The organism is Microvirga sp. P4_A5, from assembly GCF_056402495.1.
In genome coordinates this window covers 1-56,652 of the sequence record NZ_JBFUHH010000009.1, presented here as the reverse complement: position 1 = coordinate 56,652, position 56,652 = coordinate 1, and the positions used below count along the sequence as shown (strand labels likewise).

Genomic DNA, 56,652 nt, shown 5'->3' with positions numbered 1-56,652 from the left:
GGCCCGCCACCACCTCGCCTTCCCCGTCGATCAGGACGGGCGAGTTGAAGCCGAACTTTTGCACGCTCGCAGCGATCTTGTGGATCTGTTTGGCCGAATGGGTGCGCGCATTGCGGGCCGAGGCCTTGAGTGACGCCGTCGGGCGGTAGGCGACCTTGAGCTCGAGCGATGCAGGACACGAGGTCATGGTCGCAACCGATGACAATGCATCGGGAGCGGTTGTGACAGGACGGGTGCGTAAGCGGATGACAGGCGTGGACATAGCGCAGGCTTCCTCAATTTGAGGAGACCCCTCTCACAGGTAGCAGAAATCGTAGCCCGCGAAGTCGGAGACGACGCCTGTTAAGGAAGATCTGCCACCCGTTGAAAGTGAATGCCTGCCGGAGATAAGGTCCCGGTTAAAGACAACACCGAGGTAGATACGTCTCGTCGCACAGTCAAGTGCAGATCCAAATTATCTAGAGATTTTTCGAAAAGGTCTGTTCGGTTGAAACACCGCTCCTGCTTCTTATTTTGCCCACTCGTCGATTCAGCAAGCGGATGATGTCTTTGTCTTTGAATTACTTCCGCTTCACCTTGCCTAATGCAAGGTTGCCTGACACTCCCGTGTCTCCGGTACGTCAGGACTGCAAAAAATCCAACTCCCATAAATCCCAGCAGGCCGACTGCAGCCTTCGCTAATCTTCCGTTCCTGAAGACGACGATGCAGTGAAAGCTCTCACTGCGAGCAGGACAACCGAAGGGACGTCTTCTATGGTTGGCAATGGACGGCAGCAATTTAGCGAGTTCGGGCGCCTAGGGCGAACTGAAGCGCACCCGCCCTCCAGTGGTGACTCGCGTTCGACATGCCCCAACACATGTATGAGAGCCAAAGATATCTAAATCAAAAAGGAAATGGGCATCGATTTCGCTGAGAATATCAATACGCCCTTCAGCATTCTTCCTGACATTGGACACCACCCCCACTTGCAAAGGCCGAAGCAAGCCAATGGGGAAAATTGCGCCTCATTTCGATGATCCCAGCGTGCCCTTTCTCTGGGGTCTATCGCAACGCTCCGCTATCATGTGTACGTCCCTGGCTGCGGTTGCGAAACCGAAGAAAGATTTCCAAGAATGGCTTCGAACGCCGCGGGCGAGATTTACTTACAGTGCCGCCACCCCGGAGTTTTCTTTAGGGATGAGCAACCTCCAGTCTGCTCGGCAGACTGACGATCAACGAGACGTTCATCGCAGCCACAATCAAGGCCTTAAAGATGCAAACCAAGAACGGATGTGTTCCGGTGCATTTTGCGATCGTCCGAACATTGCGCGTCATGATAACCTCCTGTTCCGATCTGCTGACGACAAAAGCAATTTTATGGCGTTTGCCAAGTCACAGAATTCCTGACGCTGGGCCGCGACCTTACGCAAAGGAGAAACAATCGCGCGAGCGCCGTGTTCGCGGAACCTCGCCCTAGGAGGAATTTGCCAGGCAGGCGATCATGAGCTTGCATCGGTACTGAAGGCTGCGACCGTTGGAGGCTCAAATATGGATCTCTGCCTATAGATGAGATCGCTCCATTCTTCCGCTGAGAGGAACGGTGAATGCCGGTCCTTAGGCCTTTAGGGGATCGGCCGAACAGTTTAAGATCGTCCGTGTTACCATGACTTGCCCGCTTGGCCCGAGACCTCCAAGCGGAGCATTTAAGGAACTGTGCGATGGCTTTGAGAGGTTATTCGCCGGATTGGGACCGTTGAAGCACAGCCTTGTCAGATAGTGGGGACAGGAGTACGCAAATGAAGATTCTGATGGTGCTGACCTCGCATGATCAGCTTGGCAACACCGGCAAGCCGACTGGGTTCTGGCTTGAGGAATTCGCCGCGCCCTACTTTGTCTTTAAGGAGGCCGGCGCCGAAATTACGGTTGCCTCGCCCAAGGGGGGCCAGCCGCCGATCGACCCCAAGAGCGATGAGCCGGGCAACCAGACCGAGGCCATGGAGCGGCTCAAGAACGATCCGGCAGCGCAGGAGGTCCTCGCAAACACCGTCAAGCTGAGTGACGTCAGGGCCAACGACTACGACACTGTATTCTATCCGGGCGGACACGGCCCGATGTGGGACCTCGCCGACGATCCGATTTCGATCGCCCTAATCGAGGCGATCTATAACGCCGGCAAGCCCGTTGCTGCCGTATGCCACGCCCCCGCCGTCCTGCACCGCGTGACCCATGAAGGCCAATCGATCGTCAAAGGTAAACGCGTCACTGGTTTCACCAACTCCGAGGAGGAGGCCGTCCAGCTCACCGATGTCGTGCCGTTCCTCGTCGAGGACGAGCTGAAGCGGCTCGGGGGACGCTATGAGAAGGGCGGCGACTGGAAAAGCTTTGTCACTGTCGACGGTCGCCTGATCACCGGCCAGAATCCCGCCTCGTCGACCGCGGCCGCCCAGGAGCTCCTCAAGGTCCTCCGCTGACGCGGAACTCCCCGTGCTCGAGCTCCCGCGGGCCACCGGGGCCGCTCATCGGCCGATTAGAGCCGGCTGAGGGAGAGAACTGACAAGGTCGCGACGTGTATGTCGTCAGGTCTAGTACAGATCAATGCAAATCTCCCAAGGCAGGTGAGTTTATATCACATGCTGAACTGCTAAATGGAGGTGGGTCCATTCTGAGGGTGATGGGTATGGAGCATGCCGACGACATCCTGATGGTTGATGACGACCGAGTGATCCGTGAACTTGTTTCCGGCGACCTGACAAAGAATGGCCTGCACGTGACTGTCGATGCCGACGGACGGCAAATGCGGTCATTTCTCGAAGCTGACCGGGTCGACCTGATCGCCCTTGATGTGATGGTACCGATGATCATGGGCTTGTGCTCTGCCGGGAGCTCTGAGCGGACAAGCACAAGTCAACGCCGATCCTGATGCTGACCGCCGAGCGATGAGACAGACAGGATCATCGGCTCGAGATGGGAGCCGACGACTAACTGGCCCAACCCATCGCCGCACGCCAGAAGCTTGGACAGGTAGGCGCAAAGCCACTCCTCCTTGCGCGGCAAATAGACATAGCCGGCCTCGACCGGGCTGCCGGCGGCAACAATCGCGTCGTCTTGTTCTGGCACATCTAGCCAATAAGCCGCTCTACTTTTGCCGAATTGATGCGACCGAAAGTGGCTCGGTGCGACCTCGGATGGTATGGAAGCCAAGATCCTCGGCAGTGAAATCGTCGGGCAGGTTACCAATGCAAGCGAGAAGATCAGCCGATACGAGTACGGTAACGCCCAGTGCCTTGGAAAGGGCCTCAAGCCGCGCGGTTGTGTTCACGACATCGCCGAAGTATGCGATTTTGTGTCGCTCAAACCCGACCTCCGCTGTCACGACCGTGCCGCAATGTAGGACTGCCCGAAATTCGGGTACTTGTCCAAAGCGAGCCTCCCACGTGGCGGCGCTATCGGCAATCGTCGCCGCGAAGTCAAAGACGCACCGCAAGCATGCCGCACTGCGAGCTCCGCGTTTAATGGTCCATGTAACCAGTGCCATGTCGCCGATGTAGTCATCGATGGAGCCGCGCGAGCGGCGTACAGGCAACGCCAATGCGTTGAAGATTTGTCCGAGATAAGTCTGAGCGGCTAGGTCGCCGTACTGGTCTGCAAAGCGCGTCGACCCGGAGACGTCGAGGAAGAGGAAGATGCGTTCCTCTTTGATAGGGCGATGGTAGCGGCCAATCAGAGTGTTGGCGAATACAACGGGACCTACCAAATCGCGCACACGAAACACGAAGACGATTAACGTCGAGACGCCGAGCGAATAAATTAAGCCGGACTGTGACATCATCATCGCGTTACGAGCGCTGCTCATATATCCAAAGGCGTGATACAGTACTGTGCCGGCGGCAGCGTTCCCAATTACGACCATGGCCGTGTAAGTTATGAGAGTGAAAATCGCGTAAATGGGGGTAGCCGACCCCCGGAGGCGGTTGCGCCAGAGAGGAAGTAAGAAACTTTGCTCATATAGGAGAATCGGCGCACCGATGAAGGCTCCTCGAATGGCCGAAGCCGTCAAGATGTCCGCGTCGAAGATCAACGAATAAAGCATACCGGCCAATGCCCCGAGTGCGGCTGCGACAAGCCACGAGCAGAGGCCCTCGAATACAAACGGTCTCTCGGTCTCGATCATGCAGCTGCTCTAACTTGCTTGGGTACGACAGACCCGACCATATCAGTCTCGAGGGCATCGGCGGTGCACGTTGTGGTATCGGTTGACATTGGCTGTCCCAGTCCTTGGAAACGCGACCCGAGCTTGATTGAGCTGATGCTACACCGGGTGGCACGAATCGTGCCTAACATCTGCTTGCAAAATTCCAAATTTTTGGCGACGACCGAAACGGTCGGCGTCGAGATGGGAGTCGATGACGGCGCAAAGACTCGCAACGAAAGTCGACTTTCAGCTAAAGCGATTCTAAGGACAGAGCGACCGAGACGACTGGAAACGAATCGAGCTATGCTATTCAGCCGAGTGGTGGCGGATCGAGGTAGATCGGCTTTCCTCCAGAGAGGCTTCGCTTAACCTCTTTGGTGAAATCATCAGCGAGCACCTCTTCCTTGTCAGCCTCAAGACCGATTAATGCCGCTTCCGCAGCCTGCTGCGGACTGATCTTCTTCATGTCAAATCCATGGGTCATGTCGGTATCCATGAAGCTCACATGCAGGCCGAGCACTGCAGTCTTCTGGTCGCGGAGCTCTATGCGCAAGGCGTTTGTGAAGCTCCAAACCGCGGACTTCGACGCCGAATATGCGGCAAGCATAGGCCGAGCATACCAGGTCGCGTCGGACAACACATTGATGATCGCTCCGCCGCCATTCCTGGCAAGGATCGGCGCGAATGCCTGGCTGACGGCAATGGTTCCGAAATAGTTTGTCTCGAGTATCTCCCGCGCTCCCTCGATCATTCTAGGATCAAGGGTGCTGCTGGTCAGGCGGGCAATGCCAGCGTTGTTGATTAGCAAGGTCGTATCGCCGCATTGGTTCGCGGCTTCGGCTATTGAGGAGTGATCGGTTACATCCAGTCCGACTTGTATCATGCCCAGCCTGGTCTCATCAGTGGGTTTGCGCACACCGGCATAGATCTTCCTTGCGCCGCGTTGGAGGGCTTGCTCGGCGAAGGCCAAACCCAGCCCACGATTTGCACCCGTTATGAACAGTACGGAGTCTTGGATGATCATATTCGTCCTCTCTGGCGTGCTAGCTCAAATCGGCCCAAAGCCGTTGAAAGTCCGCATAGGTTGGAAGTAGTTCTCATCTTCTTGTCCATTACCAGCGGCCCGCCTATGGGTTGATCAATTACCGTTGGCTTCGACTATAGCTTTAGCGAAGGCTTGCGGAGCTTCCTGCGGCAAATTGTGACCAATGCCGCCGTCGATCGTACGGTGCTCATATTTGCCGGAGAATTTCCTAGCGTAGGCGCTCGGATGCGGATGTGGCGCGCCGTTGGCATCACCCTCAAGCGTGATGGTTGGCACGGTGATGACGGGAAACTCGGCAAGCCGCTGTTCGAGATCGTCATACTTCTGCTCGCCTTCAGCCAAGCCGAGCCTCCAGCGATAGTTGTGTATCACGATCGCGACATGATCCGGATTGTCGAAGGCCACAGCGCTACGGTCGAAGGTCGCGTCGGCGAAGGTCCATCTAGGCGATGCGAGCTGCCAGATGAGTTTCGCGAAATCGCGCGTGTAATTCTCGTAGCCCGAATGGCCGCGATCGGTTGTGAAATAGTACTGGTACCACCATTGCTGCTCCGCCTTCGGCGGCAGCGGCATCCTGTTCGCCTCCTGGCTACCGATGAGGTAACCGCTTACCGAAACCAGAGCATTACAGCGCTCCGGCCACAGCGCCGCGATAATGCAGGCTGTTCGAGCGCCCCAGTCACACCCGCCGATGGTTGCCTTGTCGATTTTGAGAGCGTCCATGAAGGCGATAATGTCGAGCGCGATCGCAGCCTGCTGGCCGTTTCGTACCGCAGTTGAAAGGAAGCGCGTCGTGCCATAGCCGCGCAAATACGGGACGATCACGCGGWATCCCTTCGACGCAAGCAGCGGCGCGACATCAACATAGGTGTGGATGTCGTATGGCCAACCGTGCAGCAGGATGACCGGGGGGCCGCCGGCAGGTCCCATATCGGCATAGCCGACGCTCAACACGCCGGCATCGATCTGCTCCAAAGTTCCGAAGGAGGCCCCGGTCTCTTGAGCCGTCTGTTGCGCTTGTGCCGGGCCAATCAAACCGAGCTGAGTGGTAGCGACAGCCATCGCGGCTGCCCCAAAGAACCAACGGCGATCTTGATCGACCACATCCGGTATATTGAGCGAATTCATTTGGGAACCTCGGTCGTTGGGCGGCGATCAGCCGAACGTGAATGCAAAAGCCTCGACGCCCGAGTCGAGGAACTCGATCTCAAACCGGCGATCGACGATGGGTTTCGGTTGGCGGATCAGTTGGTACAGGCGCTGCTCGGTCACTACGCCTTCGCCGTTCTCGTCAATGTCAATTCCGTGAGCTGCGCCTGGCGGCTTTCCGTCGATCAGCACCCGAAATCTCGCGGATGTTCCCGTCCCTGTCGGCCCCATGACGAGATGAAGATCGCGGGCATGAAAACGATACGCGATGCGACCATTGGGCTTGTTCAGTTTGGCGGTTTCCTTACTCACCGTCCAACTGCCAGACAGCCCCCACTCGTTCAGGCCCAATCGAGAAGGCACTTCGTAGATGCGCGGCTCGTCCAAGACCGGTTTCCCCCCAGCCGCAAAGGTCTGGGTGCGATCGTACCCGAGGTAATTTTCGGGAGATCTGAGGCTGTCCCAGTCGGCCGCCACTTCGATGCCGCGGGCATCTACCGACACTGGCCTACTGTCGAATCCGCCGGCTCCAGCCTCGGCAAGCAATTCCTGGATGATCTTTTCCGATTGTTCGTACGACCCTTCGCCAAAATGATGATGCCGAACATGTCCTTGTGAATCGATGAAGTAGAGCGCCGGCCAATACTGGTTGTTAAAGGCACGCCATATAAGATGGCCGTTGTCTACCGCGATCGGAAAATCGACCGTCAAATCCTTCGCGGCGCGACGTACGTTGTTCAGGTCTTTCTCAAACGAGAATTCCGGTGAATGCACTCCGATCACCACCAGACCTTGATCGCGGTACTTCTTCTCCAACGCTCGCACGTAGGGCAGCGTGCGCAGCCAGTTGATGCAGGTATAGGTCCAGAAGTCGATAAGGACAACCTTGCCGCGCAAAGCCGATGCCGTCAGAGGCGGTGAATTAATCCACTCGTCCGCACTCTCGATAGAAGCAAGCTTGGATTGACCCACAACAGCGGTCGCGGAAAGCCCACGAAGGAGCGGAAGCTCTGTCTGTTTGGAGGTAATGGGCCGCGTCATATTCGTATCTCCTAGAAAACCTGCAGCCGAAGCCCCGATTGCCGTCGCGAGTACTGCGGCTACCAACAGACTTTTCGCTTTCATCATGACGCCTCTGGGTCTGATTGAAATTCGCGCGCGGACAGGAGTGGACACAACCCGCGCGCCCAACTTGTCAAAGCGGCAGCGGTTTGCCGACCCGCTCCGCCACCATGTACTCCGCGTACCAGTAGGCCCAGTTTTCGTCGCGCTGGTTGCCGTTGCGCTTCTCGTGCTCGCCGTGGGCTACCGAAGCGCGCGACATTGCGGCCGCAAGCTCCGCTACCGAAGTATAGTCCGTGTTATTGGAATCGACCCGGCCAGGGAGCCGGGCGGTGACCTCCTGCAGCAGCCACTCGTTGCCGTCTGGATCTTTGAAGGTTGCGTAAGAGGAATAGCTCTGCCGCTCCGGATGCCTGCCGCTGACCACTGGTTTGCCCGGACCGTCGCGGTGGAACACTTCGCTCACCTCTACGCCGTGGCCAATGAGTTCGGCGCGCGCGGCGTCAATGTCCGAGACGACGAGGAAAAGACCGCTTGCCGAGCCGGGCGCGGCCGGCGTAATGCCGGTGCCGAAATGGATTGAGGCCGGCGAGCCCGGAGGGGTGAATTGCATCGCCCGGAACATGTCGCCGACGACGAAGTCGCCGTCGAGCCTCCAGCCCAGGCCTTCGTAAAACTGCTTGGAGCGTGCTACGTCCGAAACTGGGATAACTACGACCTCGAGCTTCATGTCGAGCGTCCGCGTTCCGGCAGTTTCGATCGGCTTTTGGCCATGCGTCAGGGTCGTGCTGCTCATTTCGAACTCCTTAGGTCTTAACCTGTTGAGAGTTGAACGCGTCCGAGCTGGGCAAGGTACGCGCTTCAGAAATCTTATCGGAGCGGTCGGAACGCCGCACGCAACTCGGCAGAAAACTGTTCCGGCTGTTCCCAGGCGGCGAAATGACCGCCTTTGTCGACCTCATGAAAGTAAATTAGGTTTGGATAGGCGCGCCGGGCCCACGTCTCTGGGGCCCGATAAGTTTCCTCCGGAAAGACCGTGATGGCCACCGGCAGCGCAATCTCGAGGGTCCGCTCCACGGCCGCGAAAACAACGCTGCGTCCACCGTACTCCCAGTACAGCCGCCCAGCTGAGGTCGCGCTATTGCTCAGCCAGTACTGAGTAATGTCGTCTAGCACCTCGTCCGGGGACTTTTCGGGATCGCTGTTGTCGTACGTCCAGCGTGAGAAGCCCGGATGTCCGAGCATCCACGCCGCGAGGCCTGTGGGAGAGTCATTGATGGCGTAGCCGATCGTCTGCGGCCGGGTGCCCATCATTGTAGCGTAAGATCTGTTTCCCATCTTGGCTGCAGCGCTAAGCGCGTCAAACGCTGCTCGTTCCTTATCCGTGAGTCCCGTTGGCGCYGGCCCGCCGGCGGCGAGCACCGCGGCAATCTCGGGCGGCACCGCCGCCGGCAAGTTAATATGAATGCCGAGCAGACCTTTCGGCGCCTGGCGCGCCATCGCGCCGGAGACTGGGGAGCCCCAGTCGCCACCCTGTGCGACGTAGCTTGTGTAACCAAGGCGTTTCATCAGCTCCGCCCAGGTTTGCGCGATGCGATCGGGCCCCCAACCCGTCTCTGTCGGTTTGCCGGAGAACCCATATCCCGGCATCGAAGGCAGAACGAGATCAAACGCGTCCTCCGCTCGTCCACCATAAGCTGTGGGATCCGTCAGGGGGCCGACGGTCTTGAGCAGTTCGAACACCGACCCGGGCCAGCCATGCGTCATGATTAGCGGCAAAGCATTGGGATGCTCCGAGCGGACGTGTATGAAGTGAATATCCACGCCGTCGATCGTCGTCAGGAATTGAGGGAGGGCGTTGAGTTTGGCCTCGGCCTTCCGCCAGTCGTAGCCGGTGCCCCAGTATTCGACGAGTGGTTTGAGTTTCGCCAGCTGTATACCCTGCGACTGGTCATCGACCGTCTCGCGATCCGGCCACCGTGTTTGCGCGATGCGCTGGCGAAGGTCCTCGAGCGCCGCTTGCGGCACCTGAGCTTTGAAGGGCCGGATCGAGCGGTCTTCGGCAGCATTGCCGTTGGCCACGAAGAAAACGATGCAAAGCCCGTATGCCAGCATGGTCGCCAACTTGCGAAGTTTCATGGCTTAATCTCCTTGCCCGGCGAATGAAAGGTGACCGTTTGCTTGGTGAAGACGTTACCCTCGGCGTCCACCACCTCGATCAGGACCTTGTGCTCACCGCGCGGCATGCCCACCAGGATGATGGTGTCGCTCTGACCGTAATCCGCCCACGCCCAGGGCAGGTCGTCGACGGTGAGGTGCAGGTGACCGACCCGCGGAGACACGTTGCGCGCTGCCGGCCCGCCGACAGGCAGAATTCGCAAGTTCTCCACCCGGTACGGGATGAACGCCACGCCCCCGGCCAGCGGACCCGGAAGCGGCGGCTCCACGATCAGCTTGGGCGCGGGCTCATTGTCTATGGGCACTACTGCGCTTTGGGCGAATGAACCCGTGGCGAACACGGTGCAAGCCGCGAGTGCCGTGAGCGTCTGGATGAGGGGTTCATTGCATTCTCTCCTGTTGGAGATGCGCTACCGGTTAATCCCTAGGCGCAGGGTGACGCGCACGTTCGGCGCGCCATGACGGCTCTAAACTTCACGCCTTCCGCAAGGTCTTGAAAGATGCACGGACATCGTCAGTGAAGTACCTCGGTTGTTCCCATGCCGCGAAGTGGCAGCCCTTGGGCGGGCGGCTGTAATGGAGAAGCTTCGGGAACGCGCGTTCGGTCCAACTCTTCGGCGCCGTGTAGATTTCGCTGGGATTCGCGCTGACAGCGACCGGAATGGTGATGCCTTTGGCGTCGAAGAACCCGGCCTTCGCCGTTTGCCGGTGTTCCCAGTAGAGACGTGCCGACGAGATGGCCGTGTTAGTCAGCCAATAGAGCGTGATGTTGTCGAGGACGTCGTCGCGGGTAAGGCCCTCCGGCTCTCCATCGATGGAGCGGGCGATCAGTGCATAACTGTCCGCGTCGTGATCGAGAATCCAAGACGCCAGGCCCGCAGGTGAATCGACGAGCCCGTAGAGTGTCTGCGGGCGAAGCGCCATCTCGTTGGCGTAGCCCAGGCCGAACTTGTAGAAGAAGGCGACTTGCTCGTAGGCTCGCTTTTCATCGGGCCCTAGATCCGCGGGAGGGGGATTTCCGGCGGCAAGCGCCTTCACAATCTCGGGCGGAATGGTCGCTGGCATATTGGTGTGGATGGCGATTAGCTCGGGAAGCGCCATCAAAGCCATCTGTTCGGTGATGAGAGCCCCCCAGTCGCCGCCCTGCGCGACGTACCGGTCGTAGCCGAGGCGCTTCATCAACACGTTCCACGCCTTCGCGATGCGGATCGGATCCCAACCGGGCTCAGTCGGCTTGCCGGAAAACCCGTAGCCCGGCATCGACGGGATCACCACGTCGAATGCATCGGCTTCGGTTCCGTCATGTGCCGTGGGATTGGTAAGCGGATCGATGACTTTCAGCAGCTCGATGACTGACCCGGGCCAACCGTGCGTGATGATGACCGGCAACGCACCCTGATGCTTGGCTTTCACGTGGATGAAGTGGATGTCGAGACCGTCGATCTCGGTGATGAAATGCGGCAGCGACTTCAGATGCGCCTCGCACTTGTTCCAATCGTATTTGGTTCCCCAGTACTGGATGAGTTTCTGCATCGTGGCGAGTTGCACCCCTTGCGTGTCGCCTGCCGACAACGTCGCCGAGGTCCGCCTGGAAGCCGCTTCGGACACCAACTCGCTCTCGGGCCAGCGCGTGGCGGCGATGCGCCGGCGAAGCTCGTCGATCTCCTCCTGCCGGAAGCTGACGGTGAAGGGGCGGATTGAGCTTGCTTCGCCCGCGGCCGCGGCCGCGGGCGAAGACGAAGTGAAGTTAAACGCGGCTGCGCCTGCCGAAGTGGCAATCAATGCGGTAGCGGATGTGGCAAGAAAGTCGCGCCGATTTGGCACCGGTGATTCCACGGACATGATCAGTCTCCATCGTTAGGCAATGCCGTAGGAGTGGTTGGCTACTTTGTTGTGCTCTCACTCYGGTGCGTGCTCAATCGGACGTAGGTTGTTCGTGACCGTTCGTTCGTTTATGGCAGGTCATACCTAGGTTTGTGGGAGCTTACAGGCTAGACCGTCCTTGGGTCGAACCGATGCGCTTCAACGATCGGGCTCTGCAGGGTGCTGGGCCTCATCGCGCCTAACGATCGGCGACGCGATAGTCGTTCTTACCGGCGTTGATTTTCAAGGCAAGGTCGAGGCATCGAGACAGCGTGTCGCCGTCAAATGGCTTGCTCAAAATGCAGATGGCGCCTCGAACCAACGTTTGAGCGTGCGCCTTCTCATCGGGAAAGGCTGTAATGAAAATGACGGGCGTGTGATGTCCACGCGTGCGCAAGATATCGTGCAACTCTATTCCACTTATCTCCGGCATCTGGATATCTGAAATCAGACACGAGGTTTCAGCTAGGTGTTTCGAATGCAAGAACGCGCGTGCTGATGGGAAAGCGTGGACGACAAACCCAAGCGACCGTACAAGACTCGTAGTCCCGCTTCGAATGGATTCGTCATCGTCGACGATCGAAATAACGGGGGTGTCTGGCAAGAGATTGGTCCATCAATGCGCAGCGACAATGGTACTATTCGGCTGCGGCGGAAAGTCATACATAGATATGAGGCTATGAGGACGTTTCCCGGCCGATATCGAGTGCTTCGGCCATTTTGACTAGGTCTGCGAGCGATTGCGCATGCATCTTCTTCATCGCGTGGCCGCGATGAATCTTAACCGTAATCTCGCTGAGGCCGAGGTGAGCCGCGATCTGTTTGTTCATTAGTCCGGTAGCGACGAACGCCATCACCTCCTGTTCGCGCGACGACAGGCTGTCGAACAGACCCTGCAAGTAGAACCGTGCCCGTTCGGCATCAAGCCTGGCCCGGTCGCGGGTTATCGCGGCGGTGACGGCATCCAACATATCCTGGTCGCGAAACGGCTTGGTGATGAAGTCGACGGCGCCCGCTTTCATAGCCCGTACGGACATGGGGATATCTCCGTATGCAGTGATGAAAATGATGGGAATATGGACATTGGCTTTGGTCAACTCGGCATGTAGCTCGAAGCCGCTCAACCCGGGTAAGCGAACATCGAGAACCAGGCAGCTCGGAATCGGAGGCAGCTTGCTTTGCATGAGCTCGTTCGCCGAACGGAATAGTTCAGCGCGCAAACCGACCGAGCGGAATAACAGGCCGAGCGATTCGCGGATTCCGACGTCGTCATCTATCACATAGACAGCAGGCTCAACCTCCGTCGTCGGCTGCAAACTGTTCGGTGCGACTTTGGTCGCAGACGGATTCTCGTCATGGGGAGACATGGCGGATTGCGCTAAAATGAAATACGGAACCCTGGGGCGTGTTCGGGGCCGCCCACAATCGCCCATCGTGGGCTTCGACGATCGATCTGCAGATCGACAGGCCCATCCCCATGCCGTCCGGCTTTGTCGTGAAGAGCGGGTTGAATATTCGATCCACGTCTTGCGACAAAATTCCTGTTCCAGTGTCCGCAATCGAAACTGTTAAGTGGCCATCGTCATGGAACTTGGACTTCACGGATAGCACCCGCGCCCCGCCGACCGCAGCCATGGAATCGATGGCGTTCGTGATCAGGTTTACAAGCAACTGCTGTAGCTGGGTTCGATCGCCTGTTACCCGCGGCAGGCGTTCATCCAGCTCGGCTTCGAGCATTATCCGGTGTTTCGTCAGACCCTCTCGCACCAGTGCGAGTGTTTCCTCGATAAGGCTATTGAGATCGAGTGGAGCTCGCTTGCGGTCTTCTTTCTTGAAGATCGTTCTAATGGCGTCGATCACCGCTGCCGCGCGATGACCACCGGCGATAATCTGCTGGAATGACTCCTTTGCTCCCACCAGATCGGGAATCGAGCGATTGAGAAAGCGCAGGCCGGCATCGGCGCTCGTTATCATCCCAGATAGAGGTTGTTTGACTTCATGCGCAACCGTGGCTGCGACTGCGTCGCCTGTTACCAGTCGCGCCTCGCGCTCGTGACGCTGGCCACGGACCGCTCCGAGAAGCCGCGTATAAAGGGTCGTTATCTCGTGAAGCAGAACCATAAGAACGAGTCCGCTGGACACCACTCCTAAGATGCGGACGGTATACCAGCCAAGGCTGAAGCGAGCCGGATTGGGGTAATAGCTTAAAGGCATCTCAATCGTGAATAAGAGCATCACGACCATCAACCAAAGGTCGAGCATTGAGTGCTGCCGGATCCAGAGCACGACCATCGCGGCGATACTTAGCAACGCGACGGGCGCGCCCACATAGGGCCACACCGGGCTAAGACGCGTGGAATCCAGGGTCACGGGTAGCAATATCGCTTCGCCCGCTATAAAAAAAAATGACGCTAACAAGACCACAGCTGCGGTCAGGGCGACACTGAGGGTAATCTCCGCCCGCACGGTACCCTGCCAAAATCGTTTGCTGGGGTTCGAGCCCTTTGAGAGGGCATAGCCTATGACGAATAGGGGAAAGCCAGCGTGCTGGAAAAAATAGATCCATGACGTACTCTGCATGCCGCCCACCAGGCCGCCCTGTGGCGTGAACAGACCTGGAAACGCGAGGACAAACGGGATCAGCATGAGCGCTGTAAAGAGATATCCGCTAGCAATCAGGAGCGTGGCACGTGAGCGCAAGATGGAGAACTGAGTGTACAGAAGGATTGCGGTGATCGAATCGTTCACGAACATCGCTGTCGCATAGGCCGGGACGAAGGCGTCGATCCGGCTTAGATGGATCCTCGAGAGCGGACCAACAGAGATCAACACGTAGACGGCCAGCAGGCCAAGCACAAAAGCAAGTGCGAGCTGCTTCTGCGCCCGACTTGGCGGCAAGCTCGAGAGGACGAAAAAATCGTCCTCTGGGACCGTTACGGCTGTTCTCTCCATAGAATGCTCATCGCAGCTACTGCAGCGCTCGACACTAAAGTCATGACGCTTGGAGTGTTGTAACGCTATTTTGCCTGAACTCGCTGTCACTCTACCACTCAGGCCGCCCGGCAACAACGAACCAGGAACGCTGCGTCGGGTGGGATCCGTACGAAGCCGATCCGCGGGTTAGTCTCCGGTCGTAATCCACCGTTCTCAAACTGATCGAGGGGGACCCCGCTACGGGACGAGGAGGCCCTCCGAGCCGTCAGCAATGTACTTTGGCCCCTGATCTTCATGATAATGGGTTTCTCGACCTTTACTACTTGTGAGCCACGCGAATAAATGAGGATCTTTAACCCCTCCCACCCACGCATTCTTGACCGCGGGCGCGTTGCGTATTGCCCGGCTTCTCAAGCCAGCCCTGACCCGGATCTTCCTCTGGTCGGGCTGTTATTTGCCTGGAGCATGCGTGACTGATGACGCTTGGGAGGCGGTCGGAAGGCAAGCCCCAGAGACCCTTTTCATTTTAGAGCGCGATGGGCTCGCTCGCCACTTCTCGATGAAGCCAGTGAACCGTTGCGATTGGGCACGAGACTGCGGCACTACACTTTGACTCTGCCACATTAGCGGGCAGAACGTCGCGGAGGAGGTGGCGGGGCGGCGGCGATGTCGCACGGCCGCACAATGTCTGTAATGGAATTCGCCGCTTGTCAGAGCTCGTACCGCTCACTCTCAGAGCCTGCGACGAAAGACGAGACTCAGCCGATCGGGGAAATCGTAGCCCGCCGGCAAGTCCTGTCGCTCGCATCGCTCGAAGCCTACACGCAGGTAAAATGCATGAGACCGCGTCGCCACTGATGGTGTATCGAGAAAAATGTCCTTGTATCCCCGGTCAAGGGCAGTCTGCAGAAGCAGTTCGAATAGACGCCGCGCAGGTCCGTTAGGCCCTCGATGCTCAGCAGCCACAAAAAACTTTTTTAAGGCGGCGCGCTCGCCGTATGGGAGCAGCCCGATGCTGCCAACCAACCTTCCCTCGTATTCTGCTATCCAGAATCTCCCCTCGCCGTATGACGCAGAGACATCCTGGAGGTCTGGTTGTTCGGCTACTGAAAGGTTGAGCTCAGCCTCACCATTTTGAATCGAAAGGATTAGAGCGGCGACCTCGTCATTACGGCCCCCGTTGTATCGGCTGATTTTGTTCGTCAAGAGTCTGGCTCCTTTAGCTATAAATTGTATGCGCGGCACGCTATAACCACAACAGGGCCTGCAGAGTTAGGGAGATTCCAGGGGCGAGCGGTCTTTAACACGTCGGAATTGCCTTCCAATATCCCCCCGCCAGCGCGAGGCGGCGTCCAGTCTGATCGGAACCCGGCCGACGCAGACTGCGCGTCGCGCATGTCTGAGACTTGCACAAACCCCGTAGACCCTGGAGTAACCCTACCTTCTTGAGCAGATGCTGCGGATGCGGTCACGAGGGCGACGACTCCAAGAGTGCGCAATCAGTGCGAACCTCATCAGCTTCTATCCATAGCCTCCTATTGGGGTCGGGGCTGGATTGGTGTGCTCCCGACGGTTCGGAGTGGCAAATAAGATTGCACGAGCTGACGCAAGACGTTGTCAGCATTCGCAAGACGCTTGTTAAGGCTGGCGAGTTACAGGAAAGCTCCTGTTGGACATCGAGAGCCGATGTGCTCTGCCGGCACAAGCTCACCGCTCGGGCGGAATAGCGCCAGAAAATGCGGCGTGCCGCGAGCAGATCTTGGCCACTTAAGACTGGAAAGCAGCCACGGATCGACCCTCATCTGGGGCGGCTTCATCTCATGGACTTCGGCATGGTCCGAAATGTTGCGCCGACTTTGCGCGCCTTGCTGCCACATATTAGTCTCCCCACAGAGCACTCCTTTCTAGACGATGCGCTCGAACGTCGCCGCTAGACCGACTCGGCAATTGAGCCGTGCCAACCGTCGAGGCAATCCATCCGCACCTTTTGACGGAGGTGATATCGCCAGGCTGCTCGCGATACGATCTGAACCGCTGCTAGCGGCACGTCCATGGTCTGGCTTCTTCGTCATGTGCCGGCGAATAAAGCCAATGATGGCAAATGCCATGCCGCAAGCTCTTGGTGCATGCGTGACCCTTCCCCTGACCGGCAACCATCGGGCGGGCGGTGCCGGTCTGATCCGAGCTCCTGATTGCCCGCCCGTTCAAATTCGCATGTTCGAGCTCTTCCAGGAGAGCACCCCGACGTCCTTGGCCGAGGCCGAGCGCCAGTTGAATGCATGGAAATGGATGGGGGCTCCGGCTGCGCAGGCTCATGGCTCCTAGATCGCGAAGAAACCTTGGCGCTCGTCTGTCCAGCCGTTCAGACCCGCGAGGCTTCGAACCGTCGCCATGCCTCTTCGAACTCACCGAAGCTCTCCAGTCCCGCCAATCGGCGCTAGGATAACGTACTCCGACCCCCTCAGCTTTCCGATGGCCGCCTCAATATCCGGAACAACCTCTGGCGGGATAACCACGGCGCCGTGACGGTCGGCATGGACGAGGTCACCTGTAGCAATCCTCAATCCGAAAATGGTGACGGGATCCCCCACGCTCACCACATGCACGAAGCCGTGGCTCGGCCCGATGCTGCCCAAAACGACGGGAAAGCCTTCCGGCAAATCCCCGAGATCGCGCACGACCCCGTTGGTGAGCGCGCCCGACAAGCCGAAGGCCTTGTGGATCGTCGTGTTTACCTCACCCCAATAGGCTCCTATGCAGTCGGGAAAATCGAGATCTTCCACGACTGCGATGGATGGCTTGGACGCCTCATACATGGCCCGGTAATAAGCCATACGTTTCGCGCGCACGGCCTCCGGTGGGGCCATCGAGGGCGCACGAGCCCTCAACTGGGCCGTGACTGCGTATCCGACCATCGGCGGCTCGGCCGGTGCGCTCGCAATCATCGTCCCGCGGGTAAAGGCGTCAAACCCGCGTTTGCCCTGAGCAATCCCAATGGCGTTGCATATGGTCGGGGTGTCGCAGCCCCGCAGGAGTTTGAGGAGGGTCGGGTTCATCATTCCTCCAGCCAGCGGCGCAGGGTCGCGATTGTTGGGGTGGGTCTCTCTAATGTCGGCAGATGTCCTGCGTCTGGGACGATCACCAACCGCGATTGTGGCATCAACGCGTGCATGAACTCGTGCCGGTCGAGGGGGCATAGGCGGTCGCCCTCGCCCGTCAAGACGAGTGCCGGCCGGTGGAACCGGGCCAGCGCGCCCTGGCGGTCGGGCCGGTCTCGAAGGGCTAGGGACTGGCGGATGAAGATTTCCGGTCCGAGGTCGAGCGCCATTTGCATGCACAGCGCGAGGATGGAAGGATCGCTGGCTCGCGGCGAGAGGTAATGCAGCTTCATCTCATCGCGCAGGACACCTGCAAGATCGCCGGACTTCACGCGCTCGATCTGCGCTGCCCGCCGCCGTTTGACATGGTCGGCCTCGGCGCGCGGGTTGGTATCGAGGAGCGCGAGCCGCTCGATCCGCTCCGGCACCTGCTGCAGCATTTCCATGGCAACGATGCCGCCCATTGACAGGCCTGCCAAGGCAAAGCGCGGTGGCGCGTCGTGCAGGATAGCCGAGGCCATCGCGGTGGTCGTGGATCCCTCGACCGGAAGGGCGTGATGGACCGGCCGCTCTGCAAACGTGGATGCAACCTCGCCCCACATCCGCGCGTCGCACATCATGCCCGGAATTAGCAACAGCGGGATCATCCGACTCGGCGTGCCCCCTCCTTGAGCGCCGCGAGCTTAGCCCAAGCTATCTCCGGATCGACCGCTCCGAAGCCGGCAAAGGTGCCGAACCCGCAATCCGAGCCGGCGATGACCCGCTCCTTTCCAAGGATGGACGTGAACCGGTCGAGCCGTCGCGCCACCAGCTCCGGGTGTTCTACGAAGTTTGTCGTGCTGTCGATAGCGCCTGGAATGAGTCTCTTGTCGTCGGGAATCTCATCCGCCCGATTCCGGAATACGGTCCATTCGTGGCCGTGCCGGGGATTGGCCGTCTCGAAGAGGATGTAGCGCGCCGGCACTCGCATTAGGAGGGGGAAGACCTTCGCCATGTCGATGTCGCAGACATGCGGACCCTCGTAATTGCCCCAGCAGATGTGCAGGCGAACGCGCTCGCGTGGCAGACCGTCGAGCGCCTGCTCCAGCGCTTCGACATGGGTTGCCGCGATCTGCAGGAACTCCTCGTCGGTCAGATCGGGAAAGAGCATGTGCCGGCTCAGCGCGAGATCGGGGCAGTCCAACTGCAGGTCGAGCCCGGCTTCGATGATCGTGCGGTATTCCTCCCGCATTGCCTCCGCCAGGGCGCGCAGATAGACGTTCCGATCCGGGTAATACTTCCGCGGTTCCCCGGGAGCACCGTATGCGGTGATTTCGCCCGGGGGCGGGTTCTCGTATGTCGGCTCTGTCCACGAGGGCTTTCCGTATGCGGCCGAGATCAGCAACAAGGGGTTCAATGCCTTCGTTCTGAAGTACCGGGCGGGTCAAGGCCAAACGGTCACCACCCAAGACCTGGCAGCGGCAATCTCCTACATCTTCGAGAATGCCGACACCCTTGGAGTCGCAACCCAGGGCTATTCCCTGTGGGGCAGTTCCGCGGGAGCAAGGATGGCGGCGTCGATTGGCTCGCACGGCGTCGCGCGCTTCGGGGGCGAGGACCTCCCGAAGCCGTCCGCCGTCGTGATGGCCTACACGGCCCACTCAGACCATTCGTCCGATGACCCTCCGACCTTCGTGGCCGTCGGTGAGCAGGATGGGATTGCACCTCCGTGCGCGATGGAACGGCGGATCGCGGCGCTGCGCAAGGCTGGCACGGCGGTGAACTACCGGACGTACAAGGCCCTGGGTCATGGCTTCGGACTCGGTATCGGCACTAGCGCCGAAGGGTGGGTCGCGGACGCCGTCCGGTTCTGGGAGAATCACTAAGCGATCAACGTCGGAGGTTGACCCAACCATTGTCGATCCCCTGAAACGAGCATCTCGGAGCACCCGATCTCGAACTCTCCAGAAGACCTGCTGGAATTGGATCTTGCTGTGATTGTGCACGGGGGCTGATGGACGCGATCTAAACGGAGCAGGTTGATCCTTCAGTCCAACGGGAGKACCCGTTGGTATGCATAGGAAGCATTACGTGAAGAATTGGCTTCGCACTTTTTGTGTTCGCACAATGCGATCGCTCAGATCTTTCTTATCCCCGACGCCCATCGGGGATCATCTCCAAGCGAGCATTCGGCAGGCGGAACTCGAGGGACTTAGGTTTGCGTTCTACGCCCGCCTGACGGCTCTTGTCGTGGTCTCATTGTGGCTGCTCTGGATCGTCCCGTGGCCGCGGGACGTCTACTATGGCGCCTACGCCCTTGCGTTCTTCGTTCTTGGCTACGTGCCGTATCGGTTACGACATCATCCGCACGGCGAAACTATCAAGCTTGGCTTTATCATAATGGATGTCGCGCTGGTATCGGCGGCAATTCTCATTCCTCCTCCGCTCGGTCTCGGCACCGACTGGCCGGTCCAAACCCGGCTTCGTGGTCAGGAGTTCCTCTACGTTCTTCTTCTCCTTGCCGAGGCCGCGATAACTTACTCCCCGAGAAGGGTGATGTGGACGGGTTTATCGATCATGGGCATCTGGTCGATAGGTGTTTTTGCGATCTATTCGCGGTCAGACACCATACGTTTCAAAGATGTTGCTGCCGACAGTGTCCAAACATCGAGCGATATAATGCGCATCTCGTTCGAGCCGACTCTTGTTGCCCTAACCCCTTGGCATACGCAGCTTGTTGCGACGTTTCTGTTCACTGTACTTATAGGATTGTCTGTCTGGCGTAGCCGTCGCACCCTTCTGAATCAGGTCGAGGCTGAGACGCTTCGAGTAGACCTCGCGCGCTATGTCTCGCCTGATGTTGCAGAGGCACTCACGGTTCGCGTCAAGACCGGCTTCGGGAACCCAACAACCCGAACGGTGGCGGTCTTGTTTGCGGACATCGTCGGCTTTACGAAGCTGACGGAGACGCTTTCCCCAGAACGGACCTTTGCCTTGCTGCGAAGCTTCCAGGAGCGATGTTCCGCCGTCGTTTTTACGAACGAAGGGACGCTCGACAAGTATCTCGGAGACGGCTTCATGGCGACGTTTGGCTCGATCGACTTGCGCTCCGATGCTCCAGCCCGCGCGCTCCAGTGCGCGTTTGACTTGCAAGACGAAATCAATCGCTGGAACCGGAAAAGGTCTGACCGAGGGGCTACCCCATTGAGCGTATCGATTGGCATCCATTGCGGCCCGGTGACTGTTGGTAATCTCGGCGGCAAGCAACGCATTGAATTCACCGTCGTTGGAGATGTCGTCAACGTGGCGAGTCGGCTTGAGGAGATGACTCGCGAGATCGGCGGCTCAATCGTCACATCGGATTTCTGCGTTGAGGCAGCTGGCCGACCGGAGGGACGGCGCGTTTCGAGCAATCTCGTGAGATCCAGCTGAGGGGCCGAGGTCAACGGATCCTCGTTCACATAGCACCCTGAGGCGCGCTTGAACGGATGACCGGACGCGGTAGCCTCAGGCAACCTGAACGAGGTACACCTATAAGAACCGAAAGCGGATGGTTCGTGCCATGAGGTGTCTACAAGGAGGCTGTTGGAGCTTTTTCGATGTGCGCGACGTTGCAAATTCGCAGACCTGCCTCACGGATAAGTCCAGTTTTCAAGCCACTTTGATGGCGGTGCGCGGTCTGATCCACGCATTCCCCCCATCCGATCAACCCTTGCCAATCGGGCAAGGCATTGAAGAATATCGCCCGGAGACCGTCACCGTCGCCATGGAGCGCGATGAGTTCAACGCCGTAGGCCGCCGCTCGTCCGCACGATCAGGCGCTTAGTGGCTTCAGTTCGCCGAGAACGGTCGGGATCAGTTCCGAGACGGTGGGGTGGATTGGCACCGCCCATTGCAGCGTCGGATAGGCTGCTCCGACATTCATCATGTTGAGAATGCCGTGGATGACCTCGTCGCCGGTTACGCCGAGAACGGCAGCGCCGAGGATCTGCTTCGTGTCCGCATCGGCGACGATCTTGATGAAGCCCTTGGTCTCGCCGCGCTCGATCGCTCGTCCGACCCGCGACATCGGGCGCTTGGAGACCAGCACCTTCCGGCTTGACTTGAGCGCCTCGGTCTCGGTCATGCCGGCGCGTCCCAGCGGTGGATCGATGTAGAGCGCGTAGCCGGGCACACGCTCGCTGACCCGGCGGCTGGCACCGTCAAGAAGATTGGCGGCGACGATCTCGTAGTCGTTGTAGGCGGTGTGGGTGAAGGCTCCGCGGCCGTTGCAGTCGCCCAGAGCCCAAATGCCGGGGACATTGGTGGTCAGCATGTCGTCCACCTCAATGTAGCCCCGTGCATTGACCGCGATACCGGCCTTGTCGAGGTCAAGATCGTCCGTGTTGGGCCGGCGCCCCACCGCCAGCAGCACATGCGAACCGACCACGACTGGCGCCCCGGACGTGCAGTCGACACTGGCCGCCACACCGTCCGCGTGAGGCGTGAACCCAATGCAGGTGGCGCTGGTGCGCACCGTGATCCCCTCATTGGTGAGGATCTCCCGGACCGCCTCGGACACGTCCTCGTCCTCACGGGCAATCAGCCGCGGCGCCATCTCGACCACCGTGACCTCCGCGCCGAAGCGCCGATACATCTGGGCGAACTCAAGCCCGATATAACTTCCGCCGACCACGACTAGGTGCCGTGGAGTGGAATCGAGCTTGAGGATCGAGGTGTTGGTAAGATAGTCGACTGTGCCAACGCCCGGCATGTCGGGGACGCTTGCGCGGCCGCCGACATTGATGAAGATGCGAGGAGCCTTCAGCAGGCTCTCGCCCACCTGGACGACATCCGGGCCTTTGAACCGGGCGTGCCCTTCGATGACTGTCAGGCCGTCCATACCACGCAGCCACGTTTCAATGTTCGTGCGAGCATTCGCCGAGACGTTATCAGCCCGGGCTTTCACCCGGTTCATGTCGACCTTGACCGAACTGTCGATGGCGATCCCATACTCGGTGCTTCGGCGGGCCAGATGGGCCGCGTAGGCGCTGGCGACCAGCGTCTTTGTCGGCATGCAGCCGGTGTTGACACAGGTGCCGCCAAACAGCTTGCGCTCGATGAGTGCGACCTTCATTCCCGCAGCGGTCAGCCGCCCCGCCAGCGGTGGCCCCGCCTGTCCGGCACCGATAACGATGGCGTCGAAGAACTGGTTCATGATACGGGCTCCACGATAAGTGCCGCGCCGAGGATCACTGCAGCGTTCTCCGAGGGCGGCAAGCCGATCCTTTCCGAAAGCCAAAACGAGTAGGCCACCGGGGCCGCTGCTCATGACAGTAGCGGCTTGCCGGTCTGCTCCCGGACGAGGTACTCGGCATACCAGTCCGGCCAATTCTCATCTCGCCGTCCGATCCGCTTCTCGTRCTCGCCGTGCGCGGCCTCCGCACGGCGGAGCGCCGCCGCGAGCTCGGTCGACGAGGTGAAGGTCGCGTCGTCCGCATCCACGCGTCCGGGCAAGCGCTCGGTGACCCCCTGCAAGAGCCAGCCGTTGCCGTCCGGATCGCTAAACGAGGCGAACGAGCGGTAGCTGCGGTGGTCGGGATCGGGACCGCTTACCCGGAGCCGTCCAAACAGGTAGGGCTCGTCCGTGCCAGCGTACACACCTCCCGCCTCGTGGAATACCTCGCTGACCTCGACGCCGCGACCGAGCAGTTCGTCACGGGCGGCCTCGATGCCGGAGACGATCAAGTACAGTCCCTGGGCGGACCCAGGGGCCGCCGCGGTGACGTTTCTGCCGAAGATGACTGAGCACCCGGAGCCAGGCGGCGTGAACTGGATCACGCGGAAGTTGTCACCGCTGTCGAAGTCGGCGTCGAGCCGCCAACCGAGGTTGCTGTAAAAGCTCTTGGCGCGATCGACGTCCGAAACCGGGATGACGACGACCTCGAGCTTCATGTCGACCGTCCGTGTTTCTGGGGTCTCGATTACAGCTTCGCTGCGTACCTCAGTACTGTTCATGTCGAGCTCCTTAGGTTTGTGTGCCTTGCGGGTGGCAACACACGTCTAAGCGCGTGAATCACCACGCCTGTAGTGAACACATGACCAGAGTCGTTCAGGCCGGTGCCGGTCACCGGACCTTTGCCATTAATCAGCCGCCAACTGCGTATTGAGCCGCCGGACTTGCAGCTCGGCGGCAGGTAACGAGCTGCATTGAGCGGCTTTGTTGGCGGTCTCGGCACGCAACCGTGGCTTGAGCTTTAGCATCGACACCTCCCGGAGACCGACCCCGAACCAACGTTTATCTACCATACGGGCCGAGGATTGGCTTGCTTCAAAAGCTAGCTTTAGGCGAGGCACTGAGGCCGGGCGTCACTCTCGAGTGCCCGAGTTGAGTCAAGCTAGGACCCTGATTGAAAGTCCGGTCAGAAGTCGGCAACAGTCGGTCGAGCCGCCTTGATGTGATTCCACTTGCTTAATAAATTGCGCCTCGAGCCCAGGCGACATCACCGCCTCTGCTGCCGAGGTGCTCCCACGCGCGACGAGGACGACGTGTCCGATCTGCGGAATGGGCACCTGTGGCCATCAATTAATAGAGCAAGGAAGGTCAGCATGGGGTGAAAGTGAAATGTGGAGAGTTCACATAGAATGTCCGCTCCGTCGGCGAAGTGACAAGGGCGGTACTGCCAAGATGTGCCATAAGCCGATCTGACTCTTGGAACGGATACTTGACCTTCTCCCACAGCCATAGGCATAAATACATGGCACCGTTTGGAACACGGTAGAAGTTGACCACCTCCTGCAATAGCGGCGTAATGAACACGACCTGTCCCCACCGCTCAGGTCAAAACGGTCTCTGTTGCTCAAGTTAAGCTGGCTTGCCCACAACCGGCGAGGTTCGCCGAAACGAAACCGCTCGGAATGCGACCGCCGTATCCTGTGGGACCCACAGGACACAATGGTCCGCAAGGGTTAAAATTTGATCTTTGAAGTTCGCATTTGAAGTCGCCTCGTCGGCAGCAAGCCGACCATGTCGTATTTCCAAGTTGTGCCAAGAGCAACCGTTCGGGTAGCAAGGTTGCGACGGTTCGCGGCAAATCGTGAAATGCCCACTCGGCCGACGCCAATTCGCGGCCAGGAGCCACATCAGAAGACGATAGCGCGCTTCTCGGTTTTCCACGGGCGCAAGCAAGCCGATCATCGGTTCACGGCGCGGCTTGGCACCTGAAAGGGACCGTCCTGCCCCGGCGTAATGGCGAAGATCATCCGCGCCGTTCGCGATGAGACCGGCAAGGCTCTTGCGGCCGGGCAACGCCGCACGAGTGTTCGCCCACGACCGCTGACTGGAGATTAGTGTTTGCGTCGATCACCACGACATCCCCAGCCGTGGCGTGCTCGATCACGTGGATGGCGGCACCGATGTCCCCGGGCTCACACCAGGGGGTCACGGCCACGCCCAACAGCCGGGCGCTGCCGAGCGGGCGCAACGGCCGGATGTCGGGGTCCATCAGCAGGCGCCCGCCGCTAGTCGGGCAGCTTCCAGCGACCTTGGAATGAAGGTTGCTGTCGTGACGGCGATGAGCGTCGCGGGCACCGCCATACTGGACGTCGTTGTCAACAAAACCGGGTCGCAAGCGCGGCTCGCCCCGATTGCTACCTCACCGGCAAAGTGTTAAATTGTGACGTCGTACTACATGGCGAATTTAAGTGGCGATGCAGGCTAAGCACCGCTTGGCCCTGCCGATTTGGCTACGTTCTTCCCAAGTCTGGAAGGATGGAGGCATGACACAGGTTCTTGCGTTAGCACTCGTGAGCGTATTGGCGTTGACAGCAGAGACTGAGGGTGCAACTCGCAAACAGCGGGCGGCACCGAATTCGGACCGGGCCATGCCCAATCAAATGGCGCAGGAGCAGGATGAATTCAGGTGGTGCGACGTTGCGGTCCGAGATTTTGTTCAAGGAAGAACGGAGGCCACGGCTCTTCCGGTCAAAGAGGTAAAAGTAGATGGGTTGAGAATGACGTTGAACTTTGTCCATCCCTATGGTGAAAGCGGAGATACTCCGCCCAATCTCGGCTTCACGCGAGGTGAATCAATCGAGGAACGCCGCAAAACTTTGAATGAGACCAAGCTGAAAATCCGGACACTGGCGGAAGCCGCAAAAAGTGGAAACGTCTGGCACGTTATCGCGGTCGCGAAAGACAATCTGGAAGCGGGTCGCGGAGGGGCTGAAGAAAATCGCCCGTCAGCTTCAGCCGTGGTAATGGCAAGCATTGACAACAAATGTGTGACCATCTCTGAGTACAAGAAAATCCCCCTCGACAGTTTGAGCGACGACTTACGCATCCTGTTGGGAGAGAAGGCCCGAGAGCCTTTGCCCGCCGAAGGTTCAGCAGCCGCGCCGCCATCGTGAGCAGGGGCGGCGTTGGCCGGTCGGTCGAAATCACTGATCGAGAAGAGTGGCGATCGCACGAATTCGATTGCGTGAATACGCCGGAAGTCCGGCGCTGATAGAATCCCCGGAGTTGAATGAGCTTTTTCCCATAAGCACTTGTGCCGGAATCAGGTTTCGCAGCACGGGGACGCTTTCAAACTCCCTCTTTCGCTCGAGAACATCAGTTTCGATGGCCAGCACCATAAAGACCGTCGCAACGGTCATGCGCGCGTTCGAGGGGTGCTCCTGCAGAACCGCCATAAGCTTCCCGAATTGCATCACTTGATTCACGTCGAAGATCGTTTGCTCCAGCACGCCGGTAACTGAAGAACGAAGGCCGGTCAGGGAGACAAGATCGCTCTGCTCGATCTCAGGTGGCGGCCACACCCGTAGCTCGCTTTGGAACTCGATGAAGTCTGAAATTTTTTTTCCGCCCTCCTCTAGCTTGTTGGCGAGCCGGATGCCGGTGGGCAGCTTCCCTTCAAGCGCGTAGCGCGACTCTATGCAAAGGCTCTGCGGCTCGTCGCACCAAAGCCGATTGGGATGACGATTATGGGCGCTTTCCGGGTTCGTGTAGGGGCGCGCGCGGTCGGCCGCAATGAGGTGGTGCTTGATGGCAGGATCAATCTTCTCCAGCACGTCAAGACGTGCCAAGCTCGCGAGGTCGACACCTGCCGGCGGCTTCGTGATAAGAAGGCGCGCCTCCACCACGTACATGTGCAGCTTCTCGGTGTAAGGCTTCGTGATCCCATTCACAGTGACCCGAATCGTCGGCTCGATATAGTCTGGGAATAGGCTTAGGAGCCGCTTTCCAACTGGCATCGCACGCGACCAGTCCGCAAACGGGATTAGGCCAGTTCCAGGATCAGTTAGCTTGCCGTCGCGATGGTCGCTGAAGACGATCGTTTTCGGATTCATCTGCGCTGGAACCGCGGCCGTTGCCGACCGAACCTCCTCGACCCGGAAATCCTCTGCACGTGGACCCTCGAAAGGAGCGGCGAAAATGACCAATACGACGATTCGAATGAGTGATACCGGAGGTTTCATCGATAGGCTCCTCCATGTCCCCAGAAGTAATCCGGGTCGATCCGTCGAGGACGGACGGGAAGGTCCTCCTCCCACCATCGCCTGAGCGCATCACGAGGCGGCTGGTGGGGTGCATCAGTGCGCGGGCCCTCCAGCCATCCCTGCCCTGAACGGTAAGGGCCTGAACCGTATTCTCCATGATTGGGGTATTCGAAACCGTCGAACTCCTCATCGTCGCGCCACGGATTGGGTTGCGGCAAAGCATACGATTCCGCCTGCCCCACAAGTTGGAACTGCGTCTCCTTCAGTTGTCCGAACAGGCTCAGCCGGAAGTACTCCATGAACGCTCCTGCGCGACCATTCGTGATGCGGTCACCCGAATCAACATCGATAGGCAACGCAAGAAGCTGCCGCGCCGCCTGAGGGGAAGGCGGATTCAGCACGACTCTCGGTGCATGGTACGCCCAGGCAGACTCAAGGATCGATTGAAAAATGGGAACCGCAACTTTTGCCCCGGTCTGGCCACGTCCAAGGGTCCGACGTTTGCCATCGGCGTTGTCGTATCCCACCCAGACCGCCACCGTGACGTCGTTCGTAAAGCCGATGAACCACGCATCATTTTCGTTATCTGACGTTCCTGTTTTACCCGCCACATAGGGTGCGAGCGTACGCAGAGAGCGGGCCGTCCCTCGCTCCAATACCCCCTGCAGCATCGTCCGGAGCTGATAAAACGCGGCGCGATCAGCAGAGCCAATCGGGACAGAGGTTGTCGCCCGATGGCTATAAATCGCGCGTCCCCGCTCCTCGATCTTCTCAATCGCAAAGGGAATGGGTAGGGCCCCCTCGTTAGCGATCCCGGCATAGAAGGCGGCAAGATCGAGAAGACGTACCGGCTGCGCACCGAGCACGAACGGATAGTGCGGTGCGCATTCAACATAAAGCTGCGCTTCAAGAGCAAGCTCGCAGACGCGCCTCAGACTTTGCTCCGGCGCTGCCTCGATGCCGCCGTCAAGCAGTCGCGCCGTGACGCGGTTTTTCGAGGTCTCGAGCGCGCGCCGCAAAGTCATTATGCCGGACCCGGCTCCATCATAATTTTTGGGCGTCCAGTAATCCCGCGCGCGGGCATTTACCTCGCCGCCGATTGGCGGCAGCGTGATCGGAGCGTCCCAGACGAGGGTGTTCGGTTGGAGGCCTTTCGCCAGCGCGGCGAGATATGTGAGAGGCTTAAGGGCGGATCCTAGCTGCCGGTGCGCCTGCGTCGCACGGTTAAGCTGGCTCAGCGGATAGGAGAAGCCGCCGGCCATAGCCAGGATGCGACCGGTCCTGTTCTCCAAAACAACAGCCGCGCCTTGGACCTTTGGAGGCGTGCGCAGTTCCGCCCGTACACCTGTCTTGCCTTTCTGGGTTGTGATCCGCACCCGCACTACGTCATGGAGCTTGAGCTCGCGCCGAGCCGCGGCATCGGCCACGCTGAGCGGCAGGATCCGACCGTCGGCGAGCCCAACTTCGAAAAGGTTCACTCCGTTCTTTCTATCTCGGCCCTTTGCCACCACAATTGCCGGGGACCATTGCACGTCATAGAGCGGCAGGCGTGCCGCTTCCAAAGCGCGAAGCCATGTCGGAGCAGAGACAAGATCGGATTGAGCATCGAAGCCTTCGACCGCTTTTGCAAGGTTGATTTCCGCACCTTCAAATCGCTGCCGACCGGCGTTGAGCTCATACCGCGCGAGCCCCTCCTGGAGCGCTGCCTCAGTGCCCTGCTGCAAGGCTGGAAAAATGGTGGAGTGGACGACATAGGAGGCGGTCGTGAGACTGTCTATCCCGGCGAGCGTCCGCGCCTCGCGGCTCAGATGATCGATAAAGTGGAATCCCGTAGTTCGCCGGTGAAGTTGAAAACCGACGGTCTGCGGCAACGATTCCAGCGCCTGCGCAGCCTGCTCGGAGGTTAGGACGCCGTCCTCGCGCATGCGGCTGACAACATACGCCACGCGCTCCTGCGCCCGATCAACATGACGGTCCGGATTGTAATAGTTTGGGCCCTTCGCAAGCCCGGCGAGAAGCGCCCCCTCCGTAACGGTTAGCATCCTGGCGGTTTTGCCAAAATAGCTTGAAGCCGCCATTTCGATGCCCCAAGAAGAGCGCCCGAGATAAATCGAGTTGAGATAAATCTCCAGAATCTCGCGTTTGCTGAGAGTTCGTTCGATACGCGAGGCAACGACCATCTCTCGCATCTTGCGGTCATAGGTCACATCGTTACCTACCAACAAGTTCTTGGCGACTTGCTGGGTGATGGTGGACCCCCCGGCTGGCCTGCCCGAGCGTGCTAGGTTTCCTACGAAGGCCCGTATCACACTGCGCTCATCGACGCCCTTATGCTGATAAAACCGTTTGTCTTCAGCCGCGACAAAGGCCTGCTGCACCGGCTCTGGGATCTCGGATAGTGTAATCCACATGCGCCGATGATCCGGCTCATAGACTTCCGCGAACCGCCCGCCCTGCTGATCGAGGATGACGCTTGCGCCCGGCAGTTTGAGGCCCTTCAGCGTGGTCGCATCAGGAAGATTAGCCAGCGCGGAATTATAGTATTCGATGACTTGGCCCAAGTTGACGGGCGAGGAATCGACCTGTTTGTTCTGGCAGAACTCACGATAACCCGCATGCAAGTCAGCGAAGCTGAGGCCCTGCAGTACCTTCATATCACCGCTGACAGCTTGCGGGTCATCTATCGCGGTGGCGATCAACTCGTCGAGATTGATGTCCTCTATGTCGAACGCGCGCCGCATGTGGGCGCAACCCTCCCTGAGTATCTGGGTCACTTCGCCTTTGTCATGCGCCGCGTCGAAGGATGTCCTGACAGAGTCGGGCTGGACCAGGATCTGGCTCAACGTGAGAGCCGTTGCAAAAATCTTGACAATAATCACACTCGTTCGACCGCCATGATCCGATGGCCATTTCGAACAGGAGCTTGGACCTGAAAGCCATTATTTATAAGGCGACTCGTCGACGCGTTTCTCTGCCTTGCATAGACCATGGAATGGAAGTCGTAGCACGAGGTTGCGGACACAGGGCGAGCTCTCGGCTAACGTCGCCGATCTTGGCTGTCTGCTTGAGCCACCCGCGGGGCGGTGGGACGGCTCTCCTCACCGTGGACTTTGCCAGTGAGGAGGAGGCACGGCGGTTCAAGCCTCCGGCTTGGTTCGGGCCCGAGGTCAGCGACATAAATGGCCATAGCTCCGGCGCCTTCGCCTTGCATGGGTTACCCGAGAAGCGCGAGATCACCGTGAGCAAGGCTGGTCTCGATAGCTTGCTTGATGCGCTCGAGACTTCTACCTCTCGAAAAGCAGCCAGGGCCCTGACGGCGCCCATCGAGATTCCAGCCCCTGCTCCGGAGCGCGAGCCGACCGTGGCCGAGGATCCTGAGATCACCAAAATCGAGGATAACGTCATCCGAGAGCTCGCTCGCTTCAACCGCAGCGTCGGTGATCATCGCTTGGTGTCAAAAGGCTCTGGCAGGAGGCGGCACGATCTTAACTACAGCCCTGCAGGGCGGACAGTAAAGATCTCGATCAGGAACGAGCCATCGTGCGCGCAAGTTAGCTTGTCAGAAGGTTCGGCAAGCACGGCGCTTCACGCCGGCCGGGGAGATGCCGAAACGAGAGGCAATGACCTGCTCGCGGTATTCCTTCGCCAGTAGCGGGCATTCCACCGGACCCTTTCCCATCGCAGGCCGATACCCCAACCTCGATCTTGTCACCTGATTGCACGAAACTAGGCCTCCCTGCCAAGCTGACATCGTCATCGATCTATGAGACAGTTCTTCAGCGTTGGACATGCCGATGGGTTGGTTGAGCCAGGTCCYTGGACTTTGCCGGCTGATGGGCAGGATCTCGATGCGCCGTGACATGGAGGCGCAATTGCCGAAAGTCCCGCAACGGCTGCCATTCTACACGGGCCTCGGTCTGATTACTGCAGCGACCCTGATGCTGCAGATCGTCGAAACCCGGATCATCTCCGTCACATCCTGGTATCATCTCGCATTTTTTGTCATCAGCATCGCAATGTTCGGGCTCACTGCTGGAGCCGTCTGGGTCTACCTTCGCTCCGAGACCTATCGAGCCGAGCTATTGTCATATCATCTGAGTGTCGCGTCGCTGGGCTTCGCCCTCGCGACCGTCGTTGCGCTTCTCGTACAACTGACCATCGTCACGAGCCTTCCCGCATCACTAATGTCGCTCGTTGTCTGGGCCGAGTTCGCCGTCGCCCTTTCGTTGCCATTCTTTTTCTCCGGCATCGTGGTCAGCTTGGCACTGACCCGGAGCCCATATCCCGTCGGCGTCGTCTATGGCACGGACCTGCTCGGCGCGGCGTTGGGTTGCCTTGGCGCCCTGTTGTTGCTCAATCTTGTCAGCGGGCCATCGGCGGTGCTTTGGATTGCAGTCCTAGGCGCGGCCGGCGGGCTGTGCTTCGCCAGCGCGGGCCAGAACAATCCTCATGGGCGCTTTGCTGCCAAGCTCTACCGGCACCGCATCATCGTGATTGGCGGCTTGATCGTCCTCGCCGCCGCTAACAGCGTCACCGAAAGCGTCCGGCCGACCATCGTCAAGGACAACGTCGAGCAGCCGGCGACCATTGCCTACGAGAAATGGAACTCGTTTTCCCGCATTACGATCGGTCAAAGCCAGAAAACGCCACCCGTGCTCTGGGGGGCATCCTCCCGGTTTACCCCGTACCAGATCGAGCAGCGCTGGATGCACATCGATGGTGGCGCCGGAACGGCGGTCTATCGATTCTCTGGCGACCTGGATCAGGTTGCCTTCCTCCGCTACGACGTGACCAACCTCGCTTATGCGATCCGCGGTCTTCAGACGGGTGCCGTGATCGGTGTCGGTGGCGGCCGGGACCTGTTGTCCGCTCGCCTGTTCGGCCTCTCAGAGGTGGTCGGAGTTGAGATCAACCCGATTTTCATTGATGTACTGACCCGGCTCTATTCGAACTATACCGCCATCGGCCGTCAGCGCGGCATTGCTTTCGAGGTTGACGAAGCACGAAGTTGGTTTGCCCGCGCAACCCGCTCGTTCGACATCATCCAGATGAGCCTTATCGATACCTGGGCCGCGACTGGAGCGGGCGCATTCACCTTGTCCGAGAACGGCCTCTACACCGTCGAGGCTTGGCGTATCTTCCTTGAGCGTCTGACACCCGAGGGTGTGTTTACCGTAAGCCGCTGGTATGCGCCGGGCGAGGTCAACGAGACCGGCAGGATGGTGAGCCTTGCGGTCGCAACGCTTCAGAATCTCGGGGTGGCAGACCCGAAGCGGCACCTGTTCATGGGCTCATCTGGCAGCGTCGCGACCCTTGTGATGTCGCGCTCCCCCTTGTCGGATCAAACCCTGGCCGACCTTCGGGGGGCCGCTGCGGCTTACGATTTTTCCATCCTGTTGGACCCACAGGGGCAGGCTGCCTCACCGCTGCTCGGGAGAATCGTCTCGGCGCCCGATCGCAAAACACTCCAGCGGGTCACTGAGACTTACTATTTGGACCTGAGCGCGCCGACCGACGCTCGCCCGTTCTTCTTCAACCAGTTGCGGCTCGGTCGACTGTTCGATCAGGACCTCTTCGCGGTGGCGTCAAGGCCGGGTGTCTACGGAGGCAACCTGAGCGCAACCCTGACCCTGGCCTTGCTGATCCTCATATCGGCGGCGCTCGTCGCAGCGACGATCGTCATCCCGCTTCGATCTACAGTGGCCACAGCAGCGGCCACGCTGACGGTCGCCGGAACGGCCTATTTCGCACTGATCGGGATCGGCTTCATGATGGCCGAGATCGCCCTGCTCCAGCGCATCAGCGTCTTCCTGGGCCACCCGGTCTATGCCCTCAGCGTCGTCCTCTTCAGCCTGATCCTTTCAACGGGCGTTGGCAGCTTGGCATCCGAGCGCGTCCCACTCGACAGCAGTCCCCGGCTGATTGGCTGGTCGGCGCTCACCAGCGTGTATCTCGTCGCCCTGCCTTCGTGGCTTCCCCAGATCCTCCTCGATGTGGAGAGCGCAAGCTTGCTGATGAGGGCCGGGTTGGCCGTTCTGGTTCTCGCTCCGGCCGGCTTCCTCATGGGCTTCGGTTTTCCAACCGGCATGCGGCTGGTCTCAATGATCGACGAGAGACCGACCCCCTGGTTTTGGGGCATCAATGGCGCGGCGGGTGTGCTCGCGGCAAGCGTCGCCGTGTTGACAAGCATCGAGTTTGGCATCGATACGACGCTTCGGCTCGGGGCGATCTGCTACCTGCTTCTGCCCGTGCCGGCTCTGCTTCTCGTCAGATGTGTTCGGACTACGCGGAAGAGAAGCGCTCAGATGGGCAAAATAGAGTCGTCATTGTTCTGACGGGTCGAAGGCACTCCCATCGGCCCAACGTCATTGAACTCGGTGATGCGTCTCCAGCGCCAAAGCAGACGCATCCGTCTTCCGAGAGTGCGAAATAAAATGCTCTTAAGGCCAGGATAGCGAAGATATCCGAGGTGTAAACCACATAGGTGTCTGTGGTTATAGCGAATGTTGCCGGGATCGAATCCACGGCAAGAATTGCGTCGGTGACCTCTATGAGGATGAGCGCTAGAAACAGTGGCGTGAGGTAGAAAACCTTTGTTCCCGTCCTCGGATCCGGTAACCGGATGAAGAAACGCTCACCATGCAGATTATCGTTCACCCGGAAACGGTGCTGAAGAAGTCTCAATACCGGGTTTTTCAAGAGATCGGGTGGCTCACCCGCCCACCACAATATCTTCGCACCGGTAACGATCAGAAAGATCGCACAATATACACGATCCAGTCAAATCGTGAACCGAGTGTTGTGCCGAAGCCGATCATTATGCCGCGAAGCACGATAACACCAATAATTCAGGTAAAGAGGACGCGGTGTTGATACTCTTGGGGGATGCCAAAATACGTGAGTATCAAAGCAATCACGAACATATTGTCAATTGCCAAGTTTTTCTCGACCACAAAACCCGTAATATACTCAATATCTGCTTGTTGGCCTAGATAAGACCAAAAGAATCCGCCAAAAATGATACCGAGCGTGATGTACATCGCGGAAAAGAGAAGACTTTCTTTCGCCGCCATTGTTCGGCTGGGTCGATGAGAAACGCCGTGTTGAGCACCACATATTTCTCAAAGCAGTCGAAGCGGTATCCGTATGCCTTTGTGCCCTCGTCGGTTCCGAGGACGCGCCGACCGAGAGCTCCGGTTCGGGAGCCTACGATGCAACCTGATAGGATTCCGCTCAAGTGGCGGCCGGCACGTCCGGTCGCCACTTTCCTCTTCGCGAAGCGCTTCAGGTTTCAGAAAAAACCGAGCGGGCTTCGGCCGAAGTCGCGGGTCGCATTCCGATCGCTCCCGACGCACTGACCACAGAACTCACAAGCGCCGCATTGTCCGGCGCAACGGTGCCGTCGGGTAGGTGAAGATTATTCTCGAATCCGACCCGCGCGTGTCCACCCAACGCAGCCGCCGTGATGACGCATGCGGTTTCACGGCGCCCGAACGCACAGGTCGCCCATGGCATCTCCAGGTTCCACACGCCGAGATACGGCAGTAGGTCGCTTGGATCGGATTGCTGCCCGGCCGTGTAACGTCCCAGCACGAAAAGCACGCTCGCGAGGTGGATCGGAATGATCCCCGCGGCAACAAGGCTTTGAAACCGCCGGACGTCAACCTGACTGTAAAGAATGTGCTGCACGAGGCAGTCGGAGGCAGCAAGGCGATGCAGGAAAGCGCTGGCCTCGGCCTCAGTACTCGGTTCGGGGATCAACTCGCGAAGCGCAACCGACACAGCCTCTGGACCCACCTCGTCGACGACCTTCATCTGCTGGGCCGGTGAGTATCGTCCCACCGCTTCGGTGGTGATCTGCACGATGGGACCGGAGCCAGCCTGCGTGCGAATTTCCTGCGTGGCGGCGCGATAGGCATCCGCGTCCAGAATGTGGGTCCCGTCCGCGCCTCTCACATGAACGTGGATCATCGCAGCGCCCGCGTCCACGCACCGCGCCGACTCACGACCGATCTCCGCGATGGTGAGTGGAATCCGAAGGTGGTCCTTCTTGAGGCGGCGCGCGCCGTTGGGAGCGGCCGTGACGATCACCGGCGGAGTCACGATGCAGCCTCGKTCCTGAGGCGGAGGATCTCGACCAGCAGATGATCGCGCTGCGCTTCCAGATCCGCGATCGAGCGCCCCGCCGATTCAGCCTCGATGCCTGCAACGATGGCGCTTTTGACATCTTCGGTCAGGTTTGGGCTGCCAAGCGACGCCCAGCGTCGTTCCTGGCTCGGACCCAGATGCTCGAGGTAGTGCGCAATGCCGCCCTCCCCGCCCCCAAGATGGTAAGTCATATGCGGCCCCATGATCGACCAACGCAGCCCCGGTCCTTCGGAAATCGCCGCATCGATATCTTCGACGCTGGCGATCCCCTGCTCTACCAGATAGACCGCCTCGCGATAAAGCGCGGAGGAAAGCCGGTTGGCAATATGGCCCGGGACCTCCTTTTTGAGTATGACGGGCCTGCGGTTGAGCGAGCGATAGAATGCGCATGCTCGCGCGATGATCGCATCATCCTCGCCGACGATTTCGACCAGCGGCAGAAGGTGCGGCGGGTTGAAAGGATGTGCCACGATGTGACGCTTGCGATTCTTGCAATCCGCCACGATCCTGCTGCGCAGAAGCGCCGATGTGCTGATGCCGACAATCGCGTGGGGCGGGGCCGCGACGTCGATCCGGGCGAGAAGGCCGCGCTTGAACGCCTCATTTTCGGGAGCGTTTTCCTGAACGAAATCCGCATTCGCGACCGCTTCCTCGAGCGTGTCCACGAAGGTGAGGGTGCCGTTCTTCGCAAGTCCGAGAGCCGCCAGTTGAGGCGCCGCTCTCTCGTTAAAGGCTTTCAATTTGCGCTCCGCATCGTGCCCCGGATCGGTCGCTTTCACAGCATAGCCACCGGCGAGAAAAAGGGCAGCCCAGCTCGCACCTACTGTTCCGCAGCCGATGACGGCGACTGTCCTGATCGATTCCATGATCCGCGCTACCTTGTCAGAAGGGTAAGTCAGAATGAGCTACGAAGGGCTGCGCCGAGATCCTTGAGGGATCCCATCCCGGCCAATTTTTCGATCTCGGCGATAATGCCCGATGCCTTACCGGTGCCGAGGCCTGCGTCGAACAAGGCCACGGCTTTTTCCCGGCGCTCTTCCGTTGTCAGGGGATTGGCCACATCGCCACGGGGAATGCTGGCATCGGCCCGATGAACTGTTCCATCCTTCATCGTGACGGCGACGCGGGCCGGTCGGCCTGCCGGATAGCCCTTATCCATTTCCGGATCATGCCGCACGCGAACACGTCCTGCGAGATCCCGGATTTCCCGTTTCGCAAGCGTCGCCTCGTTGATGCTCTTAGGCCCGAGCGGCCCATTGACGAGTGCGATAGCTACTGCATATGGAATGCTGAAGCGCGCCGAAAGATCGTTCGCCGGTTCGGCGATGTTGTAGTCGAGAGCGATCCCATAGCTTGCAACATCGACGGCTTCGATCGCGTCCGCGGCGATCGCGCCTCGTCCGATCAGCTCCAGCACCGCGTCGTTAATGCCGTTCAAGTGGGCGCAGGTCGGGTGCACCTTCATGTAGGCCTGCATCAGCTCATAGCTCTGCCACGTTCCACCCGGGTCGATCCCGGCCGACAGTTGGTCAAGCCGAAAGTCTGCGCCGGCCCGAGGCCCGAAGAAATTCTCCAGCGTTCCCGACAGCGACGAGAGTCCGAACGTCGCAGCCTTGCCCGCCGTGATGCCGATCGATGCACCGAGGCCCACGTAAAGGTGGTGGACCGTCGCGCCCGCGATCGGCGTTTCGCGATAGGGGAAAAGCGTGACGGACGCGGATCCCTCGATGGCCTCCGCGATGGTATCGGCGTTTGCGTCCGAAACTAGAAACGCGGTCGCGACCGCAGCGCCGATGGTGCCGAAGGTTCCAGTGTCGTGAAGAAGATCCTGCAGCCCGCCGAGCGCGCGCCCCACCCGTGCCGAAACCTCATAGCCCGCGACCACTGCCGACAAGAATGCCTCCGGCGACGCGTCCCGCTCCTCGGCAACCGCGAGGGCCGCCGGCAGGACATGGCTCATAGGATGGCCGCGTGCAACTCGATGGCCATCTTGGAGCTGCAGCACCGTGGTGGTCGCGCCGTTGAGAAGTGCCGCAGTGTTCGCCGAGGCTCCACCCGCATAACCGACGACCGTGCAGGGGCCAGCCTCACCTTTGAGCCTGCTCGCTGCAGGATGCAACGAGGTGTGCGCAGCACCGGCCGCCATCACCGCGAAGGTGTCGATGATAAAGTCCAGCGCCTGCCTTTTCACCTCGTCGGAAAGGTTTGCCCAACGGGTTCCGGCCGCTGCGACCCCAAGGCGACGAGCGGGCGTCGATGAAGCCTGTCCGATCATGACGTCTCCCCTCCCCGATGCCGGCGACTAGGCCGGACCCTAAACTTTCTCGGCACGGGCGCCGCCCGCCATCATGGCGTGAATGATACGCGACTTGTCGGCCACAGGTTCTGGATAGGCAGCGCGACCTTGCTTGAGGCCGAGCGCCAGAAAAGTTTCAACGAGCTTGTAGGTAAGCGGACCGGGATTGATCACCGGAACGGGAAGCTCGCCCGCGAGAAACTCCGCCGCCTGATGCATGGTCGTCGACCCAAGGCAGATCACGTCTGCTCCATCCTCTTCAATGCAGCGTTGTGCGACAGCCAGCATGCGCGGAAAGATCTTGTCTTCCTTGCCGTCGAGCAGTGCGGAGAAGTCCGGTGGCTGGTCGAAAGAGCGCACCGACGCACACTGTTTCTCGAAGCCGTATTCTCGGATCGCCTTCTTGTAGCGCGGCAAGGCGGGCTCCCACTGAGCCAGGATCGAGAACTTCGAACCCAGTGTGAGCGCGTAGAGCATCGATGCCTTGCCGGGCGATATTACCGGAATATTCAGGACGGACCGCAACGGCGCCATGCCGGAATCGCTCATGGTGTCGATACAGACCGCGTCGTATCCGTCCTTTTCCGCGCTCATCCCCGCCTCGAAGATCGCAAGATCCATCAACGTCCAATCATGGGGGCTCATGAACGACGTGGGACCTGCGGTTACGGGCCGATAGGTTAGCTCCGTGTCCGCATCGAGCTGCACGTATTTCTGCTGTTTCTCCCGATTGGCCACGCCCTCGGCATCGAGAGCGAAAGGAACGATCACCAAAATCTTCGCCATGGCTCAAACTCCCGTTGCGGCGGCGGCGCCCGCTTCGCCGATGGCGCGAATCATGTCGGTCTTGGGCACCAGCGGTGCCGGATAAGTCGCGCGGCTGTGCGTGAGGTTGAGCTTCAGGGCGGTCTCGGCAAGCCGATAGGTCAGCGGTCCTGGATTGATGACCGGCACATCGAGGCGCTCGGCGAGATGGGCGTGCGCCTGATGCATGGTGGTGGAGCCGAGTATGATGACCTCCGCCCCGTCCTCGTCGATGCAACGTCGCGCCGCCTCGAGGAGCTTTGGAAACACGTCCTCCTCCTTGCCGGCCAGCAGGTTCTTGTTGTCGGGACGCACGCCGATGGAACGGATTGAGGCGCACTTTTCCCGCAGGCCCAGTTCCCCAAGTGTTTTGGCGTAAAGAGGCTTCCAGCGGTCCCACATAACGAGAATCGAGAATTTTTCGCCAAGCATCAATGCGGTCAACATGGCATGGCGGCCCGGCCCGATCACCGGAATGTTCAGCACGGAGCGCAAAGCCGACATGCCGGAATCGCTCATGGTGTCGATGCAAACCGCATCGTACCCATCCCTCTCCGCATCCAATCCCGCATCGAGGATCGAGAAATCCGCCAGGGTGAAATCATGCTGGCTGGTGTAGTTCGCAGGCCCGATGCGAACCGGCCGGAAGTGGAACTCCATATCGGCTCCGAGCTTTACGGCCTCCAGCTGATCCTTGCGTCGACCAAGCTCGTCTTCGCTCATGGCAAAGGGAACAATTACCAGAACCCGTTTCATCTCGTCCTCCCAAATCTCGTTATGTGTCTGTCAGGACTGCGCCGCGAGAAAACGCGCCGCCGAAAGGCCGGCCAGCCGTCCAAGAACCGTTGCCGACAGCAGCCCATTTCCGGACATATAGCCCCAGGACGAGGGCCCCGAGAGACCACGCGCCGCGCCGCCTCCCGCAAAGACGTTGGGCAACGGCGTGCCGTCTTTTTTGAGAACACGGGTCTGCGTGTCGATGACCAACCCGCCTTGCGTGTGGAACAGAGCGCCATTGATCTTCGCCGCGAGATAAGGGGCTGCCAGCGGTGGCTGTTGCGTGAAGTCACGACCGAGGGGATCGGGTTTCGCTCCTGCCGCATAATCCTTCACCTCTTCCATCGTGCGCTTCAACGCTTCGACGGGAAGGTCGGTCACCGCTGCAAGTTCTTCAATCGTCCCTGCGCGTTTGATCGACCCGAGCTTGGTGATCTGGCGATAATCGTGGAAGCCAAGCGCTGGCTTCTCGCAGCGCTCGTCATAGATGTTCCAGGCCAGATGGCCGGGTTGCTTGATGACCTCCTGCGCATGCTCCGAATAGCCGCGCATCTCGTTGGCGAAGCGCTCGCCATTGAAGTTCACCTGAAATCCGCCCTGGGTCATGACGGCCCATGTCAACGGCAGGCCGTGCGGATAGGCGACCGAACCGTGACCCTGATAGCTTCCCATATCGGCGAGTTCGGCCCCAAGCGCGGCTCCCCAGTCCACCGCGTCGCCGGTGTTGGACGTGTGGCCGTAATACTCCGCTTCCGCCATCTCGGGGATGAACTTCGCGACCATCTCGCGATTCCCGCCAAACCCGTTGCAGGCGAGGATCAGCGCATCGCAGCCGACTGTTTCGATTTCTCCATTAGGACGGCGGAACGCAACGCCGACGATGGTACCATCATCCTTCGCAAACAGATCCTCGACCGATGCGCCGGTGATGATGTCGATACCGGCCCGTTCTGCCGCAGCAAGGAGAGATTGTTCGAGTTCGGCCCCCGTCTGGTTCTTCGGCCCATGCATGCGCAAGCGAGAGTGGCCCGGATAGTAGAAACCCTCAACAAGATGCAACTCGACGCCGTGCTGATCGGCGAGCCAATCGATCGTCGCGCCGGAGGCTTCCGCCACAGCCTTCACGATGATCGGATCGCTCTGGCCTTTCGCTTTCGCCGCAAGGTCGGCCGCAAAAAGCTCCGCGCTATCTTCGATGCCCTTCTCCCGCTGGAACCGGGTGCAGGCCGCGGGGATCAGGCCTGCGGAGAGCGAGGTGCTCCCGGTGGGATTTTCGTCCCGTTCGAGGATGAGGATCTCTGCGCCGGAATCCCGCGCGGCAAGCGCTGCCGTCAGGCCGCAGGATCCGGCGCCGATGATGACGACGGGGACGCTGAATTCGAAAGTACCTTCACTGGCCGGCCGAACTGTCATGATGCGTCTCCGCAATTCTACGAATAAGGATGTGGCCTTCCAACCGGGAAGGCCTCGTGCGACACTCGGTATGTCGTCAGTATCCCGCGCGCGCTTCCTCGGGGACGCCATAACGCTCTTCGAGTTCGCGCACCTCCTGCATCCCGACAAGATCAAAAAATTCCTGGAACGACGGAACATTTGGCGCAATGCTGGCGATGGTTTCTTCCTCGCGCAGAGTGGTGAGAACGCCATCGGCGGCACGGATCGCGGCGAGCATCAGCCAGTTCGGATAGATGATGAGCTTGAACCCGAGCGCCTCGATCTCGGACTTCTTGAGAAACGGCGTCTTGCCGCTCGTCGCCATGTTGTAGAGCGTCGGATATTGCAGGCGCTCGGGAATCGCCTTGAGGTGCTCCATGCCGGGGGATTCGATGAAGAGGATGTCGGCGCCCGCTTCGCGGTACAACTCGGCCCGCTCGAAGGCGGCTTCCAGCCCGTCAAGCGCCAGCGCATCGGTGCGAGCGATAAGCACGAAATCCTCATCCGTCCGCGCATCCGTCGCGGCCTTGATCTTTGCCACCATGTCCCGCGCGGAAATCAGCTGTTTGCCGGCGAGATGGCCGCAACGCTTCGGCAGCACCTGATCCTCCAGGTGGATTGCAGCCACGCCCGCGCGTTCATAGAGTTGCACTGTGCGACGCACGTTAAGCGGCCCACCATAGCCGTTATCGGCATCGGCGATCACCGGAATGTCGCTGACGGCTGCAATACGCGCCGCGTTGTCAACCATCTCGGTTAAGGTGAGCAACCCCACATCCGGCATGCCAATACGCGCGGCGGACGTGCCGGCACCCGTCATGTACATGGCCTCGTAGTTATGCTTTGCGACGAGCCGCGCAAAAAGAGGATCGACGACGCCAGGCGCCATGATCGCGCCGGGGCGTGCCAGCAATTGGCGGAGCTTGGTGGTGGTTCTCATAACGTTTGTCCTTAATCAAATCGGCCATGATCGTTCGACCAGCGCAATATCAAAGTCCCAGATAGGTCTGTCGCAGACGCGGATCGGCGAGCATCTCGGCGGCCGCTCCCTGTAGGGCGAAACGTCCTTGCTCCAGCACATAGGCGCGACTGGCGATGCCAAGCGACTGGACCACGTTCTGCTCGACGAGAAGAATCGACAGACCCTCCTTGTTGATCTTCTGAACGAGGTTGAACATCTCCTCCACCATGATGGGCGAGAGCCCGAGCGATGGCTCGTCGAGGATCAACAGCTTCGGCTCCGCCATCAGGCCTCTGCCGATCGCCAGCATCTGCTGCTCGCCCCCGGAGAGCGTACCCGCCAGCTGCGAAAGCCGCTCGCGAAGACGCGGAAAGATATCGCACATGCGCTCGAAATTCACCGAAACCCGCTCGCGTGCCCGACGAAACGCGCCGAGTTCAAGATTTTCCTTGACGCTCAGGTTTGGAAAGATCCGCCGTCCCTCCGGAACCTGCGAAATCCCCGCTTCGACGATGCTCCGCGGTGCAAGTCCCGCGATGTCCTTATCCTCAAACCGGATCTTGCCCTCCCGGGGCTTGATGATCCCGCTGATGACATTGTTGAGCGTCGACTTTCCGACCCCGTTCGAACCGAGCACCGCAACGATCTCGCCAGCGGCGATCGACATGCTGATCCCTTGCAGGACATTGGCGGGCCCGTAGCCAGCCTTGATGCCGGAAATCTCAAGCATGGGCGCCTTCCTTCTTCAGGCGGTCTGCGGCGCCGTGGCCGAGATAAGCCTCGATGACCGTCGGATCGGCAACCAGTTGCTGCGGCGTGCCGTGCGCGATCATACGGCCCTGGTTCAGCACGTAGGCTTCCTCAGAAAGGCTCATGACGGCCTGCATGACATGCTCAATGAGCAGGATCGTCACACCGGAATCGCGGATCTTGCGGATGGTCGCCACGATTTCGACGATCTCGCTCGGGATGAGACCAGCCATCACCTCGTCGAGAAGCAACAGTTTGGCTTCCGTAGCGAGCGCCCGCGCAAGCTCCAACCTTTTGCGTCCCGCGATCGTGAGCGACTCGGCCGACTGATCGAGCATGCGACCCATGCCGACCTCTTCGGCAATCAGCGCAGCGCGCTCAACGGCGTCCTTCYGGTTCCGGTGGCGAAGATGCGCGCCGACGGCGATATTCTCGAGCACGGTCAAGCCCGCGAAGGGTTGGACGATCTGGAACGTCCGCGTCAACCCGAGCCTGCAGATGGCGTGCGGCGCGCGACCGGTGATGTCCTCGCTTTGAAAGGTGATCCGCCCACTATCGGGTTCCACGAAGCCGCCGATCATGGCGAACAGGGTGGTCTTGCCCGCACCGTTCGGTCCGATGAGAGCGACGATCCGGCCCTCCTTCACCGTGAGGGATGCATCGTTGACCGCGACGAGCCCACCGTAGCGTTTGGTGACGTTTTCGACGCTCAACATCACTTGGCCTCCTCCACGGATACTACGGCGCGCCGCTTCGCTGGCCTGATCCGGCGGGCGAGCCCGACGATGCCATCCGGAAGATAACGCAGGATGACGAGCAGCACGACACCATAAAGGACAAGGTTGAGACCGGGCGCGCCGCTCACCAGATGCTTGGCGCTTTCACCCATGAGGTGCAGAATCAACGTCCCGACGAGCGGACCCCAGATCGTACCCGCGCCACCGATGATCGGTCCGAGAAGCGCCTCGATCGACATGGTCGACCCGTAAGCGATCGGCGCGTCGATGAAGAGGTAGGTCTGGAGATAGGCAACGCCTGCGGCGCCGCCGATCGCGCCGGACAGCATCATGGCGAACACCTTTGTGCGAAACGTGTCGATGCCCAGCGCCTTCGCGGCCTCCTCGTTCTCACGAATGGCAATGAGGTACGCGCCGAAGCGTGAGCGTTGCACCGCGACGGTAATCAGCATAGCGACAACCACCATCACAAGGACAAGGGTGTAGGTGGTGATGCGATCGGCAAACTGGAAATTGGCCAAACCAACCTTGTATGGCACGAGGATGCCTTGTCCGCCGCCGGTGACCTCGAACGAGCTGGCGAGGATGCGCAGCACTTCCGCGAAGGCCAATGTGACGAGCGCGAAATAGGAACCTTTCAGGCCATAGCGAAACGAGAGGGCGCCGATGAAGCCTGCGACGAGGGTTGCGGCAACCATCGCCAGGCAAGCGGCGATCCACGGGTTAAACCCAAGACGGACCTGCAACATCGCGGTCACATAGGCGCCGGTGCCGAACAACGCGGCGTGGCCGAAGGACATCTGTCCACCGAAGCCGCCCAGAAGATTCCAGGCGACGCTGAGGATCGTGACGATCAACGCGTTGATGGTGAAGCCGAGCCACGCCTCCGATGGAAGCAGGAAGATGATCAGGAGGTATGCGCAAACCGCCCCATAAAGCAGCCATTCGCCAAAGGATGTGTGTTTCATGCAGTGCGCCGTCCAAACAGGCCAGAAGGCCGAAACAAGAGGATGAGAATGAAGGCCAGGAAGATGCCGATCTGGCCGAGGCTCTCGCCGAGAAAGAGCCCGCACAGCGCTTCGATGACGCCAAGCAGCAGTCCGCTCACAAGCGCGCCGAGAAAACTGCCCATGCCTCCCAGAACTACCGTGGTGAAGGCGATCAGCACGAAAGCGTAGCCGACTTGAGGGGTCACATAGAAGGTCGGAATCAGGAGGCAGGCCGCGACCGCCACACAGGCGGTCCCGATGCCGAAGCAGACCGCATAGGTGTTGTTGACGTCGATGCCCACGAGTTCAGCGCCGCGCTTCTCGATGGCAACCGCGCGAATGGCCTTGCCCATGCGCGTGCGACTCATGATCAGCCAGAGAATGAGGGCGCAGACCATTGCGCCGAAGAAGGCGATGACACGCGGCAGAGGGATGAAGGCGGGCCCGATTTCCACCATCTCATAAGCATACGGGAGAGAAACCGTGCGGGTGTTCGACGTCCAGAAATACAGCGCCAGATTGTCGATGATAATGGCGAGAGCGAGAGTCACGAGCAAGACGTTCTGCTCCTTGCCACCGCTGAACGGTGCGATAATGCCTCGCTGGATGCCGTAACCCAGGAGGAAGAAGAGCGGAACGATGATGGGAATGGCGAGATATGGATCGACGCCAAAAATCACATGGAGAAAGTACACCCCGTAGAGCGCCAGCATCAGCAGGCTGCCATGGGCAAAGTTGATGATGTGCAGCACGCCGTAGATTAAGGTCAGCCCGAGCGCGATCAGAGCGTAGATCGCACCGGTCGTCAGGCCACCGAGAATTGCGGGCAAGATCAGCGATGACATGACACGGCTCTTTCTTTTGTGCCGGAAGTCTGCGGGCGCGCTGACGCGCCCGCAGGAATCAAACAAGCGTCTTCAGGTGCGGGGCGGCATCGGAAAAACGGCCTCGGCGCTTGCGTATTCCTTCGGGTATACGAGCTCGATCTTGTCTCCGCGGATTTGCGTGTTCACCGGCTGTGCCGCCTCGTTGTTGCCGTTGACGAACTTCGTCGGACCATACGGCATGATCGATCCGCTATATGTGGAGCTTGCCAGTGCCTCGATCATCTTCTCGCGATCAGCCGATGCGGAACGTTCCAGCGAGTCGGCAATGAGCTGGATGCACGCATACGCGACCATGATGTCGTAGGTCAGATCGAGCTTCGCCGCGGCTGTGGTCTTGGCAAGAGCCTGCGATTCCGGTTTGCGCGGATCATACCAATGGTTGCAATCCATCACGTACTGCGCCGCATCATTGTGCTCGCGCACGAACTTGATGTTCGAGGCAGCACCGCCCAGGATCGAGTAGATCGCCTTTGTTTCGACGCGCTGCTGGCGCAGCGCCATGGCGAAGAGCGTGTACTCGTTGATGTAGTTCGACGGAATGATCATGTCGGGCTTCGCAGCCTTGATGCGCAGCACGATATTGGTGAAATCGCGCTGCGGCGTCGGGTGTCCGATGCTCTCGACGACCTGAATGCCGACCTGTGGCAGCTTCTCGTTGAGAAGCTTCGCCATGTTGGAGCCGAACGGCCCATCCTCGTAGACGATCGCCGCCGTCTTCACCGGGTTGCCAGCATTCTGGTTCAGCGTCTTGAGGTTCTCGAGTGCCGTCGCGGTGCACTTGTTCACACCGGGGGTGAACCGGAAGACGTTCTTCAAGCCGCGCTCGACCACCTGTTCGGCCGTGCCCACATCGAAAACTTGGGCGAGGTTGTAGCGGGCGGCGGCCTGCGAACTCGCGAGACCCAGCGCACTTGCCTGACAGCCGATGAACGCCGCAACGCCAGCCTGAGCGAGCTGATCGACGGCAGCAGCAGCTACATCCGGACGAGACTGGGCGTCGACGACGACCGCCTCGAGCTTTGCTCCACCCATGCTCTTGATGCCGCCGGCTGCGTTGATGGCATCGATGGCGAATTGCGCACCGGCACGGGCCTGCGTGCCGTTATACGCGAGGTTGCCGGTCAGCGGCTCGAGAACACCGACCTTCACGGTCGGTGTCTGGGCGCGCAGGATCGTCGGCATGGCGATGGTTCCAGCAAAGGCCGTGGCGGCCCCGGCTTTCAGAATCCCGCGGCGATTGATGGTGAAAGGCTTCGAACCGTTGTTTGACATTTTATGGCTTTCCCTGAACTGAAAGGTCTTGCTTCAAGTTGAGCCGCCGTCACATGGCGGCCAGAATTCGGTGAGCTGTCCTCACCTGTCGATCCACCTCATCTCTGCGAGATACCGATCTTCGAACGTCTTGATCTCAGGCATATAGCTGAGCGTCAGTTCGACTTCGTCCACGCCCTTCATGATGCATTCGCGCCAGAAAGGGTCGATCACGAGCGCATGCTCGGTTCCGTCCGGGAGCGTCACGAGTTCCGCTCCCAGATCGATGGTAATACCCCGGGCCTCGCCGTCGAGGAGATCTTGCCGCAGCTTCGCCACGACATCCTCCGGCAACTTCACGGGAATGAGACCATTCTTCAGCGAGTTGTTGTAGAAGATGTCACCGAAGCTAGGCCCGATCAGCGCCTTGATGCCGTAATCGTGCAATGCGTAGACGGCACCTTCCCGCGACGAACCACAGCCGAAATTGTCGTCCGTCACCAAGATCCGCGACTGCCGAAAAGGCTCCTGGTTGAGGATGAAATCATCCCGCTCCGCGCCATCCTGGGTGAAGCGAAGGTCATGGAACAGATACGGGCCATAGCCCGCAGTCCGGTCCATTTTCAGAAAGCGGGCCGGTATGATCTGATCGGTATCCATATTGCGCCCGAGGATCGGTGCAGCCAGGGCGGTTTCCTTGATGAAGGCCTGCATCATGGGACTCCTCTAGCTCATCAACCGGCGCACATCGGTGAGCCTGCCGGTAATGGCGGCTGCGGCCGCCATGGCAGGACTCATTAGATGCGTGCGCGCGTTCGGACCCTGCCGGCCGACAAAGTTGCGATTGGACGTAGAAGCGCAACGTTCCTGCGGCTTCACGAAGTCGCCGTTCATAGCGGCGCACATGGAACATCCGGATTCGCGCCACTCGAAACCAGCTTCGCGAAAGATCGTGTCGATCCCTTCCGCTTCCGCGGCGAGCTTGACGCCGGTGGATCCCGGCACGACCATTGCTGGAACGACTGCCTTGCGACCTTTGAGGATAGCGGCAGCTGCGCGCAGGTCCTCGAGCCGGCTGTTGGTGCAGGAGCCGATGAAGACCCGATCGATCGCCACGTCGGTGAGCGCCATTCCGGGCTCCAGGCCCATATAGCGTAACGCGTTTGTAACCATCTCGCTTCGGGCGATACTGGATTGAGCAGTAGGGTCGGGCACGTAGCCGCTGATCGGCAAAGTGTCTTCCGGACTGGTTCCCCAGGTCACCATGGGCTCGATCAGGTCTCCGTCGAGTTCTACCTCGGCGTCGAACCGTGCGTCCGGCTCGCTCGGAAGCTTGCGCCAATAACGAACCGCATCGTCCCAATCTGCTTCCACCGGTGCGAAGGGACGTCCGTGAAGGTATTCGAATGTCGTGTCGTCGGGTGCGACCATGCCACAGCGAGCAGCCGCCTCGATGGACATATTGCAGATCGTCAGGCGCTGCTCGATCGACATGGCGCGGATTACCGGCCCCGCATATTCGATGGCATGGCCGCCAGCGCCACCCGCGCCGATCTTCCCGATGATGGCAAGGATCACATCCTTGGCATGAACTCCGACGGCGAGCTTGCCGTTGATGGTGATGCGCATCGTCTTGGGACGCGCCTGCCACAAAGTCTGCGTTGCCATCACGTGCGCGTTCTCCGACTGCCCTATGCCGAATGCGATGGCGCCGAGCGCACCGTGGGTCGACGTGTGGCTGTCGCTGCACACGATGGTCAAGCCCGGCAGCGTGATTCCCTGTTCGGGCCCGATCACATGGACGATTCCCTGGCGCGGATCGCGCAATCCGAAATTGCGGATGCCGCCCCAGTGCATGTTTTCGTCGAACTGGCTGATCATCCGGGCGATCTCTGGTGTCGCCGCGTCCGCGATGGTCCGTCCGGAGGTCGGCACATAATGGTCCGGCGTTCCGAACATCTGGCGCGGCCTGCGTACCTTGAGGTCACGACGTTTCATATCGGCGAAGGCATGAAAGGAGCCCTCGTGGATAATATCGCGATCGATATAGATCAGAGACGGCCCCTCATCGCGCGCAACGATCACATGACGGTCCCAGATCTTGTCGAACATCGCCTTGGACGAAGACCGATTTCCTGTGGTCGTTTCAATCGCCATCGAAAGCGCCTTTCAATTCWGCGTTTTACCCTCGGGCCTGCTCGCGAAAAACCGTGAGGATATCCGTGCCCGTCGCAGCCCAAACAGAGTCATGCCCGATGATGTAGTCGAGCACCTCACGCAGGTATCCGACCCGGTAAGGTACACCGGTAACCCAGGCATGGAGCGGAATGCTCATGACGCGACCGCCGTAACGATCGGCCTCGCGATAGAGGACGTCGAATCGGTCCTTGACCTGCTGTGCCCAGGAATCCCCGGTGTGGTGAAAGTCCATCATGACCGTGCGATCGTCCGTCTCGAAGGCGTGAGGCATGGCGAAAATCGGCGTCGACGACGTTCTCATTTCATAAGGCAGATCGTCATTGGCCCAGTCGCATGCATATGTGACGCCGTTCTGTGCCAGAATGTCCGGCGTCGCGTAGGATTGCGCGCGACCTGGCGATAGCCAGCCGGTCACTGCCTGGCCGGAGGCGTTTCGTAAGAGCGACAGCGTCCGCGAGACGAGTTCGTCCTCCTGCTCGACCGACAGGCCACTGTGATGCACGTGCTCCATGTCGAGACCATGCGCGACGATTTCGTGACCGGCTTCGACGATGTCCTTCAAGAGAAGAGGATAACGCTCCGCCAGAATTCCGTTGACGGCGATCGATGCCGGCAATCCGCAATCCTTCAGCACCTGAAGGATCCGATAAATGCCGACACGGTTGCCATAGTCTCGATTGGTATAGTGGCGGTAATCCGGGAACGGCATGGTCAGTCCACCGGGCGCCCGAAACGGCTTTCCCGTCATGTCGATCGGAAACCATTGCACGGCCGGCATCACCCAGAGAGCGATCTTGGCGCCGTTCGGCCACACAATTTTTCGACGGTCGAACAGATGCGACCACTCGTAGCGATCGTGATCCATGCCATGGCGGCGAGCGGGGTACTTCAGATAGTCGTCGGCGAGAGGCATATGCGTTTTTCCCTCATGCCTGCGCGGCTGCGATGGCTTCGACCATCGGATCATACGAATGGGCGTAGAAATGCTCAGCGATCTCGCGACCCGTGGTCAGCCAGACATCATTGTGCTGCGCGATGTAGCGAATCGCTTCCGCGAACGGATCGATGCGATGGGGCTGCCCGACGAGATAGGGATGGAGCGGGATGCACATGACCGTGCCGGACGTCTCGCCGTCCTGGCGCAACTGATCGAATTGCCGTTTGATTGCTTCGCCATAATGGCGGGGCGGATAAAGATTGCTGTTGTAGACGATGACGTCGTTCATCTCGAGCGAGTACGGCATGCTGATAAGACGACCGGACTTGACGTTCACGGGCATGGGCTGGTCATCGTGGAACAGGTCGCAGGTGTAATCGATGCCGTATTCCGCGAGCAGGTCCATGGTCCAGGTGTTGTTGGACAAGGCGGGCGCGAGCCAGCCCGACAGTTTCTGCCCGGTCCATTTGCGGATGGTCTCGATCGAGTCCTCGATGATCGCCCGCTCCTGGTCGGAGCTCATGCCATAGGTATAGCGGGTGTTGTAAATGCCATGGGAGAAAAACTCCCAATTCCGCTTGGCACAGGCCTCGATGATTTCCGGATGATGCTCGCACAAGGCGACATTGAGCGAAACTGAACCGCGAAAGCCCGACTCGTCCATGGCTTCCATCATCCGCCACCAGCCAGCGCGGTTGCCGTAATCGCGATGAGAATAGGCAAGCACGTCAGGCAAGGGCCGCGCCCACGGGGCGCGCTGCGGGTTGGGCGGGGGCGCGTATTCGTAGAATTCGATGTTCGGCGCAATCCACACCGCGATCTTCGCCCCGTTGGGCCAGGTAATCTTGGGGCGGCGGTTATACGGGATGTAGTCGTAGAGGCCAGGATCATTCGACATCTGACGCCCTCACGCAGTAGGCTTGTAGGAACGAAAGTGTGCCATCACTTCCCAAACCGGCACCACGTCGCCGTACTTGATGGCGATGTCATATAGATTGGCGAAATGCGGACTCTCATGCTTGTCCGCAACGCACTCCTCCGGCACGATGACGCGATAGCCGCGGGAGATGGCATCCACCACCGTGGCGCGCACGCATCCCGACGTCGACCCGCCGGTCAGAACGACGGTGTCGGATTGATGCCAGACCATCAACGACTGCAGATTGGTTTCGTGAAACGCCGACGCCATGCGCTTGTTGATGACGATATCGCCCACATGGTCGATTTTGAGCCGGTCGTCGAATTCCGCGCGGCGGGACCCCACCTTGATGTTCTGGAGTGAATCCGGTGTGTTCGTGCGCGTCCCCCAGACGCCACAATCCTCACCCGATTGCATGTAGGCCACATAGGTCCACACGACCGGGATGCCCCCGGCACGGGCCAGATCCGCGAGCTCGTTCACGTAATCGACTTGCTTTGGGTCGGTCTCATAAGAGCTCACGAACTCGCCGACGCTCGTATAGGCTTTCTGGAGGTCGATATTAATGAGGATGGGCTTGCGTCCGAAGCCGAAGCGGGGACGCACAGGCTTCGCCTTGATGTCCTCGAATAATTCGCGGGCTGTCTTGTTCGAAAGCTCCACCGTCGATCTCCCTCGTTTCTTGCCGACTGAGTAACGCTGCGTCGCACATGCGGCGCCGTTTGGAAAATCTAAGACTTGGCTCCCGCAAATCATCGCCGGATCCGGTCACAGGCGCAATCGCCCTTACGATCGACCGGGATATCACCCGGCGCTTTGTCCTATCCGCATCACGCCGCTGGAAACGCCGCTGCGAAAAGAAGTTTCAATCGACGCAAGTGGCTTGTGCTTCAGCTCAAATATCATAAAGATATATCTTTAGGAGATTGTAAAGTCCGTTCGCAGGGCGTTCCAAGGTAGATGACATCGTCTCAGGGCAATCGCGGAGCCCGACCACTGGCGGGGCCTTCCGGCGCCTCAACTGGTTGCGGTAAGCTGCCCGCAAAGCATCTGTGGTTTAAGAAGCATCGCGGCTTGCGGTCGGGGGCGGCGATCGGTCATGACGAGGATCACGCGCGCCATCCAGGCCCGCTTTCGGACGCGTGGGCAGCGGTCGCCTGCAGGAGGGCCGAACGATGACTTCTACGAACGGACGCAGGAGCGCCGCGCCGGCAGGGCCTGCTTCGGCGCAACCGTTGTGCGACACTCCTTTTACCGGTGAACGCTCCCCGATCCCGCTCTATCATCGCATTTATGTGATCTTGCGCGAGAGGATCCTCAATGGAACCTACCAGGTGGGGGAGACTCTGCCGAGCGAGGCTGAACTCATGGACCGCTTCGGCGTGAGCCGCATCACCGCCCGGCGGGCGTTGGATGAGCTTTCCGGCGAAGGCTTGGTTGCCCGGGCGCGCGGGCGCGGAACTCAGGTCTCCCCCCGCGCGATGCCGGAAGTCGGCGGGGCGCCTATCGTTGCCGGGATCGAGGGGCTGATGGCCAACTTGTCCATCATCGGTCGCCAAACAACCGTGGAGGTTTTCGAGTTCGGCTACATCGAAGCGCCGAATCTCGTGACTAGCGAGATGTCGCTGACACCTCGCGAAATCGTCCAGCGGACCGTTCGCGGGCGCAGCCTAGACGGTCGCCCATTCTCACTGTCCACCAGCTACGTCCTGGAAAAGATAGGGCGCACCTACAGTCGGGACGAAATGCAGACGATTCCGCTCATTGATTTGATCACCCGCTCCGGCACGGAGATCGGCCATGTCACTCAAAGTCTCACCGCAACTCTTGCCGACGATGTGACCGCGCAGAGGCTCGGCGTGCAACCCGGAAGCCCCCTTCTCAAGGTGCGGCGCGGTTTCTTCGACACTGGAAAGCGCGCCGTCTATTTTGTTGACCTGTTCTACCGCCCCGACCGGTTCGAGTACCGAATGACGCTTTCTCGCCGAGCCGACAATCGATTTCAGCTTGACCCCAGCTGAGGCTTTCGCTCAAGGGTATCAGCGTTCCGTCAGGCCTTGCTCACGCGGACCGTCGAGGTGCCAGAACCAAGTGCCACGGAAGCGCTCGAGGAATTCGCCCTCAGCGGTTTGGACGCGGTTGAAGGTCGGTGCGTTGACGACGCAACACAGGGTAATGGCTGAAAACAGGCGGGCTCCAACTGTGTTCATGCGAGCCTTTCCGATTTTGCAACCAACGCAGCCACTATTTGCGCGTTCCCGGAAGTCCCAGAAGTAGGGGTGGATTGGTACCGCTAGCGCTGGAACACGAGGCTCAAGTTGTTGGCCGGCATCGCAAAGCGCTCCACCAGCATCAATCCGTGGTGACCCGCGAGTTCCGTCACTTCCTCCAGATCACGCACACCCCAATCCACATTCCGCCTTCGGAGGTCTTGATCGAAGAGCGCGTTGCCGGGAGCCGTGTGGGCGCCGTGCTCCCGGTAAGCACCGTAGAGGTAGAGCACTCCGCCAGGAGGCAGTACTCGCCCTGCCCCGGCCATCAGCCCTTGGGTTGCCCGCCAGGGACTGATGTGAACCATGTTGATGGCCACAATGGCGCCCGCCTGGAGCACAGGCCATTCCAGGTCCGCTGCATCGAGTACGATCGGCGGGAGAAGATTGGGCAGGCCGGAAATCTCCCGATAGGCGGCGATGCTTTTCAGAGCCTGCTCGTCCTGGTCAGTGGGCTGCCATGTCAGTTGCGGTAGGGCCGCGGCAAAATGAACTGCGTGCTCACCTGTTCCGCTGGCGATCTCAAGGACGATTCCCGTCTTCGGAAGCACGCGTTGCAGGATTGTCAGGATCGGATCGCGGTTTCGCGCAACTGACGGTGATGTCAAGGCAGCGCGCGTATCGGATGCTGTCGTCATTGCCCCTTGTCCATTTGCTCCATAGGAGGAAGTGCCGTCAGCGGCTCGAAGTCCCGTATTGCAGCCTGGTTTACTTCGGACTTTGGCGAGGTTTCGATCACGTTCGTGCGACATGTGAGGCCTCGATCTGCCCTCCGAGCAAGGGCTGATCTATTCTTGAACCCTTCTGCGTGAGTCTGGGATTCCGATGACGTACCCTCCTCTGGTTCTCGATCGACGCACTCTCCTGACCGCGGCTGCCGTGACGGCCGCCGGGCTACTGATGCCAAGGGAGCTGCTCGCAGCCGAGCTTGTCCCGACTCCGGGACAGACAGAAGGCCCCTTCTACCCCGTCGCGTTTCCGCCCGATACAGACAACGATCTGGTGCGTATCACCGGGCAGGCCGCCCGGGCAGTCGGGCAGGTTGTCCACATCTCGGGGCGCGTGATGGACACCCGTGGACAGCCGAAAGCGGGAAGCGTGGTCGAGATCTGGCAGTGCGATGCGAACGGCGTCTACCGCCACCCCCGTGCCGGGAACCAGGGCCGCATCGACCATGCCTTCCAGGGCTATGGCCGTACGCAGGTGGGCAAGGACGGTGAATATCGCTTCCGTACCATCCGGCCCGTGCCGTATCCGGGTCGCACGCCCCACATCCATTTCGCCGTGCATGTGCCGGGACAGGGACGCCTAGTGACCCAAATGTACATCGAGGGCGAACCAATGAATGCCCGCGACGGTCTTCTCAACAGCATCCGGGGTGAGCAAGCGCGCCGCAGCGTAATCGTTTCCCTCTCCTCACAAATGGCGCCAGAGCAGGGCACACTTCAAGGACATTTCGACATCGTCGTCGAAGCATAGTTTGTGTTGCGCCGGATTGCCGAATGTCAGCAGAATCCTGTCGCGAGACCAGAGCCGGCCCGTAAACACGACGAGATGGCAAGGACAGGGACACGGGATGCGTTCGGCACTCGAGAGGAAGTATCGACCTCCAACCTCTCAAACAAAGGTCGAGACCTCTGGCTGGAGGATAGCAATACGACCTCGAGCCACGAGACAGCCAATCGGGCTTTTCTGCCGACGATCATCTGAGAACGTGGGCGGAAACGGTCACCGATTGGCCCGACAGAATTCAGCGGTTGTCATGGGAACGTAAGCGACAGCGCAAGGCGGGAAACCACATCCGAGTGAGCGGAGCACCTATCCGATGTGGTCTCACATCCTTCAAGTTGATATGCTTCGTCCGAGCCGGGGAGCCGCTTTCCTGAAGTGAGATGCCAATGTCGGGCCATGCGATCCACATCAAGGTCGACGGAAGGACCTATTCGGGATCCTTCAAGGTTGACCGAAAGACCCTGACCGTCACGACAACCTACGGCAGGAAGTCGGCCGAGATCGGCCCCCGGGTGACCCATGAGTCCCTCGCCCACCAACTCCTGCAAGAACTTGTCCTGGAGGAAAAGTCTCGCAAGGGCTCGACGCTCTGAGGAAGGCGGGTGTCGCGATGAGGAGCATTTCCCTCGGCACTATTGCCGGCATCGTCACAGCGGCGTCGACGCTCGCCCCTGTGCTTGCTGATGAGGCAGCGGCCTGGGATGCGCTGCGCCGGGGTGGCTACGTCGCCCTCATGCGGCACGCAGAAGCGCCCGGGGGCTCCGGAGATCCGCCCGGTTTCAAGCTCGATGATTGCTCCACCCAGCGCAACCTGAGCGCCAAAGGCCGCCACGACGCGACAGCCATGGGCGAGAAATTTAGGGCCGCCGGCGTTGCCGTCGCCAAGCTTCTCAGTTCGCCCTGGTGCCGCTGTGTCGAGACCGCCCGTCTGATGGAGCTCGGTCCCTTCGAGACTGCGCCGACCTTTGCCAATGCCTTTGTCCTCGCCGACCAGCGCAGCTCTCTGACCGAAGGGGCAAGGGCGGTTGTGACCGGCTGGAGGGGTCCCGAAGCGCTTTTAGTCGTGACCCACGGCGCCAACATCCAGGCGCTCACCGGACGCAGTCTGCAATCCGGAGAGATCGTGGTGGTCACCGTCAACGGTGGGGTCAGCACCCGCGCCGATGGCTGCCGTGACCGGAACCGCCAATTCGTCGAGAAGCTCGAGCACCCGATCTAAGCTTCACGCTCGTCGTCAGCTTGGCGCTACCACTCTATGCGATTGCAGCCCGGACGCTCAACGCCGGATCGCCGATGCGCAATTCATCCCCTATAATGCCCGTGGTCGACGAATCCACCGGAGACGAGCATGATCCACGCGGTATGTCACACGGCTGACGAGAGGATGCGGGTCGAGTTCGATGCGACCCCCTGGTTTGAAGAAGCCGAGCCCGACATCATCTTTCTTCTCGCGGAACGCGACTGGTCGGCACCGTGGGTTGCCGACGCCCTCGAGGCCCGCCCTGGCTACGAGGAGCTTCGCAAGTTGATCGGCTACGCGAGAGACAGGTTGGAGTTCGAGTCGCGCGAGGATCCGTCCTGGCCCACCTTCGAATGCCGCGTGATCGGTCCCGAAGCCGTTGCCTGGCTCGAGCGAAATCGGTCCGATGTCGCAGAGAGGATTCGTCGGGCAGGATAGGACGGTTCCTCTCGACTGCCCCTTGTGGATCGCTTTGCGCGATTTGGAGGGACGACCACGGCCTGAAACGCCAGCCTCGGCGCCGTCCGTTACCCCATCTAAAAGTGGGCATGAAGTGGATAGGTTTTCGCGTGAAAGGTCAGGAACTCGTATCCCCGTGGACTGACGCCAATTGGCCCTTCACGGCCGAGCAGGACAGGGCCGTCTTCCTCGCAATCGCGGAGCAGGTGTTCGCGACAGACGGCACCAACCCGCTGCCTGCGTTTGAGGCGATGACGATCGTCGCGTCGTACCATTGGAGGAAGGACGAAATACCGGAAACCGTCACGGTCCCGTTCTGGGCGCTGGAGGCCGTTGTCGCAGGGTACAAGCAGTATCAGGCGAGCCAAACCGGCTCCAGCGGCACGAGACAGGTTCGGCGAGGCCTTTCAGGTCGAGGGGCGCGGTCAGGGGAAACGCCCGCGCATTCACGACACTCTGAAGCTCCTTCGGGACATCCGCGTCGCGATCCAGCTTGTTCTCTTCGGAGAGCAGGGCTGGAAGATCGAGGCAGCGATCCAGGAGCTCGCAGACAAGACGGGCATGCATCACACCACTGTCCGAGACATCTGGTCCGAGCATGCCGACCAGGCGCGCACGGCGCTGCGGATTTTCCGACAGGGCGAGACGCCACCCGACAAACTTCGTGATGTTTTACGAGTGCCTTTGTGAGGCGCTCACCGGTCGCTTCTGACAACCTGTCCCTGGAGGTCACCAGTGGACAGCAGAACCGGCATCGAACGCACCGATCTGACCCAGCCGCCGCCGGCGTTGTTGCCTGCGGTGCTGGTCGAACTCGTTCGTCTCCTGGCCCGGCAAGCGGCGCGCGAAGCCGTCGCTGCCGCCCTGTCCGCTGACGCCTCCGATGTCATTCAACATGAACCGGAGGATCGTCCATGACGACCAATGCCAAGTCCCTTTCGACGCTTGAGGCGCTCGCTTCCCGCTGGGCGTCAGCGTCCGGACCCTGCGCCGGATAGTGGCGCGCGGCGAGCTCAAGGCGCACCGCATCGGCTCCCAGCTGCGCTTCTCCGAGGAGGATGTGACGGTCTACGAGCGCCTCCGCCGCGGGTGAGAAGCGATGGCCCCACCTGACCGATTTTGTCC

Annotated in this window: 56 protein-coding genes and 2 pseudogenes (1 of these 58 only partly in view); 14 read left to right on the top strand and 44 right to left on the bottom strand. The window is 59.9% G+C overall.

What is annotated here, in order from left to right; genetic code table 11:
* Nucleotides 1-187: pseudogene (locus AC1DVM_RS05035) on the bottom strand (ParB/Srx family N-terminal domain-containing protein); its annotated part reaches 35 nt to the left of the window's first position; the annotation flags it as partial.
* A gap of 1,589 nt (nt 188-1,776) precedes the next feature.
* On the opposite strand from AC1DVM_RS05035, the gene AC1DVM_RS05030 reads away from it, so the two are divergent.
* Both AC1DVM_RS05030 and AC1DVM_RS05025 read left to right on the top strand, forming a co-directional pair.
* Nucleotides 1,777-2,451 carry a type 1 glutamine amidotransferase domain-containing protein gene (locus AC1DVM_RS05030; protein WP_477252554.1) on the top strand — a complete coding sequence of 225 codons (675 nt, stop codon included), beginning with the start codon at nt 1,777-1,779 and terminating at the stop codon, nt 2,449-2,451.
* Between the two features lie 206 nt (nt 2,452-2,657).
* A pseudogene (locus AC1DVM_RS05025) lies at nt 2,658-2,959 on the top strand (response regulator); the annotation flags it as partial.
* A gap of 157 nt (nt 2,960-3,116) precedes the next feature.
* On the opposite strand, the gene AC1DVM_RS05020 reads toward AC1DVM_RS05025, so the two are convergent.
* The 15 genes from AC1DVM_RS05020 to AC1DVM_RS04950 all read right to left on the bottom strand — a co-directional run bounded on the left by AC1DVM_RS05020 (nt 3,117) and on the right by AC1DVM_RS04950 (nt 18,732).
* Nucleotides 3,117-4,151, bottom strand: a complete 1,035-nt coding sequence (locus tag AC1DVM_RS05020; RefSeq protein WP_477252552.1) for an adenylate/guanylate cyclase domain-containing protein — start codon at nt 4,149-4,151, stop codon at nt 3,117-3,119.
* Between the two features lie 331 nt (nt 4,152-4,482).
* Complete coding sequence (locus tag AC1DVM_RS05015; protein ID WP_477252550.1) at nt 4,483-5,196, bottom strand: SDR family oxidoreductase; 714 nt, start codon at nt 5,194-5,196, stop codon at nt 4,483-4,485.
* 114 nt (nt 5,197-5,310) lie between these two features.
* The gene (locus tag AC1DVM_RS05010) at nt 5,311-6,345 is read right to left on the bottom strand and encodes an alpha/beta fold hydrolase (protein ID WP_477252548.1); all 1,035 of its coding nucleotides are present in this window, start codon (nt 6,343-6,345) and stop codon (nt 5,311-5,313) included.
* 27 nt (nt 6,346-6,372) lie between these two features.
* A complete protein-coding gene (locus AC1DVM_RS05005; protein ID WP_477252546.1) occupies nt 6,373-7,494 on the bottom strand; it encodes a thioredoxin family protein in 1,122 nt (373 codons plus the stop codon).
* A 67-nt stretch (nt 7,495-7,561) separates the two neighbouring features.
* Nucleotides 7,562-8,224, bottom strand: a complete 663-nt coding sequence (locus AC1DVM_RS05000; RefSeq protein WP_477252544.1) for a VOC family protein — start codon at nt 8,222-8,224, stop codon at nt 7,562-7,564.
* A gap of 74 nt (nt 8,225-8,298) precedes the next feature.
* Nucleotides 8,299-9,543, bottom strand: coding sequence for an epoxide hydrolase family protein (locus AC1DVM_RS04995; protein WP_477252590.1), 1,245 nt, complete (start codon nt 9,541-9,543; stop codon nt 8,299-8,301).
* Between the two features lie 20 nt (nt 9,544-9,563).
* Nucleotides 9,564-9,911, bottom strand: coding sequence for a DUF6130 family protein (locus AC1DVM_RS04990; RefSeq protein WP_477252542.1), 348 nt, complete (start codon nt 9,909-9,911; stop codon nt 9,564-9,566).
* A 169-nt stretch (nt 9,912-10,080) separates the two neighbouring features.
* The gene (locus tag AC1DVM_RS04985; RefSeq protein WP_477252541.1) at nt 10,081-11,448 is read right to left on the bottom strand and encodes an epoxide hydrolase family protein; all 1,368 of its coding nucleotides are present in this window, start codon (nt 11,446-11,448) and stop codon (nt 10,081-10,083) included.
* Between the two features lie 220 nt (nt 11,449-11,668).
* Nucleotides 11,669-12,073 (bottom strand): response regulator transcription factor, encoded by a 405-nt coding sequence (locus tag AC1DVM_RS04980; RefSeq protein WP_477252539.1) that lies wholly within the window; start codon nt 12,071-12,073, stop codon nt 11,669-11,671.
* Between the two features lie 73 nt (nt 12,074-12,146).
* Nucleotides 12,147-12,836 carry a response regulator transcription factor gene (locus tag AC1DVM_RS04975; protein WP_477252537.1) on the bottom strand — a complete coding sequence of 230 codons (690 nt, stop codon included), beginning with the start codon at nt 12,834-12,836 and terminating at the stop codon, nt 12,147-12,149.
* On the bottom strand, nt 12,823-14,421 hold the full coding sequence (locus tag AC1DVM_RS04970) for a sensor histidine kinase (RefSeq protein ID WP_477252535.1): 1,599 nt from the start codon (nt 14,419-14,421) through the stop codon (nt 12,823-12,825). Before AC1DVM_RS04970 ends, AC1DVM_RS04975 begins: the two co-directional genes overlap by 14 nt.
* Before the next feature lie 714 nt (nt 14,422-15,135).
* Nucleotides 15,136-15,609, bottom strand: coding sequence for a GNAT family N-acetyltransferase (locus AC1DVM_RS04965; RefSeq protein WP_477252534.1), 474 nt, complete (start codon nt 15,607-15,609; stop codon nt 15,136-15,138).
* A 1,199-nt stretch (nt 15,610-16,808) separates the two neighbouring features.
* Nucleotides 16,809-17,459, bottom strand: coding sequence for an RraA family protein (locus tag AC1DVM_RS04960; RefSeq protein ID WP_477252531.1), 651 nt, complete (start codon nt 17,457-17,459; stop codon nt 16,809-16,811).
* Entirely contained in the window at nt 17,459-18,148 is a 690-nt protein-coding gene (locus AC1DVM_RS04955) for an alpha/beta fold hydrolase (RefSeq protein WP_477252529.1), read from the bottom strand. The genes AC1DVM_RS04960 and AC1DVM_RS04955 overlap by 1 nt, the downstream gene beginning before the upstream one ends.
* Complete coding sequence (locus AC1DVM_RS04950; protein ID WP_477252528.1) at nt 18,145-18,732, bottom strand: uroporphyrinogen decarboxylase/cobalamine-independent methonine synthase family protein; 588 nt, start codon at nt 18,730-18,732, stop codon at nt 18,145-18,147. The genes AC1DVM_RS04955 and AC1DVM_RS04950 overlap by 4 nt, the downstream gene beginning before the upstream one ends.
* A gap of 76 nt (nt 18,733-18,808) precedes the next feature.
* Between AC1DVM_RS04950 and AC1DVM_RS04945 the strand changes: the two genes are divergently transcribed.
* From AC1DVM_RS04945 to AC1DVM_RS04935, 3 genes are all read left to right on the top strand, one after another.
* Nucleotides 18,809-19,366: an alpha/beta hydrolase gene (locus AC1DVM_RS04945; protein ID WP_477252527.1), complete on the top strand. Its 558-nt coding sequence runs from the start codon at nt 18,809-18,811 to the stop codon at nt 19,364-19,366.
* A gap of 205 nt (nt 19,367-19,571) precedes the next feature.
* On the top strand, nt 19,572-20,912 hold the full coding sequence (locus AC1DVM_RS04940) for an adenylate/guanylate cyclase domain-containing protein (RefSeq protein WP_477252525.1): 1,341 nt from the start codon (nt 19,572-19,574) through the stop codon (nt 20,910-20,912).
* 169 nt (nt 20,913-21,081) lie between these two features.
* Nucleotides 21,082-21,306 carry a hypothetical protein gene (locus tag AC1DVM_RS04935; RefSeq protein ID WP_477252523.1) on the top strand — a complete coding sequence of 75 codons (225 nt, stop codon included), beginning with the start codon at nt 21,082-21,084 and terminating at the stop codon, nt 21,304-21,306.
* Here the strand turns inward: AC1DVM_RS04935 and AC1DVM_RS04930 are convergent.
* The 3 genes from AC1DVM_RS04930 to AC1DVM_RS04920 form a co-directional block, all read right to left on the bottom strand.
* Nucleotides 21,295-22,677, bottom strand: coding sequence for an FAD-containing oxidoreductase (locus tag AC1DVM_RS04930; protein WP_477252522.1), 1,383 nt, complete (start codon nt 22,675-22,677; stop codon nt 21,295-21,297). The two genes, AC1DVM_RS04935 and AC1DVM_RS04930, sit on opposite strands and share 12 nt — an antisense overlap.
* Nucleotides 22,678-22,787: 110 nt before the next feature.
* Nucleotides 22,788-23,477, bottom strand: coding sequence for a VOC family protein (locus tag AC1DVM_RS04925; protein WP_477252520.1), 690 nt, complete (start codon nt 23,475-23,477; stop codon nt 22,788-22,790).
* Nucleotides 23,478-24,718: 1,241 nt separating this feature from the next.
* Nucleotides 24,719-25,090 (bottom strand): RraA family protein, encoded by a 372-nt coding sequence (locus AC1DVM_RS04920; RefSeq protein WP_477252519.1) that lies wholly within the window; start codon nt 25,088-25,090, stop codon nt 24,719-24,721.
* Nucleotides 25,091-25,238: 148 nt separating this feature from the next.
* Here AC1DVM_RS04920 and AC1DVM_RS04915 point away from each other — a divergent pair, with 148 nt between their 5' ends.
* Nucleotides 25,239-25,868, top strand: coding sequence for a hypothetical protein (locus tag AC1DVM_RS04915; protein ID WP_477252518.1), 630 nt, complete (start codon nt 25,239-25,241; stop codon nt 25,866-25,868).
* 30 nt (nt 25,869-25,898) lie between these two features.
* Here AC1DVM_RS04915 and AC1DVM_RS04910 read toward each other — a convergent pair whose 3' ends face one another.
* Both AC1DVM_RS04910 and AC1DVM_RS04905 read right to left on the bottom strand, forming a co-directional pair.
* Entirely contained in the window at nt 25,899-26,936 is a 1,038-nt protein-coding gene (locus AC1DVM_RS04910; protein WP_477252516.1) for a hypothetical protein, read from the bottom strand.
* On the bottom strand, nt 26,933-29,836 hold the full coding sequence (locus AC1DVM_RS04905) for a penicillin-binding protein 1A (RefSeq protein WP_477252514.1): 2,904 nt from the start codon (nt 29,834-29,836) through the stop codon (nt 26,933-26,935). Before AC1DVM_RS04905 ends, AC1DVM_RS04910 begins: the two co-directional genes overlap by 4 nt.
* 224 nt (nt 29,837-30,060) lie before the next feature.
* Here AC1DVM_RS04905 and AC1DVM_RS04900 point away from each other — a divergent pair, with 224 nt between their 5' ends.
* Nucleotides 30,061-30,609: a hypothetical protein gene (locus tag AC1DVM_RS04900; protein ID WP_477252512.1), complete on the top strand. Its 549-nt coding sequence runs from the start codon at nt 30,061-30,063 to the stop codon at nt 30,607-30,609.
* Between the two features lie 196 nt (nt 30,610-30,805).
* Nucleotides 30,806-33,292, top strand: coding sequence for a spermidine synthase family protein (locus tag AC1DVM_RS04895; RefSeq protein WP_477252510.1), 2,487 nt, complete (start codon nt 30,806-30,808; stop codon nt 33,290-33,292).
* Here the strand turns inward: AC1DVM_RS04895 and AC1DVM_RS04890 are convergent.
* From AC1DVM_RS04890 to AC1DVM_RS04800, 19 genes are all read right to left on the bottom strand, one after another.
* Nucleotides 33,240-33,686: a TerC family protein gene (locus AC1DVM_RS04890; RefSeq protein WP_477252508.1), complete on the bottom strand. Its 447-nt coding sequence runs from the start codon at nt 33,684-33,686 to the stop codon at nt 33,240-33,242. The two genes, AC1DVM_RS04895 and AC1DVM_RS04890, sit on opposite strands and share 53 nt — an antisense overlap.
* 119 nt (nt 33,687-33,805) lie before the next feature.
* Nucleotides 33,806-34,030, bottom strand: coding sequence for a hypothetical protein (locus AC1DVM_RS04885; RefSeq protein ID WP_477252506.1), 225 nt, complete (start codon nt 34,028-34,030; stop codon nt 33,806-33,808).
* Nucleotides 34,031-34,241: 211 nt separating this feature from the next.
* Nucleotides 34,242-35,060, bottom strand: coding sequence for a beta-keto acid cleavage family enzyme (locus tag AC1DVM_RS04880; RefSeq protein WP_477252505.1), 819 nt, complete (start codon nt 35,058-35,060; stop codon nt 34,242-34,244).
* On the bottom strand, nt 35,057-35,971 hold the full coding sequence (locus AC1DVM_RS04875; protein WP_477252504.1) for a 3-hydroxyacyl-CoA dehydrogenase NAD-binding domain-containing protein: 915 nt from the start codon (nt 35,969-35,971) through the stop codon (nt 35,057-35,059). The genes AC1DVM_RS04880 and AC1DVM_RS04875 overlap by 4 nt, the downstream gene beginning before the upstream one ends.
* A gap of 29 nt (nt 35,972-36,000) precedes the next feature.
* The gene (locus AC1DVM_RS04870) at nt 36,001-37,380 is read right to left on the bottom strand and encodes an MmgE/PrpD family protein (RefSeq protein WP_477252502.1); all 1,380 of its coding nucleotides are present in this window, start codon (nt 37,378-37,380) and stop codon (nt 36,001-36,003) included.
* Nucleotides 37,381-37,419: 39 nt separating this feature from the next.
* Entirely contained in the window at nt 37,420-38,187 is a 768-nt protein-coding gene (locus AC1DVM_RS04865) for an aspartate/glutamate racemase family protein (protein ID WP_477252500.1), read from the bottom strand.
* A gap of 3 nt (nt 38,188-38,190) precedes the next feature.
* Nucleotides 38,191-38,961: an aspartate/glutamate racemase family protein gene (locus AC1DVM_RS04860; RefSeq protein WP_477252499.1), complete on the bottom strand. Its 771-nt coding sequence runs from the start codon at nt 38,959-38,961 to the stop codon at nt 38,191-38,193.
* Between the two features lie 30 nt (nt 38,962-38,991).
* Nucleotides 38,992-40,395 (bottom strand): FAD-dependent oxidoreductase, encoded by a 1,404-nt coding sequence (locus AC1DVM_RS04855; RefSeq protein WP_477252497.1) that lies wholly within the window; start codon nt 40,393-40,395, stop codon nt 38,992-38,994.
* A 76-nt stretch (nt 40,396-40,471) separates the two neighbouring features.
* Nucleotides 40,472-41,356, bottom strand: a complete 885-nt coding sequence (locus AC1DVM_RS04850) for an isocitrate lyase/PEP mutase family protein (RefSeq protein WP_477252495.1) — start codon at nt 41,354-41,356, stop codon at nt 40,472-40,474.
* 49 nt (nt 41,357-41,405) lie between these two features.
* Nucleotides 41,406-42,107 carry an ABC transporter ATP-binding protein gene (locus AC1DVM_RS04845; protein ID WP_477252493.1) on the bottom strand — a complete coding sequence of 234 codons (702 nt, stop codon included), beginning with the start codon at nt 42,105-42,107 and terminating at the stop codon, nt 41,406-41,408.
* Nucleotides 42,100-42,843, bottom strand: coding sequence for an ABC transporter ATP-binding protein (locus tag AC1DVM_RS04840; protein WP_477252492.1), 744 nt, complete (start codon nt 42,841-42,843; stop codon nt 42,100-42,102). The genes AC1DVM_RS04845 and AC1DVM_RS04840 overlap by 8 nt, the downstream gene beginning before the upstream one ends.
* Nucleotides 42,843-43,832, bottom strand: coding sequence for a branched-chain amino acid ABC transporter permease (locus AC1DVM_RS04835; RefSeq protein ID WP_477252490.1), 990 nt, complete (start codon nt 43,830-43,832; stop codon nt 42,843-42,845). The genes AC1DVM_RS04840 and AC1DVM_RS04835 overlap by 1 nt, the downstream gene beginning before the upstream one ends.
* Nucleotides 43,829-44,698, bottom strand: coding sequence for a branched-chain amino acid ABC transporter permease (locus AC1DVM_RS04830; RefSeq protein WP_477252488.1), 870 nt, complete (start codon nt 44,696-44,698; stop codon nt 43,829-43,831). Before AC1DVM_RS04830 ends, AC1DVM_RS04835 begins: the two co-directional genes overlap by 4 nt.
* Nucleotides 44,699-44,770: 72 nt before the next feature.
* A complete protein-coding gene (locus AC1DVM_RS04825; RefSeq protein ID WP_477252486.1) occupies nt 44,771-46,012 on the bottom strand; it encodes an ABC transporter substrate-binding protein in 1,242 nt (413 codons plus the stop codon).
* Between the two features lie 81 nt (nt 46,013-46,093).
* Nucleotides 46,094-46,708, bottom strand: coding sequence for a 3-isopropylmalate dehydratase small subunit (gene leuD / locus AC1DVM_RS04820; RefSeq protein WP_477252484.1), 615 nt, complete (start codon nt 46,706-46,708; stop codon nt 46,094-46,096).
* Between the two features lie 9 nt (nt 46,709-46,717).
* Nucleotides 46,718-48,148, bottom strand: a complete 1,431-nt coding sequence (leuC, locus tag AC1DVM_RS04815; protein WP_477252483.1) for a 3-isopropylmalate dehydratase large subunit — start codon at nt 48,146-48,148, stop codon at nt 46,718-46,720.
* A 25-nt stretch (nt 48,149-48,173) separates the two neighbouring features.
* Nucleotides 48,174-49,103, bottom strand: a complete 930-nt coding sequence (locus AC1DVM_RS04810; RefSeq protein ID WP_477252482.1) for a polysaccharide deacetylase family protein — start codon at nt 49,101-49,103, stop codon at nt 48,174-48,176.
* 13 nt (nt 49,104-49,116) lie between these two features.
* A complete protein-coding gene (locus AC1DVM_RS04805; RefSeq protein WP_477252480.1) occupies nt 49,117-50,025 on the bottom strand; it encodes a polysaccharide deacetylase family protein in 909 nt (302 codons plus the stop codon).
* A gap of 9 nt (nt 50,026-50,034) precedes the next feature.
* Nucleotides 50,035-50,709 (bottom strand): isochorismatase family protein, encoded by a 675-nt coding sequence (locus AC1DVM_RS04800; protein ID WP_477252478.1) that lies wholly within the window; start codon nt 50,707-50,709, stop codon nt 50,035-50,037.
* A gap of 512 nt (nt 50,710-51,221) precedes the next feature.
* Between AC1DVM_RS04800 and AC1DVM_RS04795 the strand changes: the two genes are divergently transcribed.
* On the top strand, nt 51,222-52,067 hold the full coding sequence (locus AC1DVM_RS04795) for a GntR family transcriptional regulator (protein WP_477252477.1): 846 nt from the start codon (nt 51,222-51,224) through the stop codon (nt 52,065-52,067).
* An 18-nt stretch (nt 52,068-52,085) separates the two neighbouring features.
* On the opposite strand, the gene AC1DVM_RS04790 is transcribed toward AC1DVM_RS04795, so the two are convergent.
* Together AC1DVM_RS04790 and AC1DVM_RS04785 are read right to left on the bottom strand one after the other, a co-directional pair.
* Nucleotides 52,086-52,256, bottom strand: coding sequence for a hypothetical protein (locus AC1DVM_RS04790; RefSeq protein WP_477252476.1), 171 nt, complete (start codon nt 52,254-52,256; stop codon nt 52,086-52,088).
* Between the two features lie 83 nt (nt 52,257-52,339).
* Complete coding sequence (locus tag AC1DVM_RS04785; protein WP_477252474.1) at nt 52,340-52,954, bottom strand: DUF938 domain-containing protein; 615 nt, start codon at nt 52,952-52,954, stop codon at nt 52,340-52,342.
* A 187-nt stretch (nt 52,955-53,141) separates the two neighbouring features.
* On the opposite strand from AC1DVM_RS04785, the gene AC1DVM_RS04780 reads away from it, so the two are divergent.
* From AC1DVM_RS04780 to AC1DVM_RS04760, 5 genes are all read left to right on the top strand, one after another.
* Nucleotides 53,142-53,795, top strand: a complete 654-nt coding sequence (locus tag AC1DVM_RS04780) for a dioxygenase family protein (protein WP_477252472.1) — start codon at nt 53,142-53,144, stop codon at nt 53,793-53,795.
* A 419-nt stretch (nt 53,796-54,214) separates the two neighbouring features.
* Complete coding sequence (locus tag AC1DVM_RS04775; protein ID WP_477252471.1) at nt 54,215-54,421, top strand: hypothetical protein; 207 nt, start codon at nt 54,215-54,217, stop codon at nt 54,419-54,421.
* Between the two features lie 17 nt (nt 54,422-54,438).
* Nucleotides 54,439-55,047, top strand: a complete 609-nt coding sequence (locus AC1DVM_RS04770) for a histidine phosphatase family protein (RefSeq protein WP_477252469.1) — start codon at nt 54,439-54,441, stop codon at nt 55,045-55,047.
* A gap of 129 nt (nt 55,048-55,176) precedes the next feature.
* Nucleotides 55,177-55,506, top strand: coding sequence for a hypothetical protein (locus AC1DVM_RS04765; RefSeq protein ID WP_477252468.1), 330 nt, complete (start codon nt 55,177-55,179; stop codon nt 55,504-55,506).
* 354 nt (nt 55,507-55,860) lie between these two features.
* Nucleotides 55,861-56,217, top strand: coding sequence for a hypothetical protein (locus tag AC1DVM_RS04760; RefSeq protein WP_477252466.1), 357 nt, complete (start codon nt 55,861-55,863; stop codon nt 56,215-56,217).
* 39 nt (nt 56,218-56,256) lie between these two features.
* On the opposite strand, the gene AC1DVM_RS04755 is transcribed toward AC1DVM_RS04760, so the two are convergent.
* Nucleotides 56,257-56,424: a hypothetical protein gene (locus AC1DVM_RS04755; protein WP_477252464.1), complete on the bottom strand. Its 168-nt coding sequence runs from the start codon at nt 56,422-56,424 to the stop codon at nt 56,257-56,259.
* The coding region (locus AC1DVM_RS04750; RefSeq protein WP_477252462.1) for a hypothetical protein at nt 56,414-56,652 on the bottom strand (239 nt) is incomplete at its 5' end. The genes AC1DVM_RS04750 and AC1DVM_RS04755, both read right to left, overlap by 11 nt.

What these genes read in the sequence shown, in the direction of transcription:
- AC1DVM_RS04960 (WP_477252531.1), bottom strand. Translation starts at nt 17,459, where the DNA reads ATGAACCCGACCCTCCTCAAACTCCTGCGGGGCTGCGACACCCCGACC.
- AC1DVM_RS04915 (WP_477252518.1), top strand. Translation starts at nt 25,239, where the DNA reads ATGACACAGGTTCTTGCGTTAGCACTCGTGAGCGTATTGGCGTTGACA.
- AC1DVM_RS04845 (WP_477252493.1), bottom strand. Translation starts at nt 42,107, where the DNA reads ATGCTTGAGATTTCCGGCATCAAGGCTGGCTACGGGCCCGCCAATGTC.
- AC1DVM_RS04765 (WP_477252468.1), top strand. Translation starts at nt 55,177, where the DNA reads ATGATCCACGCGGTATGTCACACGGCTGACGAGAGGATGCGGGTCGAG.
- AC1DVM_RS04870 (WP_477252502.1), bottom strand. Translation starts at nt 37,380, where the DNA reads ATGATCGGACAGGCTTCATCGACGCCCGCTCGTCGCCTTGGGGTCGCA.
- AC1DVM_RS04970 (WP_477252535.1), bottom strand. Translation starts at nt 14,421, where the DNA reads ATGGAGAGAACAGCCGTAACGGTCCCAGAGGACGATTTTTTCGTCCTC.
- AC1DVM_RS04860 (WP_477252499.1), bottom strand. Translation starts at nt 38,961, where the DNA reads ATGAAACGGGTTCTGGTAATTGTTCCCTTTGCCATGAGCGAAGACGAG.
- AC1DVM_RS04785 (WP_477252474.1), bottom strand. Translation starts at nt 52,954, where the DNA reads ATGACGACAGCATCCGATACGCGCGCTGCCTTGACATCACCGTCAGTT.
- AC1DVM_RS04885 (WP_477252506.1), bottom strand. Translation starts at nt 34,030, where the DNA reads ATGGCGGCGAAAGAAAGTCTTCTCTTTTCCGCGATGTACATCACGCTC.
- AC1DVM_RS04825 (WP_477252486.1), bottom strand. Translation starts at nt 46,012, where the DNA reads ATGTCAAACAACGGTTCGAAGCCTTTCACCATCAATCGCCGCGGGATT.
- AC1DVM_RS04805 (WP_477252480.1), bottom strand. Translation starts at nt 50,025, where the DNA reads ATGTCGAATGATCCTGGCCTCTACGACTACATCCCGTATAACCGCCGC.
- AC1DVM_RS04985 (WP_477252541.1), bottom strand. Translation starts at nt 11,448, where the DNA reads ATGTCCGTGGAATCACCGGTGCCAAATCGGCGCGACTTTCTTGCCACA.
- AC1DVM_RS04895 (WP_477252510.1), top strand. Translation starts at nt 30,806, where the DNA reads ATGCGCCGTGACATGGAGGCGCAATTGCCGAAAGTCCCGCAACGGCTG.
- AC1DVM_RS05015 (WP_477252550.1), bottom strand. Translation starts at nt 5,196, where the DNA reads ATGATCATCCAAGACTCCGTACTGTTCATAACGGGTGCAAATCGTGGG.
- AC1DVM_RS04795 (WP_477252477.1), top strand. Translation starts at nt 51,222, where the DNA reads ATGACTTCTACGAACGGACGCAGGAGCGCCGCGCCGGCAGGGCCTGCT.
- AC1DVM_RS04955 (WP_477252529.1), bottom strand. Translation starts at nt 18,148, where the DNA reads ATGATCCCGCTGTTGCTAATTCCGGGCATGATGTGCGACGCGCGGATG.
- AC1DVM_RS04855 (WP_477252497.1), bottom strand. Translation starts at nt 40,395, where the DNA reads ATGACAGTTCGGCCGGCCAGTGAAGGTACTTTCGAATTCAGCGTCCCC.
- AC1DVM_RS04810 (WP_477252482.1), bottom strand. Translation starts at nt 49,103, where the DNA reads ATGCCTCTCGCCGACGACTATCTGAAGTACCCCGCTCGCCGCCATGGC.
- AC1DVM_RS04780 (WP_477252472.1), top strand. Translation starts at nt 53,142, where the DNA reads ATGACGTACCCTCCTCTGGTTCTCGATCGACGCACTCTCCTGACCGCG.
- AC1DVM_RS04775 (WP_477252471.1), top strand. Translation starts at nt 54,215, where the DNA reads ATGTCGGGCCATGCGATCCACATCAAGGTCGACGGAAGGACCTATTCG.
- AC1DVM_RS04930 (WP_477252522.1), bottom strand. Translation starts at nt 22,677, where the DNA reads ATGAACCAGTTCTTCGACGCCATCGTTATCGGTGCCGGACAGGCGGGG.
- AC1DVM_RS04830 (WP_477252488.1), bottom strand. Translation starts at nt 44,698, where the DNA reads ATGTCATCGCTGATCTTGCCCGCAATTCTCGGTGGCCTGACGACCGGT.
- AC1DVM_RS05020 (WP_477252552.1), bottom strand. Translation starts at nt 4,151, where the DNA reads ATGATCGAGACCGAGAGACCGTTTGTATTCGAGGGCCTCTGCTCGTGG.
- AC1DVM_RS04975 (WP_477252537.1), bottom strand. Translation starts at nt 12,836, where the DNA reads ATGTCTCCCCATGACGAGAATCCGTCTGCGACCAAAGTCGCACCGAAC.
- AC1DVM_RS04835 (WP_477252490.1), bottom strand. Translation starts at nt 43,832, where the DNA reads ATGAAACACACATCCTTTGGCGAATGGCTGCTTTATGGGGCGGTTTGC.
- AC1DVM_RS04910 (WP_477252516.1), bottom strand. Translation starts at nt 26,936, where the DNA reads ATGAAACCTCCGGTATCACTCATTCGAATCGTCGTATTGGTCATTTTC.
- AC1DVM_RS04850 (WP_477252495.1), bottom strand. Translation starts at nt 41,356, where the DNA reads ATGAGAACCACCACCAAGCTCCGCCAATTGCTGGCACGCCCCGGCGCG.
- AC1DVM_RS05005 (WP_477252546.1), bottom strand. Translation starts at nt 7,494, where the DNA reads ATGATGAAAGCGAAAAGTCTGTTGGTAGCCGCAGTACTCGCGACGGCA.
- AC1DVM_RS04790 (WP_477252476.1), bottom strand. Translation starts at nt 52,256, where the DNA reads ATGAACACAGTTGGAGCCCGCCTGTTTTCAGCCATTACCCTGTGTTGC.
- AC1DVM_RS04755 (WP_477252464.1), bottom strand. Translation starts at nt 56,424, where the DNA reads ATGTTGAATGACATCGGAGGCGTCAGCGGACAGGGCGGCAGCGACGGC.
- leuC (WP_477252483.1), bottom strand. Translation starts at nt 48,148, where the DNA reads ATGGCGATTGAAACGACCACAGGAAATCGGTCTTCGTCCAAGGCGATG.
- leuD (WP_477252484.1), bottom strand. Translation starts at nt 46,708, where the DNA reads ATGATGCAGGCCTTCATCAAGGAAACCGCCCTGGCTGCACCGATCCTC.
- AC1DVM_RS04865 (WP_477252500.1), bottom strand. Translation starts at nt 38,187, where the DNA reads ATGGCGAAGATTTTGGTGATCGTTCCTTTCGCTCTCGATGCCGAGGGC.
- AC1DVM_RS05030 (WP_477252554.1), top strand. Translation starts at nt 1,777, where the DNA reads ATGAAGATTCTGATGGTGCTGACCTCGCATGATCAGCTTGGCAACACC.
- AC1DVM_RS04950 (WP_477252528.1), bottom strand. Translation starts at nt 18,732, where the DNA reads ATGCGGGAGGAATACCGCACGATCATCGAAGCCGGGCTCGACCTGCAG.
- AC1DVM_RS05000 (WP_477252544.1), bottom strand. Translation starts at nt 8,224, where the DNA reads ATGAGCAGCACGACCCTGACGCATGGCCAAAAGCCGATCGAAACTGCC.
- AC1DVM_RS04770 (WP_477252469.1), top strand. Translation starts at nt 54,439, where the DNA reads ATGAGGAGCATTTCCCTCGGCACTATTGCCGGCATCGTCACAGCGGCG.